This window comes from Patulibacter ginsengiterrae, from assembly GCF_056269115.1.
The window spans coordinates 1-54,883 of the sequence record NZ_JBWDOG010000017.1 but is presented as its reverse complement, the minus strand read 5'-3'; the positions used below and the strand labels follow the sequence as shown (position 1 = coordinate 54,883).

The following is a 54,883-nucleotide window of genomic DNA, read 5'->3' as shown; positions in this document are numbered from 1 at the left end:
GGTCCGGGCGAAGCTGATGTGCCACTTGTCCGTGAACGTCGTCGGCAGCACGAACGGCTCCTCGCGGAACGTCTCCAGCTGGGTTCCGAGCGCCTTGCCCTCGGTCGATCCGTCGGTCCCCTCGACGGCCTTGGTGATCGCCTGGACCATCGCGTAGCCGGTCAGGAAGGCGGACGTGTCGGGCCGCTTGCCCTTGGCCTGCACGTAGCGGTCGACGAGCTTGTTGACCTTGGGGTCGGGGTCGTCGCCGTAGATCGAGGCGTAGGTGGCGAAGAAGACGTTGCCGACGTTCGGCACCGCGTCCTTCCAGTAGTCGCCGTCGAGGTCCTCGTCGCCGAGGATCGGCATCTCGAGGCCGGCGGCGCGCAGCTGCTTGATCACGCTCGCCTGGGTCGGCATGTAGGACGCGAGGTAGATCGCGGCCGGCGGCGTCGGGAGCTGCTTGATCTTGGTGATCTGGGCGGCCAGCGACTGGTCGCCCTGCTTGAAGGTGTCGCTGCCGACGAGCGTGCCGCCGACCTTCGCGTAGCGGGCCTTGAAGCCGGCGGCGCTCTGCTTGGTGAAGTCGATCGTGTTGTCGAGCAGCAGGTAGGCGGTCTTCAGCTTGCGCTCGTTGAACGCCCACTCGGCCATCGCCGCGCCCTCGACCGGGGCGGCGGTCGCCATCGTGAAGGCGAGCGGGCCGATCCCGGCGGGCCCGAACGAGGTCGACGCGGCACAGGTCGAGAAGGCGAGCTTGCCGGCGCCCTGGGCGACGATCGCGGCCGGCGACCCCTGGTCGAAGTCGCAGCTGGTGACGACGACGTCGGCGCCCTTGCCGATCACGGCGGTGGCGGCGTTGCCGGAGAGCTCCGGCTTCGACTTCATGTTCTCGGAGACGATCCGGAACTTGCGGCCCTGCGCCCCGCCCTCGGCGTTGACGTCCTCGACGGCCATCTGGGCCGCCGCTCGGGCCGGCAGGTCATAGGGGGCCATGAAGCCGGTCTCGCCGATCGCGAACCCGAGCGTGATCGGTTCGCCGGCCTTGGCCTTGGTGTCGCCTCCGTCGCTCGAGCTCGTGCTCTGCCCGGACCCACACGCCGCCAGGCCTAGAACAGCGACGACCCCGGCGATCGACATGCCGATGCGCTTCATCTCACCCTCCCCGTGCGGCGCCGGGCCATTCCCAGCGCTTCTCGCGGAAGGTATCCAATCACTCCCAGAAAGGGGAGAAACTTTGCCGTTCGTCCTAGCTTGAGCGGTGCTTTGTATCCGATCCGGACAAATCAGCGACCACCGAACATGCCTCGACGGGCCACGCCCGCACCCCGATCCAGGGCGTGATGACGGCGGAGCAGCGGCGCGACGGACCCGACGGCAGGCGGGTGCGCAGGCGCGTCGGGGACGGGCCGGCCGAGCCCAGGCGGGAGACTGTCCCGGTGCCCGCCGAGCTGATCACCCGCGCGCTGCCCGACGAGCCGGGGCTCGACCTCGGCCTCTCGCACGCGCTGCTGCGGGCGGTCGCCAGCGGCGACCGGGGGCCGCTCGTGCGCCTGTACCGCCCCGGCCCGACGGCGGCCTTCGGGCGCCGCGATCGACTGCGGCCAGGGTTCCCGGCCGCCTGCGCGGTCGCGCGCGAGCTCGGCTTCACGCCGCTGCTGCGTGCGGCCGGCGGGCTGGCTGCGGTCTACGACGAGCGGTCGTTGATCGTCGAGCGCTTCAGCGTCGAACGCGACCACGAGATCGGCAACGGGATCCCCGAGCGGTTCGCGGCGATCGCGGACGTCGTCACCGGCGTCCTGCGCGAGCTCGGCCTCGACGCCCGCGTCGGCGAGATCCCGGGCGAGTACTGCCCCGGCGAGCACAGCGTCAACGTCGGCGGGCGGCTCAAGGTCGCCGGCGCCGCGCAGCGGCTGGTGCGGGGCGGCTCGATGGTCAGCCTGGTGCTGGTCGTCGACGGCGGGCCGCGGATCCGGGACGCGGTCGAGCAGATCTACGCCGCGCTCGAGCTGCCGCTCGATCCCTCGGTGACCGGGGCCCTGACCGACGTCGCGCCGACGCTGGAGATCGACCGCGTGGAGGCGGCCCTCCGCGCGGGGCTGGCCCCGGACGCCACCGTCGTCGAACCCGACGAGCCGCTGCTGGAGGCCGCGCGCGAGCTGACCGACTGGCATCTGGTCGCCGAGGACTGACCGCACCCACCCCTGCCGCCCGAAACGACGCGACGGCCAGTCGGACACGGACCGCCGCCCGGCCACCACAGGCGCGCGACAGCAGACCACCGGGCCACGGCCGACCGCCGATCTCGAACGGCCCGTCAGGCTCTAGGATTCCGAGTCCCGCCCCCGTAGCTCAGTGGATAGAGCATTGGTTTCCTAAACCATGTGCGCAAGTTCGATTCTTGCCGGGGGCGCTCGGAAGGCCTGCGAAATGCCATTTTCTGCGTATGCAAGTGCCTTTCCCCTGCGCGTCAGGCACTGCGGCCCGAACGTCAAGCTGACGTTCGATGACGGCCAGCCTGGCGCAGTTCATGCGCAGTCGGGCCAATCGCCCTCGCCGCTGCCGTCAGCCTGGCGTGCCCGGGCAATGCTAGGCGCCCTCCTCGCGGGAGGCTTGCGTGATCAGCGCGGCGGTCGCCTGGGGGCCGGCCCCGCTAAGCAAGAACGCCACCACCGGGCTGGGCACGGGAGCACCAGGATTATTGCCCTCAACAGCATGTCCGCAGCGAAGGAGAAGATCGCCAAGAGCTCGGCACTCAGGGGCGGACGGGCAGAACCGAAGGCTTGCGGCGCCTACGTCCAGCTCGAGGCAGCCCCTTGACCTGCGCCAATGTCCCGTCCGACCTGACGAGTCGGACCCCTTGAGTGGGACGTCGGAGCGTCGTCAAATAGCGGGCATCGACCCCTTGGCGAGCGGACGGATGTTGACGCACCGCTCGGCGGGAGTGCGGTATGTTCAGCGCCGGTATTTGCCGTGACCTGCACCGCCGGGGACCATTGGTCGCTCGGCTCATGAGAATGATCTTCTAGGGCCCGACGACGTCGGGCCCTAGTTTTTGCCCGGCGAATGGTCATGACGGGGTCGAATGAACGACTTGGGGCCCCGGAATCCCGGAGCCCCAAGTAGACCTTCGCTCATGAGCCGAACGCAACGTTTTGGTTGCTCCGACCGTGCCAGACGATCCTAGCATTCCGTCTTGCCCAACTGCTACACCCTGCGGGTGCCGGCGGCTCCCTACGACATCGCGTTCGAGCGAATCACGCAGCTCGCGATCGCGATGGCCGAAGCATCAGGTGCGCGCAATGAGGCGAGTACGCGCCTGCAGCTGATCGACCGGCTCCTCTTCGAATGCCTGGGCTGGAGCGCCGACGACGCTAGCGTCGAGCACCACCAGAACGGCCAGTACGCCGACTATGTCCTCGACCGACATTCACCCAGGATCGTCGTCGAAGCGAAGCGCGAAGGCGTCGCGTTCGAGCTGCCCGCTGGCATCGAGCGGATCACCAAGCTCAAGGCCCTCTACGGACTTGGCGGCGCGGTGGCCGCAACCCTCGGCCAGGTCGAAAACTACGCGCAGCAGCGTGGGGCCCCCTACGCCGCAATCTGCAACGGCCACCAGCTCATCGCCTTCATCGCCAGTCGGCAAGACGGCATCGCGCCGCGCGATGGCCACGCCCTCGTCTTCGGCACACCGCAGGAGATGGTCGCCGACTTCCCGAAGCTCTGGGAGGCCTTGAGCGTGCACAGCTCGACGAGTACGGGTCTGCGGCGGCTACTTAGCGGCAGCACCAACCCGGCTCCCCCGCCTCGTCTGGCGGAACGAATCAGCGACTACCCCGGCACGGTACCGCTGTCGCAGCGGCAGCTGATGTTGAGCACGCTCAGCGCGCTGTTTCGTCCGGACTACAAACGTGACACCGACGAGGAGGATCTCTTTCTCAGAGAGTGCTACAGCGAGGCGGGCGCCTATTCCAGGCTCTCGGTCTTCAACCGCGGTGTCCTTCGCGCTCGTGAGGGCACCGCGCTCGGCGAAGAACTCGGAGTCGGGTTGGAGCACGCCCGGACGAAGGACGGCCTGAATCCGGCGATCGCTGAGGAGGTTGCTGAGACCAGCGCCAGCAGAGAGCCCATCGTGATCCTCGGCCGGGTTGGGGTCGGCAAGACGATGTTCCTGAGACGCCTGCTGCGCGTGGACGCCAAGGAGCTTGCCGATGCTGCGATTCTCCTCTACGTCGACCTCGGCCGAAGCGCGACGCTCGGCGACCTCCGGTCGTTCATTGCGACGTCGTTCAAGGAACAGCTGCTCCTGCACTACGACGTCGATGTGGATGCATCGTCCTTCCTTCGAGCGACCTACCAGGCCGAGATCGTCCGCTTTGCGAAGGGCATTTACGGAAGACTCAAGGAGAGCAACGAGGCAGAGTTCGCGCTGCGCGAGATCAAGCATCTCGAGGAGCTCACGGAGAACACGGAGCAGCACTTGGGCCGATCGTTGGAGCATCTGGTCAAGCTCCGGCGCAAGCAAGTCATCATCGTGCTGGACAACGTCGACCAGCGCAGCGCAACAGACCAAGAACAGGCGTTCTTGATCGCCGAGACGATGGCGAAGAGCTGGCCCTGCACCGTCTTCGTCACGTTGCGCCCGGAGACCTTCTACGCATCTCAAGCCAGCGGTGTCCTGCGTGCCTACCAGCCGCGGGCCTTCACCGTTGAGCCGCCGAGGGTCGAGCGTGTCATCGTCCAGCGCCTGGCATTCGGCCGGAAGTTCATCACCGAGCAAGGCGCCCTCCCCCACTGGATCGGGTGGACCGCAGACTCGGACGACCTAGGTGAGTATCTCGATGTCCTGTTGAAGAGCTTCACTCGAAGCGATCCGCTTCAGCAGACCCTGATCAACTTGTCGGGCGGTAGCGCGCGACGTGCGCTTGAGCTCCTCACCACCTTCGTCGGCAGCCCGCACTCCGACGCGGAGGCGACGCTCGAGCGGTCCACGGACGGTTCCTACACGGTGCCGCACCACGTCTTTGTCCGGGCGATCCTGCTCGGAAGCGGTGCGTACTACAGTCCCGAGTTCTCTCGGATCCCGAACCTGTTTTCAATTTCGACGGGCGACACCCGCGAGCATTTTCTGCTGCCCTGCACGCTTGGTCTCCTGCAGCGAGCGGTTGAACGGGCAAAGGACGAGGGCTACGTCGAGATGAACGAGATCTCGACAGCTCTGCATGGCATCGGTTTCAACGCCGACCAGATCAGCTTCGCAGTCGACCGCGCCAAGAACGGCGAACTCGTCGAGCAGCTGCCCCCGAATGGAGACCCACGCGCTCTACGCCTCACTACCGCGGGTTCCTACCTCCGAACCCACCTGCCAAGTTCGTTCGAGTATCTGGATGCCGTCGTGGTGGACACCCCAGTCGCAGACCCCGACGTTCGCGGCGAGCTGCGCGTCGTCCGCTCCATCAGGCCGCGCATCGAGCGCGCCGAGATCTTCCTGAAGTACCTCAACAAGGCTTGGAGCCTCGCAGAGCTCGATGCCGTCGACCTCTTCGGCTGGCCAACCGCAGCCCAGGCCCTTCAGACGGAGCTCGACAGGATCAAGAGCCGGCTCTAGCGGACGAACATCGCGGAGATCCCGGTAGCCAGACGCCAGATCAACGTCGCGACCAGCGCTCCCGTCGGCAGCGTCACCGTAACGCCCGGCAGGCAATCGTCGAGGGCGCTCGAGAACGCCGTAGGTGGGCGTCTCCGCCCGCTCCTCCACGCGACGGCGGCGATCTCGGTCGTCGCGACCTGGCGGTCGGTAGCAAGCCGGTCGTCGGCAAAACGCACCGCCTAATTTTGCCCAGTCAGGAGGCTCGGTGGGGCGGGCCTCGCGTCATGTGCGACTCAGCCGTCTGCGCCAGATGGGGTCTCAGAACCCTGGTCTACTCAGGCGGGGTGACGACTGACCCGTTGGCGGTCCAGCCTCGGGAGTAGCCACCGTAGCGGTGAGACCAGGCCGTCAGGAAGGAGAACGTGGACGTACGGACAAACGCTACAACCGCCGGATCTGCGGTGAGGATGTTCGAGCAGTACTTCTCGAACACCTGGCTGTAGTGCCCTACGGTGCGCACGCCCCCGATGAACTCGGTTCCGAGTTTCAGGATGTCGCCGGCGCGATCAGCGCCAACCTCATGCTCGAGCAGCGGACGCAGCGACTCTGAACGCAAGAAGCGACGAGCCGTGTCGTCCAACGAGAACTTGCTCTCTTCGCCCTCTGCCTCTCCGATCACCGCGATCGCGATGAGGTAGAAATCTTCGCGAACGATCAACGTAGCGGACTCCACAACGAGCCAGTTTAGGAGGACGCGCGGACATCCAGCGGAAGCAAGCCCCGGCGGTACACGGCCGGGTGCGCCGTGCCGGACTCGGATAGCGCGGCCGCGAAAGTGGATGCGACCGTACGCGGGCCTGCCGACCAGCCTACAACGGCGAGCGGAGTGGACCGGGGCCGATGGGCGGGAAATGGGAGCATGTTCGCGAGCAGCCTTTCAGCAGGCGTGGCAGGCTTCGGCAATGCCGATCGATCCAGCGTGTCCGTACTGTGGTCACGCGACGGCTTGGGCGAATACGCCAGAGATGCTAATTGTGCCCGGGGGCGACCCGATCGAGCAGCCCTACCTCGGCCTGGCAGCAAACCGCTGCCCTACGTGCGAACAAGTGGTGATTTGGTTTGAAGAGGGCAAGTGGGGCCTCAGGGGCCAGGCGCTCGTCCGCGATCAAGCCTTGGTTCAAGGTCGGTGGATTCGACCAGCGCACCCTGTTCGGGCCCTTGACGAGCGCATTCCGGCAGACCTCCGGAAGGAACTCCAGGAAGCCGAGAGCGTTCTGCCCGTCAGCGCAAATGCAAGCGCCGCCCTGAGCCGACGGATCCTTCAGCGGCTACTTCGCGAAATGGCGGACATCAAGAAGCCAAATCTCGAACAGGAGATCGATGCATTTCTCGAAGAGCATCGACCCCCGAGCCATATCGCGGGACAACTGCACGATGTCCGAGGGATCGGCAACACCGCAACACATGGCGCCTACGACGACGCGGGCATGATCTTCGACGTCATGCCGGACGAGGCGACCTACACGCTTGAGGTGGTCCACAGCCTCGTTGACCACCTGATCATCGGACCGGCAAAGGCAGCCGAGGCACGAGAGCGATTCAACCAGCGCCGACGGGAAGCGGGCACTCGGGAGCTTCCCGAAGTGAAGCGCCCCGTCGACGAGGACGCCTAGAGCGTGGCGTAGTCCTCAGCACGGTCAGTTGCCTGGTCGGCGGCCCATTCGTCGACGGGTTCGTTCTTGTGGGCCAGCTTGTGGTCAGTTCGTCCGCTCCGCAAGCTCCGAGTTTGGCTTGAAACCGGTTGATCCGACCTCACGCGAGCTGGCCCGAGCACCGCGAACGCGTTCCTAAACCATGTGCGCAAGTTCGATTCTTGCCGGGGTCGCTGAGAAAGGCCTGCAAATAGGCGACTTCCGGCTGCCATCGGACCCGTCCGGCGCACATGGTTCGCGGAACCACTCAGGGGACCGAGACGCGCTCGCTTCGGAAGAAGTCCCTGCAAAGCAGCCTGCCGCTATTCGCCGCGGGCGCCTCGTTGGCTTCTTGTGGGCCAGGTGGCAATTCTCCTGGCAGTTCCGGGCCACGGACGATGTCGCTGGTGGAGTCAGTTCGCTTTAGGACCCGGGCGACGGGAAGCGATCCGTCCGGCCTCACGGAGCACCCGGAGGTCGCGCTCGATCGTCGGTACCGAGACAGCCAGCGCTCTTGCAAGGTCCACCACCCGCAGCGAAGGGCTCTCGGCGAGCAGAACGACGATGCGGTCACGCCGAGCTTCTCGGGAGTTCCCATCAGAGTTCCCATCACCGGCGCGAGTGTGATGGGAACTCTCTGATCCTGAGCCGCCGTCGCCTTGGTGCTGGGCGTGCAGCCGATGCTTTCGTCCGCGTCGTTCACCTTCGGGCTCGGCAAGGCCCGCGTCGCAAGAGGCCCGCCAGGTCGCGGGTGGCCAGCGCGCTGTCCACGCCTGTTGCCTGACGGTAGCTCTCGTTGGCCAGTTCGCCCCCTTGGTGCAGCGTGGCGGCCTCGCCGTAGGACGTCGCCGGGACGTCATGCCGCCCCGGCTGACCACCGACCGTCGAGCTCGGGATCGTCGGAGTGCAGGGCCACGGGGCCGCCACCGTCGTTCGAACCGGCGACGCAGAACGGCGCCAACCGCTCGAAGAACTCCGCCGGCGGCACGCCGGCCTCCGGCGCGAAGACCCCGCGCCGCTCGATCTTCCCGCTGACGAGGAGCGAGAGGACGACGGCCATCGGGATCCCCGTCATCGGCGCCATCCCTCCCGGGATGCCGCGCGTCAGGGTGGCAGCGACGGTCGCCGGCCGGCCCTCGCGCCGACCGATCGCCGTCGCGTGCAGCTCGGGCAAGAACCGTCGCCGCGTGATGGCGTCGCGAACCGTTCCGAATAGGTACCGCGGCAGCAGCGGGGAGATCCGATCGACTTCGAGCGCCGCGATCCGACGGGCGGACTCGCCGACGGTGCGACGTCCGGCGTCGATCGCGCGCGCCTCGGTGCGGAGAGCGGCGACGATCCCGGACGGGAGGTCCATGACGTTCACGGAATCGCGCAGGCCGGCGATCGTACGCGGCAGCGTCACGGGCTCGGGGTGGCCGACCGTCCGTACGGTCACGCGGCCGACGCCGGGGAAGTCGATCGCGATCGGCGCCAGCGGCGCGACATCGGCGGGCGCACCGTCGGCCCAGACGCGGATGTGCCCAGCACACTGCATCACCAGGTGCTCGAGCGCCGCGTCCTCCCCGTTGCCGGCAGCGTCATCGTCGTCACCGCCGGGCCCACCGCCCCACCCGGTCAGCAGGGTGTCGACCTCGTCGAGCGATCCCGCCGCGACGAGCGCCAGCATGTTCGTGATCCCGGGGCTCGCGCCCGCCCCGACGATCGCCGTCACGCCTGCGGCGGCCGCCTGCTCGTCACGCTCCAGCATCGCCAGGGTCGGCTGCCAATCGTCGCAGAGGTCCACGTAGTGGCAACCGCGCTCGATTGCCGCCGTCAGGACCGCATCGCCGAACCGGTAGTACGGCCCGATCGTCGACAGCACCACGTCGTGGCCGTCCAGGAGCGCCCGCAGCGCGACCGGGTCGCTGGCGTCGATCTCGACCCCGCGCGCATGCGGGTGTCGAGCCGCCACCTCGCGGGCGCGGCGTCCGTCGCGGTCGGCGACGGTGAGCTGCCCCCACGCGCCAAGCTGGCCAGCGGCCTCGAGCGCCGCGCGTCCCATCTCCCCGGCGCCCCCGAGCGCGAGGACCTTCATCGCCCCTCCCGACATACGTTCATTCTGCAAACGATCGTATCGGAAGCGAACGGATTGGCGGGCCTTCGACGTCCTTGGCCCCCGTCTTCGAGAGCCCTCGGTGGTGCTGCGCCACGCCACGGGTGCGCCGCTCGCCGGGGGCCCAACGCCGAGGTCGCGACGCGATCAACCGCGCTCGATCGGCTCATGGATAGAGGCCGCGCGCGAGGTGCGCATCGGCGACGCGCTGCACCCCGAGGCACAGCGCCGCGTCGCGCAGGCTCACGCCGAGACGCTCGCCGACGCTCCGGGGTGCGGTGTACCATCGCGATTGCCCGTTCGGCTTCACCCGATCGTGCGCTCCGCCGTCCCGACCAGCGGCAGCAACTCCGGCAGGATCACCTTGGCCATGTCCTCGCACTGCCTGCCCCGCACCAGCTTCCGCGACCAAGCTGCGGCCACGATCCGTGCGGGAATCGCGGCGGGCGAGTACGAGCCCGGCGAGCTCTACTCCGTCCACGAGCATCGCGAGATCCTCGACGCCCTCCAGGCCCGCCGCGCAGGCGACGTGGTCGAGCTGACGCGGGCGCATCTGGAGCACATACGCGGGATCTGGGCCGGGCGCCCGGAGACCGACTGATTCGCGTGCGGGGACCGCGTGCTGGCGGCGATCGTGGTGGGCTCTGGTCCGGGCGAGTGGATCGCCGGAGGCCGATGCGCGTCGCCGTCGTCGGTTCGGGCGTGCTCGGGGCGGCGGTGGCCGACGAGCTCTCCCGCCGCGGTGCCTCGGTCGTGGTCTGCACAGCGGAGGAGACGCAGGCGCCGGTGACGGACGCGGCGTTCGGCTGGCTCAATGCTCACGGGTCCGCCGCGGCCCCGTCCTCCGGCTCCCGGCGAGGAGACGACCTCGCCCTCGCCCTCGGCGTGCTGCGCCGGGCCACGGCCGCCCCGCCGCTCCACGGGCTGATCGCCTGGAACGGTGCCGTGAGCTGGGCGGGAGCGGCCGCGGAGACACGCCGGTTCGCCACACGAGCAAGCGACGAGGTTCAGGTGGTCGAGGCCGACGCTCTGTGCCGGCTCCTTCCCGGCCTGCGGAACGCACCGCCGATCGCCGCGTGCACCACCGACGAAGGCATGGTCGAGCCGGACGACCTGCGCCGGGCAATCCTCGCTCGCGCCTGCTCGGCCGGAGCGACCATCGCCAGCGTGCGAGTGGATCGCCTCCAGAAGCGACGTGCGGGCGGCTACGACGTTCAGGGCGACGGCTTCGCGCTGACCGTCGACCGGGTCGTGCTCGCGTGCGGGACGGCGATCCCCGAGCTCTCCTCGCGACTAGACGAGCGGGTAGAGGTGCGCGGCTCCCCCGCCGCGCGCTTCACCTTCTCGGCGCCCGGCCTGCGTCTCGACCGCGTGGTGTCCACGCCGTCGTTCGAGATCCGGCCCTCCACCCGGCACGGCTTCGTCGGTGCCGACGACGTCGTCCCGGGCGAGTCGGAGACGGCGACGCAAGCGCGGGTCCGCGCGTCGCTGGACGCGGTGAGGGAGACGTTCGGCCTGCCGTCGGCGCCGGAGCTCCGCTCGCTGACCATCGGCATGCGTCCGATCCCGTCCGGGGACGGCACACTCTGCGCACCGCTCTCGAGCGCCCCGGGCGTGATCGCCCTGGCCGCGCATCCGGGCCTGACGCTCGCGGCGTCGCTGGCGCAGCGCGCGGCGGACCTGCTCGTCGACCCGGCGAGACCCCTGGCTGATCGTTGACGCGGCGGGTGTGAACGGGGCGATCCGACCTCGCACGAGGTGGCGCGAGCCCGTGAAGGCGTTCCTCGACCATGTGCGCGGGTTCGATTCTTGCCGGGGGCGCCTGAAGGTCCCGTGGCGGAGCGGTGTGCGACGTCGCGCGGAGCAGCACCTCCTCACCGTTCTCGAGGCCAAGCGGCGATCAGCACCCCGGATGGGAACGGACCGCATGCGAGGATGGTCCCCTCATGTTCGGCCCCGCTCGTGACGAGGCTGCGCCGCTGGTCGGCCGCGTCCAGGAGCAGCGCCTCCTGACGTCGCTCCTGGACGGGGTCGGCGACCGCGGGCAGGCGCTCGTGCTCCGTGGCGAGCCGGGCATCGGCAAGTCCCGGATGCTGTCCGTCGCCGCACGGACAGCGCGCGACCGCGGGATGACGGTGCTCTCGGCCGTCGGCGTGCAGTCGGAAGCGCATCTGCCGTTCGCCGGACTGCACCAGATGCTCCGCCCGGTACGCCAGCGCGCGGCCGAGCTGCAGCCCGCCCAACGGGACGCGCTCGACGCCGCGTTCGGGCTGACGCACGAGCTGACCGCCCAGCACTACCGGATCGCGATGGCCTCGCTCGACCTGCTCTCCGACGTCGCCGGCGATGCCTCCCTGCTGCTGGTCGTGGACGACGCGCACTGGCTCGACCCGCCGACAGCGGAGGTGCTCGGGTTCGTCGCTCGTCGCATCGAGTCCGATCGGGTGCTGCTCCTGGCCGCGACGCGCGATGGCTATCCCTCGGCGCTCGTCGAGGCCGGACTGCCGGAGCACCGGCTCGTCGGCCTCGACGAGGCGACCGCCGCGGCCCTGCTGGACGCCGCCGCCCCGACCCTTCCGCTCACCGCCCGCAACCGCGTGCTGCGCGAGGCCGCCGGCAACCCGCTGGCGCTCCTCGAGCTGCCGGCCGTCCTCGACGAGCCCGACGAGCCTTCGGTGCCGGGCGGCCTCCCGCTGACCGAGCGCCTCGAGCGCGCGTTCGCCGCGCGCGTCTCCGATCTGCCCGACGCTACCCGCCTCGTGCTCCTGGTCGCCGCCCTCAGCGACGACGACGCGATCGGCGAGATCCTGCAGGCGGCCAGCGTCATCGCCGGCATGCCGCTCGATCTCGACGTCGCCGAGCCCGCCGCCGATGCCGGCATCGCCGACCTCGATCTGCAGACGCTGCGCTTCCGGCATTCGCTGATCCGCTCGGCGGTCGCGCAGCGCGCGGGCCCGGCGGAGCGGCGGCGCGTCCACGAGGCGCTGGCGGAGGTGCTGGAGGACCAGGACCGGCGTGCCTGGCACCGCGCGGCGCTGCTCACCGGCACGCACGAGGAGATCGCGGGCGAGCTCGAGGCCGCCGGCGCGCGGGCGCGGCGGCGGGGCGCGGGCGCCGTCGCGATCACCGCGATGCGCCGCGCCGCCGAGCTCGGTGCACCGGCACACCGCACGCGGCGCCTGCTCGCCGCCGCTGGGCTCGCCGTCGAACTCGGGCGCCCGGACGTCGTGGCGCCGCTGCTCCGGGAAGTCCGGCAGCTCGATCTCGGAGAGCTGGACCGCGCGCGAGCCACCTGGGTCGAGGAGACCGCGGTAACCCGCCCGCTCGGCGGCGCGGGGCGATTCATGTCGCTCGTCTCCGCCGCGGAACGGGCCGGCGCAGCGGGCGATCGCGATCTGCAGATCGATCTCCTCTGGCTGCTCGCCTCACGCGCGTGGTGGGTCGATCCGGGCCCGGAAGCGCGACAGCTCCTGATCGACGCCGCCGCTCGGCTCGGGGACGCGAGTGCCGACGATCCGCGCGTCTTCGCGGTCCACGCCTACGCCGATCCGATGGGCCACGCGACCGGGGTGCTCGAGCGCCTGCGCAGCGCGGCACGAGCCGAGCGCCCGGACACCGACGCCGCTCGCTTCCTCGGCCCCGCTGCGCTGGTCGTCGGTGCCTTCGACCTGGGCAACGACTTCCTGGCGGTCGCGATCGACGGGCTGCGCAGCGAGGGACGGCTCGGGCACCTGCCGCGACTGCTGGTGCTCCACTCGAACATGGCCGCCCGGCTCGGCGACTGGGACGTGGCGATTCCCGCCGCCGAGGAAGCACGGCGGCTCGCCGAGGAGCTCGGCGAACCGCAATGGATGGCGGCGGCCGACACGGTGATCGCGCTCGTCGCGGCGATGCGCGGGGACGACCAGAAGGCCGACCGGCTGGTCACCGACGCCGAGCTGATCGCCGAGCCGGTCGGCGCGAACATCACGATGGCGTTCGCACAGTTCGGGAGGGTCCTGGCGGCCCTCGCCACGGGCCGCCACGCCGACGCATACGCCTCCGCCGAGCGGGTCTTCGATCCGGCCGACGCGGCCCATCACCCGGTGATCTCCTCGTGGCTGATCGCGGACCTGGCCGACGCCGCGCGGCAGATCGACGAGCACGCCGCCGCCCGGGCACGGGTGGCACAGGTCGAGGCGATGGCCGGTGAGCGGCCCGGCACCTGGATCACGCTCAGTCTCCGCCACGCCCGGGCGCTGCTGGCGGCTCCGGCGGAGGCCGGCCAGCGGTTCGACGAGGCGCTCGCGACCGACCTCGCGCGCTGGCCCTTCCAGCGGGCCAGGATCCAACTCGCCTACGGTCAGTGGCTCCGCCGCGACCACCGTGTGGCCGATTCTCGTGCCGTCCTGCGCACGGCGCGCGATACCTTCGACGCGCTCGGGTGCACGCCATGGGGCGAGCAGGCACGGCGTGAGCTGCGGGCATCGGGCGAGCGCAGCCGCCGCCGACTTCCGGAGGCCCGCGATCAGCTCACCGCCCAGGAGCTGCAGATCGCGCAGCTGGCGGCGCAGGGGCTGTCGAACCGCGAGATCGGCCAGCGGCTGTTCCTGTCGCACCGCACCATCAGCACGCACCTCTACCGCGTGTTCCCGAAGCTCGGGATCACCTCCCGCGGTGGACTGGCTGCCGCGCTGGCGCCGGTCGCGGTCGGGGTCGACGCGCCCAACGACCGGTGACACGTGCGACGAACCTGGCCGGCGAACGTCGCCAACGGCTGAAGTGTCGTCGTTTGACGTACGCGGCCCGACGAGAGCGTGACCAGAGTCAGGGATGACCAAGGTCGCCCTCGTCCGGGGCGGCCAGCGAACGGAAAGGGTCATCCATGGCAAACCTGCAGAACGTGGTCCTGGTCCACGGCGGCTTCGTCGACGGCTCCGGCTGGCGAGGGGTCTACGACCTCCTGATGGCGGAGGGCTTCAAGGTGAGCGTCGTGCAGAACCAGACGCTCTCGCTGGAGAGCGACGTCGAGACGACACGCAACGTGCTGGACCTCCAGGACGGCCCGGCAATCCTCGTCGGACACTCCTACGGCGGCGTCGTGGTCACGGAGGCCGGGCAGCACGAACGGGTGGCTGGCCTGGTCTACGTCGCGGCGTTCGCGCCCGACGCTGGCGAGTCGGTCAACACCTTGATCGCGGACCCGCCGCCCGGCGCGCCCGTGCCGCCGATCCTGCCGCCGCAGGACGGGTTCCTGTTCCTGGACCGCGAGCGGTTCGCGGAGTCGTTCGCGGCGGATCTCCCGGGCGGGCAGGCGGCGTTCATGGCCGACTCGCAGGTCCCGTGGGGCGTCGAGGCGCTCAACGGCTCCGTCAGCGAGCCCGCCTGGCGCAGCAAGCCGAGCTGGTACCTCGTCGCGTCCGACGACCGGATGATCCCGCCGCCGGCCCAGCGAGCCATGTCCGAGCGGGCCGGCTCGACCGTCGTCGAGGCGTCCGGCAGCCACTCGATCTACGTCTCGCAGCCGCGGGCGACCGCCGAGCTGATCGCGCAGGCCGCCCGCGAGGCGGGCGGTGGGAGCACCGAGGGACGCGGGTAGCGGCCGCTCGCAGCGGGCGGGCGGGCGGACGGCGCCGCCCGCCCGCCCGCCCGCGAACAGGAACAGGTCTGGACCGGACACTCAGGGTGATCTAGCTTCTCGGCACCGGAACCACCGGGAACCACGAACGAGAAGGAAGCACCATGATCCATCCAATACGGACGGCCCTGATGACGGCCGCCAGCGTCAGCGCACTTCGGCGAGATCTGACCCTTGTTCATCACCTCCCGCGAAGCAGCGTTGCCCCTGGGCCCGACCGAAGCCCCCGACGCCTCTCCGAAACACAAACTACGACTGGACTGCACACATTGGGTGGGATAGGTTCTCGCCGCCGGATCCACGAGGGTCCATCTACGAGAAAGACACACCACCATGCTTCGCCCACGTACGACCCTGCTCGCATCCGCGATCCTCGGCGCGCTGACCCTGACCACCGCCACGAACGCCAGCGCCGTGACGATCACCGGCGGGGGAACATTCACCACCAACGCAGGAGCTTCGCGGACGGTGGCCGGGAGCCTCGCCGTCCGCTGCACCACGACGTCCACCACCACGACGATTCCCAGCGGGACCTACACGCCGCCGGTCCCGATCGGCACGGCGTCGCTGAACTTCTCCGGCTGCGCCTTCCAGTCCCCACCAACACCGGTGACCGTGACCTGCCAGCCGCTCGGCCCCGCGGTCGTCAACCTGGTCGGCCCTCCCAGCCTCCCGGCACCCGGGGTGATCCCATGGTCGGTGACGCAGGTTGATTGCACCATCGCCCTGACCAGCTTGCCCACCTGCCGACTCCGACTGACCGGCGAGACCCCAACGCTCTACTTCAACCCGGCGACCTTCCTCGGTGGCACGTTCGGTGCGTTCGAGTTCCAGACCTCGGGTCAGGCGTTTACGGTCACGAACACCTCGAGCCCGCCCTGCGGGCTCCCGAGCGGACCGCTGTCGGCCAACATCGGCAGCCCGGTCGGCTCCGGCACGGGGCTGGCCGATCTGCGGCACGAGCTGACCACGGTCGGGCCGACCATCACCTGACCCGCCCGTCGCGCTCTCGGCGGCGTGCTCGCTGGGAGCGTCGACGTTCGCCCGCAACGCCTGCGGGTGACTCGCAGGGCCGCGCCGAGCGCCCCGCGGGTGCCCGCCGCAGGTCGCCCTCCGCCTCGGCCCGCGCCGCAGGTGGGCGCGGACCGCGGCCCGGGAGGCCCGCAGGGATCCCACCCCGAACCGGACCCCAGCCTTCGCCCCGCGACCGGCCCCCGGCCCCCGTCGTTCCAGTCCAATTGGCCTGCACAGGCCCCGCGGACCGGTCCTACGATGGCCCGGCAGCAGCACTCCCCTCCCCCCGGAAGGCCAAATGTCCCCCGTCACGATCCGCGAGCTCCGTCCGACCGACCGCCCCGAGTGGGACCGGCTGTGGCAGGGGTACCTCGCGTTCTACCGCCAGCCGTTGAGCGCCGCAACCACCGAGCAGGCCTTCGCGAACCTGTGCGGCGAGCGTCACGGGCTCTTCGCCCTCGTCGCTGCCGACGGCGAGGAGGGCCCGCTCGTCGGCCTGTCGCACGCGGTGGTGCACGCCACGACGTGGGCACAGAAGCCGTCGTGCTACCTCGAGGACCTCTACGTCGACCCGGCCGGCAGGGGCCGCGACATCGGCCGCCTGCTGATCGAGGCGACGGGGACCGCCGGTACCGCCCGCGGTGCCGGGTTGCTGTACTGGCACACCCAGCAGTTCAACGGCCGGGCGCGGTCGCTCTACGACCGGGTCGGCGAGCTGCAGTCCTCGGTCCGCTACAACCGATCGCTGGCGTAGCCGACCCACGCAAATGGCCTGCTCGGAGCCGGCCACTACAGTGGGCCAATGCCCGACGGTCTCGGCGCCCGCCGCTCGCTGACGCTCGATCCGACACCGCTCCTACAAGCGTCACTGGCCGAGGCGAGCGGCCCCCGCTACGAGGCACTCGGCAAGGCATTGCATGAGGCGATCTCCTCGGGGGCGATCGGGGCCGGGGCCAAGCTCCCCGCCGAGCGGGACCTCGCGCGCAGGCTCGGGCTCAGCCGCGTCACCGTCTCGCGCTCGTACGACCTGTTGCGACAGTCGGGGTGGGCGCGGAGCCGGGTCGGGAGCGGCACGTTCGCCGTCCGGCCGGAGCCCGCCGGGCGCCGGGAGTGGATGCGCGACGTCGTCGACGGCGGTACGCCGTACCGGTCGCTGGCCGCCGAGGTCGTCAATCTCACGACCTCCCGGCCCCGTCCGTTCGCGGACGAGCTTCGCGCGGCGACGGAGCGCAGCGCGCCACGCGTCGCCGGCCTGGCCGAGCACCTCGAGTACGCCACGCAGGGGCTGCCCGCCCTGCGCGAGGCAATCGCCGCGCGCTTCACCGCGCGGGGCCTGCCCACCGACGCGCAGCAGATCCTCGTCACCACCGGTGCGCAGCAGGCGATCAACCTGATCGCCCGACTCCACGTCGACCCGGGCGCCCCGGCCCTGGTCGAGAGCCCGACCTACCTCGGCGCGATCGACGCCTTGCTCATGCGTCGCGCCGAGCTGGTGACGTTCGACCCGATCGACGATCCCGACCGGCTCGCGCACGTGATCGAGAGCCACCGACCGCGGCTGCTCTTCGCCATGACGACCTGCCACACCGTCACCGGCCGGGTCACGCCCGCCGCCCACCGCGAGGCCCTTGCGGCGCTGGCCGAGACCCATCAGCTGCCGATCGTCGACGACGACATCTTCGCCGGCCTGACCTTCGAGGACGAGCCCCAACGTCCCCTGGCCTCGTACGCCGAGGACGCCCCGATCTACACGATCGGCTCGCTCAGCAAGCTCGCCTGGAACGGCCTGCGGATCGGGTGGATCCGCTCACCGCCGGCGCTCCTCACGCGACTGGCCCGACTCAAGGGGACCGACGACCTGGGCACCTCGCTGATCGCGCAGGTCGTGGCCCACGAGCTCCTGACCGACGCCGACGCGCTCGCGGCATCACGACGGGCCGAGGCCCAACGAGCGATTACCGACGCCATCGGGCTCCTGCGCGCGGCGCTGCCCTCGTGGCGGATCGATCGCCCCGAGGGCGGCCGCTCGCTCTGGATCCAGCTTCCCGGGCCCGATGCCGACTCCGGGAGCTTCGTCCAGACGGCGCTCCTCCACGGCGTCCTGATCGCCGCCGGCGCGACGTTCTCCCCCGACCAGCGGCATCGCGACCGGCTGCGCCTGATGCCCGTGCAGCCCGAGGGGATCCTGGCCGAAGGCGTGCGCCGCCTGAGCATCGCCTGGGACGCACTGCGGCGGGGGCCCGTGGCCGAACCCCCGCCCGCCGTCGGCCAGCGACGTCGCGGCCCGCTCTAGGCCACGCAGTCCGCCAGCCGCAGCGCCGCCATCGCCGGCTCCGAGATCACCACCTCGTCACCGTCCCGGTGCGCCAGGCCCGCGACCTCGAGGGCGTCCAGCGCGTCGACCGTGGCGGCCATCTCCGTCCCCGGCCCCATCTCGCGGACCACGTCCGCAAGCGAGATCCGGCCCGGATGCTCGTCGGCCAGGACGAACAGGACAGCACCCTGCAACTGCCGGTCCAGTTCCTCCATCGACAGCGGCGAATTCATCACCTCATTCACGACATCCTCCTCGTATCGATCTTGATCGACCAGGTAGCCCCCGGATTGATCGACGATGATAGAGATCGGCGTACACGGATGGGGAATACGTGGCCGCGAACGCCCGCAGCGAGCGCCCGTCCAGGACAGATTGAAGAACGTTTTTGCTCGGATGCCGGGCACGGGCGCCGAGAACGGGCTACTCCAAGTGGAATAGTCCAATATGAGCATTGCCCTCTTACGAGCCGGTCGCTAGCCTGAATCATCGCTTGAACAACGCCGATTCCTATCGCATTCATCCGCTCATCTCATGCCCTTCCACGACGTCGTTTCCGGTGAGGCTGCCCTAGCCGACCGGGCCGCCCAGGCCCTCCCCCGCCCCAAGCTCCGGCTGCCGGACGGGTCGCTCGTCGAGGTCGGCGAGCACGCCCTGATCCGACTCGAGCAGCGGTTCGCGGCGGCAGCGGTCGGCGGCGACGAGGTCCTCGGACGGGTCCAGCTGCTGCTGAACGAGGTCGGCAGGATGGCGTCCGTCCAGCCCGGCTGGCTGCGCGGGGAGCAACGGCGTGGGTACCGCTACGCGTTCGTCGGCGAGGACTTCCTGCTGATCCTGCGCGGCCCCGCGGTCGTCACCGGGATCGCACGCGGCACGCTCTCGGACAACACCCGCAAGCGCCGCAACGAGGCCGCCGCCGCCCGCCGCAGCTGGCGATCGCGACCGCGTCGGCGCGAGGGCCGGCACCCGCACTGCGGCGACGACCACCGTGGCGACGACTGGTGGTAGGCCCGGCGGCATCCGGCTGCTGACCCGCCGGACCCCGCCCCGAGACCCCGAAGCGCCCCCGGCCACCCCGCCGCGAAGGTGCGCTCGGCTCGCGTCCCAGCGGACGATACGGCCCGCCCGGACGACGACCGACCCACTGGCGCACGCGGTGTTTCGTAAGAAACGTCACGTGTGTGAACGCGATCACATATGCTCGGCTCTCCAAGCACCCCGGATCCTGAGCCAGCCCATGTCTACGTCGACCAAGTTCGTTGTCCTCGGCCTCGTCGCCCGCCGCCCGAGCTACGGCTACGCCCTGATCCAGCAGCTCGAGCAGTGGGCCGTCGATCCCGACGCCGTCCAGGGCTCCTCCGTCTACCAGGCGCTCAAGGAACTGAAGCGGCTGGAGCTGATCGCGCCACACCGTCCAGTGGTCGCCGTCGACGAGGAGCGCGGCAACCAACGAACGATGTATGCCGCGACCGAGGCCGGCGAGCAGCGACTGAACGAGTGGCTCACCGAGCCGCCAGGGTCCTACGACGAGCTGCGAATGCGGATCGGGCTCGCCCGCCCGGATCACCTCGACACCCTGATCGACTACGTCACCGCCGCCGAGGTGGCCTGCCTCGAACGGGTCGGGGAGCTCACCGTCCCCTCGGTCGGCCGACTGCTGGACGACCTCGGGTCCTGGGAGGTCGTCTCCGCGGCCATCCTCGGCCGGCTGAGCGGCGCGGAGCTGCACGGGCGCATGACCTGGCTGCGCGACACCCGCGTCCAGCTGGAATCGATCCGCGACCACTTCTCCGAGCGCACGTCCTGAGCATGGGCCCGCTCCTGTCCCTGGAGTCCGTCTGCAAGTGCCACTGGCGTGGACACCACGCGCTCGACGTGCTCAAGGACGTGTCCCTGGAGCTGGAGCGCGGAGAGCTGGCGGCGATCTGGGGCTCGCGCGGGGCCGGCAAGACGACGCTGCTCGAGATCGCGGCGGGACTTCGGGCGCCGGACGCCGGCCGCGTGCTGTTCGACGGGCAGGAGCTCGGCCTGCTGACGGACGCCCAACGCAGCTCGTTGCTGCACGATGCCATCGGCATCGCGACCCGCCGCGGGCCGAGCAGCCAGGATCTCCCCGTCGGCGACTGGATCGCGGCGGTCCTGCTCGATCGGCTGGGCTGGCGCAAGGCCCAGAAGCAAGCGTCCGAGGTGCTCAAGCGGGTCGGCATCGGCGACGTCGCGCGGGAGCCGTGGGCGAGCTTGTCCGACGGCGACCGGACCCTCGCGTCGATCGCCCACGCGGTCGCCCGCCAGCCGACGCTGCTGCTGATCGACGACCTCGGCGCTGGCCTCGACATGCTCGAACAGGGCGAGATCATGGCGCTGCTGCAGTCGCTCGCCCGGGACGCCGGCGTGTCCGTGCTGATGACCGCGACCGAGCTGCCCGACGTCCAGGGCGCCCGTCCGGTCTGGTCGCTCGGCGGCGGACGGCTCGTCGGCCGCGGACCGCGTCCCGACGCCACCGTGCTCGAGCTCCCGCTCCGGGACGCCCGCCAGGCCTGAGCCCGCCGCCTCGCCCCCGTCTCAGCGACTGCGGGCGAGGCGAGCGCCGGCTTCGGCGAAGCTCGGCGCCCCGGCGGCCCGCAGCACGGCGATCCCGACCGCCGCACAGGCGAGCGCATCCGCGGTCGCGTCGTGGTGGCGATCCAGCCGGATCCCCAGCGAACGGCAGAGGGTCGGGAGCTTGTGGTCGGCCAGCTCCGGCCAGGCCAGGCGCCCGAACGCGACCGTGCAGTGCCACTCGCTGCGGGCCGGATAGACCCGGCCGCACGTCTCGAGGCTCCGCTGGACCACGTTGCGATCGAACGCCGCGTTGTGCGCGACCAGCGGCCGACCGCCGACGAACGACCAGAAGTCGTCCCAGACGTCGCCGAACGTCGGGCTGCCGGCCGTGTCGGCCGCGGTCAGCCCGTGGACGGCCGTGTTGTACGGGCCGTAGACGTTGCCCGGCGGGCGGACCAGCCGCTCGAAGGTCCGCACGACGACGCCGTCCTGCACCTGGACCGCCGCGATCGAGCAGAGCGAGTCACGGGCGGGCATCGCCGTCTCGACGTCGACCGCGACCCAGTCGTGCCCGGTGACCGCCGCCCCTGCTGGTGGCGGCTGGTGGTCGTCGACGAGGCCCATCGCGGCCCAGTCTTCCAGCGCCCGACGGGAACGGCGTGCCGGTGTCGTCCGCAGCCGGCGGCCTGGCGTCGGCCGCCACCGCCCGGGTCGAGCCGGTTCGGGCCACCACCCGTCGGACCCGAAGGCCGTCGTGACACGCGCAGCGACGCCCCTCATCCGGTCGGATCGGGGGCGAGGCCGGGGTCCGGGTAGCCGATGCTGACCAAGCCGGCGACCGTGCTGGCGGCCCCGAGCTCGACGCCGTCGACGCCCGAGCTGGAACCGCCGCCACCGCCACCCCCGGTGCGGTAGTCCGTCCCCCCTCCGCCTCCACCACCGCCCGTGGCGCCCCCGCCACCGGCGCCACCGGCTGCGTTGACCCCACCCGCGACGCTGATGCCCTCACCGCCGGCACCACCGTTGCCGGCGTCGTCGCCGTTGCCACCGTCGCCGAGGCCGCTACCCGCCCCGTGGCCGCCGGTCCCCCCGTTGATGCCGCCGAGGCCCGGCCCCGCGTTGCCGTCGCCGCTGGGCCTCCCGTCGGCATCGGCCCCGTTGCCGCCCCGGCCACCGTCACCGCCGCGGCGATCGACCGCGCTGCCGCCGCTGCCGTTCCCGCCCCCACCGCCTCCGCCGGCGAGCACCACCAGCCTGCCGTTGACGGCGACGCTGGAGAATCCGCCACCCCCGCCACCGTTGCCGTCGCGCCAGCCGTGACCGCCCGTCCCGCCACCGGGCAGCCCGCCCGTCCCGTAGCCGTTGCCGGGCTCTCCCTGGGCGCCGACCGTGATCGTGATCTCGTCCCCCGGCTCGACCGCGACCCGCACGCGCGCCTGCCCGCCGAGCCCGCCGGCCCCGCCGCGGCCGCCTCCCGGGCCGCCCGCCGCGCCCTGCACCGAGAGGTAGAGCTCGGTGACCCCCGCCGGAACGGTCCACGTCGTGGAGCGCGAATAGGTGCTGCCGATGATCGCCGAGCCGGCCATTCCTGGTGCCTTTCGCGCCCGGGGTCGCTGGTCGGCGGTCGTACGGCCGGCCCGGAGCGCGTCATGTATACCGCGTATCGCGATGCCGATGCAAGCCTGAACGTCCAATCTTCTTGACGGGCCTGTGACGTACTGCTAACCCGACACGACGGCGCCTGCTCCGCCCTCAGTCCCGCGGACGCACCCCCGAGACGGCGAGCCGCTCGAACAAGCGGATCGTGAACCGCACGTGGTCGAGGTAGTCGACGACGCTGCCGTGCTCGTCCGGCCCGTGCATGTTGCCGTCCGGCCGAAGCGTGCCCGCGGGCGAGACGACCGGCGTCCCGAGGTGGTCGAGGAACATCCGCCCCGGCCCCGCCCCGATCAGGACCGGGTAGACCGCCGGCTCGCCGAAGACGTCGCGGGCGGCCTCGATCGTCGCGCGCGCGAACGGCGTGTCGATCGGCGAGCGGGCGGGGGCGATCGAGCGGCCGACGCTGATCTCGACCTCCCCGAAGCCGTGGGCGTCGAGGTGCGCGCGGATCGCCGCCACGATCGCCTCCGGCTCCTGGTCCGGGACCAGCCCGAAGCGGACGCTGACCGCCGCCTCCGCCGGGACGACCCCGACCCCGTCGGCGCCGACCAGCATCTCGGCGACCGACATCGACGGCGCGAAGACCAGCCGCTGGGCCAGCTCCTCGTCGCTGCCGGGCAGGTACGGGCGCGTGCCCGGGACGGTGACCGCGTCCCCCGGCAAGGGGATCGCGGCCGCGGCGGCGACCTCGTCGGCGGTCGGCGCCCGCACGGCGTCGTGGAAGCCGTCGATCCGGACCTGGCCGTCGGGGGCCGTCATCGACGTGACCGCCCGCATCAGCTCCAGCGGCGCCGAGCGCAGGACCGCGGCGAAGGCCGTGTGCTGGTCGCTTCGCAGCGGCTTCAGCCGCAGCTCGACCTGGAGGCTGCCGCGGCAGCCGAAGCCGATCCCGGGTCGGCCGTCGGCGTCGCGGAGGAAGCTCTCCCAGAGGCAGGCGTCGGCCCGCAGCGCGTCGGCGTGCGCGACGAGCGCGTCCTCCAGCCCGGGGCTGCCGATCTCCTCGGCCGGGTCGAAGAGGAAGACCAGCCCGAACGGCGGCGGGCCGTCGAACGTCGCCCGCCAGGCCTCGAGCGCCTGGATCCGGGCGGTCACGTCGGCCTTGTCGTCGCAGGCGCCACGGGCGTACATCGCGCCGTCGCGCAGCTCGGCCGCGAACGCCGGCGAGGTCCACTGCTCGGGGTCGCCGGGCGGCTGGACGTCGTAGTGGTTGTAGACGAGCAGCCGCTCGTCGCTCGTCCCCCGCAGCTCCGCGACCAGCAGCGGCCCGTAGTCGGGGATCTCGATCCGGCGGACCTCGTCGACCAGCGGCGCGATCCGCCGTTCGATCCAGTCGGCCGCCGCGGCGATCGACTCGAGCGCGCCGGAGACCGACGGGATCCGGCAGCAGGCCCGCCACTCGTCGACGAACCGCTCCGCCGCGGCGGAGACGTGGGCCTCGGCCGCGGCGGAGATCACGCCGCCCGCCCGCGCTGGACCGGGACCGGGGCCAGCTCGTACGGGTAGTCGGTCAGCAGCTCGCAGCCGTCCTCGGTGACCAGCACCAGGTCCTCCAGGCGGACACCGCCGAAGCCCTGCCGGTAGCAGCCGGGCTCGACCGCGATCACGTCGCCGACGACCAGCACGTCGTCGTTCTGATCGAGGTGCGGAGCCTCGTGGATGTCGAGCCCGACGCCGTGGCCGAGGCTGTGGAAGAAGCCGTCGTTCAGGACCGTTCCGGGCTGCTTCGAGAGCCGCGTCGGCTGGCCGGCGTCCTCGAACGGCTCGCACGAGATCCGGTGCAGGTCGCGCACGGGCAGGCCCGGGCGGATCGCGGCGTGGGTCCGCCGCAGCGACTCGTCGACCAGCCGGAAGTAGGTCTGCAGCTCCTCGTTCGGCTCGCCGACGACGAAGGTCCGGGTGATGTCGGTGTAGCAGCCCGACTCCCCGTCCTGGGGGCAGAGGTCGACCGTGACCGGCTCCCCGACGCGGACCTGGCCGGAGCCGGAGTGGTGGCCGATGCAGGTCTGCTCGCCGTGGGCGACGATCACGTCGTCGCCGCTGCAGCCGTTGCGGATGAAGGCCAGCGCGACGCCCTCCTTGAGGCGCTCGCAGGTCAGCGGCTCGCCGTCGAGCAGCAGCCCGCCGTCGGTGTCCTGGGCCGCGGCGTGGAGCATCGTCGCGACCGCGGCGACCGCGGCCTCGGCGGCGGTCTGGGCGCGACGGATCCCGGCCAGCTGCGGGGCGCTCTTGGCGCGGCGGCGGGCGGTGAAGTCGGCGCGGTCGACCTCCAGCTCGATCCCGCCCGCGCGCAGGCGGTCGGCCATCTCGACCGGGAAGGTCGGCGGCACGACCGCCGCGGTCACGCCGAGCCGCTGGCAGGCGCGGAGGCCGATCGTCAGCGCCGCGTCCTCGGCGGTCGCGCCGGCGGCGACCAGCTCGTCGAGGCCGAACTCCTCCGACGGGTAGGCCGTCAGGCCCGGGACCTGCTGCATCCGCGCGACCTCGAGCGAGCGGACGACGACGTACTGCTTGCCCTCGTGCTCGATGAAGAGGAACGGGTCGTGGACGCCGTGCGGGATCACGTTCCGCATGTCCGCCGACCGCGTGGTGTCCGCGTACATCAGGGTCGTCTTCGCGGGCTGCGTCATCGTTCGTCCTCGTTCTCTCGGCTGCCGCGCACCAGCATGCCTGCCCGCTCGTGCCGCGTCAAATATTGGATGCTTCGTCCACAATAGTGGAGCGCCCCGCTATCGTAGGCCGCATGAGCAGATTGAGGAGCGGCTCCGGCTTCGAGCGTCTCGCGGCGTACTCGCGCGCGGCACGCAACGGGGACATCGTGGCCGTCAGCGGGACCGGGGCGCTCGACGCCGAGGGGGCCGCGCTGCACCCCGGCGACGCCGGCGCCCAGACCCGGATCGCGCTCGAGATGGCGCTCGAGGCGGCCGCCGCGCTCGGCGCCCAGCGCGAGGACGTCTTCCGGACCCGGATCTACCTCCTGGCCGGCGCCGACTGGCGCGGCCCGGTCGAGGCCCACGGCGCGCTGTTCGCCGGCGTCGATCCCGCCAACACCACGCTCTACGTCGCCGACCTGATCCCCAAGGACTGCCTGGTCGAGGTCGAGATCGACGCCGTCGCGTCGGGCCCGGTCACCGACCAGGCGTCCTGATGGGCGGCTTCGACGTCGAGGCCGTCCGGGAGCGGTTCTCCGCGCTCCAGGGCGAGACGGCCTTCTTCGACACGCCCGGCGGCAGCCAGGTCCCCGACGCCGTCAGCGCCGCCGTCGCGACGACGATGCGCGAGTCGGCCGCCAACCTCGGCGGCCCGTTCGCGACCAGCCAGCGGGTCGGCCGGATCGTCGAGGACGCCCGCAACGCCGCCGGACGCTTCCTCGGCTGCGACGCCGACGCGGTCGTCTTCGGGCAGAACATGACCAGCCTCAACTTCTCGCTCTCGCGCGCGTTCGCCCGCGAGCTGCGCGAAGGCGACGAGCTGCTCGTGACCCGGCTCGACCACGACGCCAGCGTCTCCCCCTGGCTCGCGATCGCCGAGGACGTCGGCGCGGTCGTGCGGATCGTCGACATCGACCCCGCGACCTGCACGCTCGACTACGCCGACCTCGAGGCCCAGCTGAGCAACCGCACCCGCGTCGTCTCGTTCTCGTGGGCCGCCAACTCGGTCGGCACCACGATCGATGCCGCGCGCGTCTGCGCGCTCGCGCGCGAGCGCGGGGCGATCGCCTGGATCGACGCCACCCACTACGCCGCCCACGCCCCGATCGACGTCGAGGCGATCGGCGCCGACGTGCTCGTCTGCTCGCCGTACAAGGTCTGCGGCCCGCACCTCGGGCTCGCCTACGTGCGGCCGTCGGTCGTTGCGGGCTGGCGCCCGTACAAGGTCCGTGCCGCCCCGAGCGACCCGATCGGCCACCGCTTCGAGACCGGCACCCAGCCGTACGAGCAGCTCGCCGGCTTCAGCGCCTCGATCGACTACCTCGAGTCGTTCGACGGCGCCGCCGCCCACGAGCACGTCCGCGTGCTCGCCCAGCGACTGCTCGACGGGCTCCCCGCGAGCGCCCGCGTGATCGGCCCGCCGACCCTCGAGGGCCGCGTCCCGACCTTCCTGCTCGACTTCGCCGGCCACGACGCGACCGCGATCTCGGTCGCGCTGGCCGAGCGCGGGATCAACGCCGGGGCCCACGACAGCTTCTACTGCCTCGGCCTCAAGGAGCGGATCGACCTCCAGCCCGCGCTGCGGATCGGGCTCTTCCACTACACGACGGCGGCCGAGGTCGACCGGCTGCTCGACGCCCTGCGCGAGCTGACCGCCTAGGCCGCAGGCGGCGTACGCAGGGCCGTCCGCCGACCCGCGTATCGTCGCCCCGGTGCAGCGCGGCCAGCTCGCAGACCTCTCCGCGGCGCTCGCCCGGGCCTCGGCCCTGCTGGTCGACCTCGACGCCGCTCCCGACGCAGCGGGCGTCGGTGACCGCCCCAGTTTCCTCGTCGCCCAACCGGACAACGACCCCCAGCCGATCATCGAGCGTCTCGCGAGCGCCCAGCGCCTGACGTTCGTCGTCGGTGCCGGCGCCTCGATGGAGGCCGGGCTTCCGTCGTGGGGCAGGCTGGTTCGGGCGCTCCTGGAATCGGTCGCCCCCGCCTCGCTGAACGACAACGACCGGGCGGCCTGGCTCGATGCCGCCGCAGAGCCCGGCCTGCTCGGCATGGCCGCTACCGCCCGCGCCCTCGCCGGCAGCGACGAGCAGTTCGTCAAGCGCGTCGAGCGCTACCTGTACCGGGACCGAGGTCCCGCGCACTTCGATCCCGGCCCGCTCACCCGCGAGATCGCCCGCTGGAAGCGCGACTACCCGGAGATCCAGCTCGCCACCTTCAACTACGACCAGCTGCTGGAGCAGGCGCTCGGCGACGCCGAGCTCACGGTCGAGGCCCGGAAGGACAACGAGCCGGAGCCGGACGGCATCGCGACCGTTCGCCACCTCCACGGCCTGTTGACCGGTGCACCTGGCGAGGACGCCGTGATCCTCACCGAGGGTGACTACGCCCAGTGGCCGGCCGGCAGTTGGCAGGACCAGTTCATGCGCGAGGCCCTCGACGGTGTCTGCGTCTTCCTCGGCCTCTCGTTCACCGACCAGAACCTCCTGCGGTGGGTCTACGGCTCGACCACGGACGAGCACATCGCGATCCTCACGCGACAGAGCTCACCGCGCTTGAATCCCGCCGTTCGATGCGAGCTCGAATCGGCGACCCGAGCGCGCCTGCGGCACGCCAACGTCACCGCGTACTGGGCCGACTTCTATGCGGAGCTCGCCCAGCTCATGCACGAGGCACGCCGCCGGCGCGGCGCCGGAAAGCCCCCCGCCCCATATCCGGAGCGCGCGCAGAAACGAGCAAGCAAAGGCCGCCGTCGCTGCCTACCCGTGGTCCGTCTGGAGGCGCGGCAGCGAGCGGTGCGTGACATCCTCGCCGCCTCGCTGTCCGGCGTCCGGAAGGCGCTTGAGGAGGCCGGGCTGGATACCGCGGACGCGGTCCTCGGACTCGGCCTCTGGGGTCTGGACTACGACCAGCGCGACGTCACCCTGTGGGCGTCGTCCGACCGCATCCACATCGATCCGTCGACGATCACCGGCGTGCCGTTGACCTGGGACTCCGAGTGGGTGGCCGTCGAGGCGATCACCCAAGGGTCCGTCGTCGAGCGGGACCCCAGGATCTACGCCAGCCGCTGGCGCTCGGTCCGCGGCATCCCGCTGGTCTGGACCGGCCCGGGAGAGCGCGAGCGCATCATGGTCGGCGCGGCGACGCTCACCACCACGGATCCGTCCGACGTCTCGATCTTCAGGCAGGCCGAGCAACGCGTGGACGGCATCAGCAGGACGATCGACGTGCTCCTGCACGATCAGCTCGTCCAGCTCTGGAGCTGAGTTCCGTCCTCCCCCAGCACGTACAATGAGCGCATGTTCGGTCCGCTGGACGAAACCAACTCGCACGGGATTCGCGTCGTCGCGGATCGGGGTCCGCTGCGCGAGGACGTCCAGGCGGCGTTCGCCAAGGGTTCCCGCAAGGCCACGGCCGGGATCCGCGACCTGACCCAGCCGCGAAGCGCGAAGCACGCGCCGGCAACCGCCAAGCGCCCGAAGTAGCCCGCCCGCGCTCGAGGCGCGGACGGGCCACCGCAGCGGTTCAGCTCAGCCGACCCGCGCCCCCGCGAGATCGGCCGGGGCCCGCGGCTCGGGCTGGTCCTCGTGGAGCCAGCAGGCCGCCTGGCGTCCGCGGCCGATCTCGAACGCCGGCGGCTCCTCGACCGCGCAACGGTCGAAGGCGTACGGGCAGCGCGGGTGGAAGCGGCAACCGCTCGGCGGCGCGCTCGGGTCCGGGACCTCGCCCGGGAGCGCGACCGGCAGCTGACGCTCGCCGTCGGCGTGCGGGATCGCCCCGATCAGCGCTTCGGTGTACGGGTGCGCCGGCAGCTCCCAGAGCTCGCGGCTGGGGACCGTCTCCGCGATCTTGCCCAGGTACATCACCGAGACCGCGTCGGCGACGTGGTGGACGATCGCCAGGTCGTGGGAGATCAGCAGCAGCCCGAGATCGAGGTCGCGGCTGAGCGTCACCAGCAGGTTCGCGACCTGGGCCTGGGCCGAGGCGTCGAGCGACGACAACGGCTCGTCGAGCACGATCACGCTCGGGTCCGCCGCGAGCGCGCGGGCGATCGCGATCCGCTGCCGCTGCCCGCCGCTGAACTGGTGCGGGAAGCGCTCCGCGGCCGAGGCCGGCATCCCGACCCGGTCGAGCAGCTCGGTCACCTGCTGGTCGCGACCGGCCCGGCTCGCGCGCCCGGTCACCGCCAGCGCGTCGGCCAGCTGCACGCCGATCTTGCGCCGCGGGTTGAGCGACGAGAACGGGTTCTGGAAGACCATCTGGAGGCCGATGTCGGCCTTCGGACGGGCTCGCCGGGTCAGCGGCGTCAGCTCCCGGCCCTCGAACACGATCCGGCCGGCGGCGGGCCTCTCGAGCCCGACGGCAGCCCGGGCCAGGGTCGACTTGCCGCAGCCGCTCTCGCCGACCAGGCCGACGATCTGCCCGCGCTGGACGGTCACGCTGGCGCCCGCTACGGCCCGTACCGGGTCGCGGTCGCGGCGCTGGTAGACGACCTCCAGGTCCTCGATCTGGAGCGCGACTCGGCTCTCGCCGCGCGCGTCGTCGGTGGTCTCGTTCGTGCTCACGCGAGCTCCTCTGCGGTAGTCACGGGGCAGGCGACGCGCTGGTCCTCGCCACCGCCGACGAGCACCGGGATCCGCTCCCGGCACGCGTCGACGGCCAGCGTGCAGCGGGGGTGGAAGGCGCAGCCGCTCGGCGGGTCGAGCGGGCTGGCGGGGATCCCGGGGATCGTCCGCAGCTCGCCCTCCTGCTCGCCGGCCTCCGGATGCGGCAGGGCACCGAGCAGGCCGCGGGTGTAGGGGTGGCCCGGACGCTGGAGCAGCTGGCGGGCGTCGCCCTGCTCGATCACGCGCCCGGCGTACATCACCGACAGCCGCTCCGCGACCGCCGACATCACGCCGAGGTCGTGGGTGATCATCACGACCGCCATCTGCTTCTCGCGCCGCAGCCGATCGAGCAGCCGCAGGATCCCGGCCTGGACCGTCACGTCGAGCGCCGTCGTCGGCTCGTCGGCGATCAGCAGCCGCGGCTCGCAGATCAGCGCGATCGCGATCGCGATCCGCTGGCGCATCCCGCCCGAGAACTCGTGCGGGTAGGCCCGCAGCGCCGCCTCGGGGTCGGGGATCCGCACCTCGTCGAGGATCGCGATCGCCCGCCGCTCGGCCTCGCGCTTGTCGAGCGAGAGGTGCCGCCGAGCGTGCTCGGTCAGCTGCTTGCCGACGGTCAGCATCGGGTGCAGCGAGGTCATCGGGTCCTGGAAGACCATCGCGATCTCGCGCCCGCGGACCGCTCTCTGGCGGGCCGTCGACGCCAGCACGTCGGTGCCGTCGAAACGGGCCGCGCCGGTCGTCGTCCCGCCGCGCGGGAGCAACCCGAGCAGCGACAGCATCGTCATCGTCTTGCCGCTGCCGCTCTCGCCGGCGATCCCGTAGACCTGCCCGGCCTCGACCTGCAGCTGGACGTCGTGCACGATCGTCCGCCGCCCGTTGGGCGTCGGCAGCTGGATCGTCAGGTCCTCGATCTCCAGCAGGCTCATCGGTCCTCCCCCGTGCCCTGGTAGCTGGACTGCGGGTCGAAGATGTCCCGCAGCCCGTCGCCGATGAAGTTGAACGCGAGCACGGCGGTGAAGATCGCCAGGCCCGGGAACGTGGCCATCCACCAGTTCTGGAAGTACTGGGTGCCGACCGAGATCATCGATCCCCACTCCGGCGCCGGCGGCTGGGTGCCGAGGCCGAGGAACGACAGCCCGGCCAGCAGCAGCAGCGCGTCGGCCAGGTAGATGGTGACCAGCACCACGATCGGTCCCATCACGTTCGGCAGGACCTCCTTGCGCAGCGCGTAGAGGCCGGAGGCGCCCAGCAGCCGCGAGGCCTGGACGTACTCCGTCTCGCCGATCTCGCGGACCAGCGTCCGCACCACGCGGGCGTAGATCGGCCACGAGACGATCACCAGCGCCAGCACCGCGTTGCGGGTGCTCGGCCCGAGCGACGCCGTCACGACCATCGCCAGGATGATCGCCGGGAACGACGAGGTGAGGTCGGCGAGCCGCATCACGATCCCGTCGACGACGCCGCCGACGTAGCCGGCGAGGAAGCCGAGCGCGGTCCCGATCGAGCCCGCCAGCGCGACGAGCAGCAGCGCCAGCGGCAGCGAGTTGCGGGTCGCCATCAGCACGCGGCTGAGGATGTCGCGGCCGAGCTCGTCGGTCCCGAACGGGTGGGCGCCGGTCGGCGCCTGCATGATCGGGAAGTCCTGGGCGAGCGGATCGTGCGGCGCGATCAGCGGCGCGAAGATCGCGATCAGGACCCAGAGGCCGGCGATCGTCAGGCCGGCGACCATCACCGGCTGGCGCCACGGCGAGCGCGTCCGCCCGCGGCGGCGCCGGAAGCGGCGCAGACGCGAGGGCGGGAGCACGGCGGACGGGGTGGGGGTCGGAGTCGGAGGCGCGCTCATGTCAGCCGGATCCGCGGGTCGATCGCCGCATGCAAGAGGTCGACGAGGAGGTTGACGAGGACGTAGACGGCGGCGATGAAGATGCTCACGCCCATGATCGCCGGCAGGTCGAGCGAGATCGCGCTCTTGTAGGCGTACTGCCCGATCCCGGGCCAGCTGAAGATGTTCTCGACCAGCACCGCGCCGGCCAGGACGTTGGCGAAGACCAGGCCCATCACCGTGATCACCGACGGCAGCGCCGCGCGCAGGATGTAGCGGGTGACGACCAGGTGGCCGGGCAGGCCCTTGGCGTGGGCGGCCCGCACGAAGTCGGCGTGCAGCACCTCGAGCACCGCCGATCGCGTGTAGCGGGCGATCAGGCTGATGTTGTAGGCGGTGAGCACGGCCGCGGGCAGGATCAGGTGCTCGATCGCGTCCCAGAAGGTCGCGAGGTCACCGCGCAGCAGCGCGTCGAGCGTGTAGAGCCCGGTTGGGCCGTCGGGACTGTTGAGGTCCGGTGACAGGCGGCCGCCGCCCGGCAGCCAGCCGAGCTTGAAGAAGAAGAGGTAGAGGCCGATCAGGCCGAGCCAGAACATCGGGACCGAGATCCCCATCAGCGACGTGACCCGCAGGCCGTGGTCGATCGGACCGTCGCGGCGGAGGGCCGCGATCACGCCGAAGGCGACGCCGAAGATCGCCGAGAAGACGATCGAGAACAGCGCCAGCTCGAGCGTCGCCGGGATCGCCTTGGAGAGGTCGTCGCGGACCGGCTGGTGGGTCTGCTGCGAGGTCCCGAGGTCCCCGTGGACGAGGTTGTCGAGGTAGGTGAGGTACTGGGCCGGGAGCGGCTGGTCGAGGCCGTACTTCTCGTTGAAGGCCTGGATCGCCTCGGGCGTCGGGTTCTGGCCGAGGTTGGCCAGCGCCGGGTCGCCCGGCACCGCCTGCGTGAGCAGGAACGAGATCAGGGTGATCCCGACCAGCAGCAGGGCCAGGGCCCCGAGCCGTCGGGCCAGGAACCGCACCAGTGGCCGGTGCGAGCGCGACCTCCGTCGCGCTCGCTCCGGCACGGCGGGCTGCTCAGCGGCTTCCAACGGTCCGGATGTTGAGGGTGTACGTGGGGTCGAGCACGACGCCGCTCAGGTTCTTCGACCCGACGATCGCCTGCGCCGGCTGGAACAGCGGGAAGTACGGGCTGTCCTTGTTGAACTCGGTCTGCAGCTGCTGGAAGAGCTGGCCGCGGGCCTCGTCGTCGAGCGTGCCACGGGCCTGCTCGCCGAGCTTGACGAGGTCGGGACGCGCGCTCGCGGGCCAGTTGGCGTTGTTCGCGCGGCTGTTGCCCGGCGCGCCCGGCAGGTACACGAGGTAGTCGTTGGGGTCCGGGTAGTCCGGGCCCCAGTAGGACACGCTCATCTGGTTCTTGCCGGCCGCGTAGTCCTTGAGGAAGGTGACCGCAGGACGGCCGTCGAGGGTCACGTCGATCCCGATCTTGCCGAGGTCGGACTTGACCTTCTGCGCGATCGAGCTGAACGAGACGCCGTTGGGGGTCGCGTCGGACGGGTAGGAGAGCTTGACCTTCGGGCTCGAGACGCCGGACGCCTTCAGGATCGCCTTGGCCTGCTCGATGTCCTGCTTCGACGCCGCGTCCGCGGGCAGGGCGCCGAGGAACTGCGACGGGATCACGCCCGGGGCCTGGACCGCGCCGACGCCGGAGAGCCGCTTGTAGCCCTCGTAGTCGAGCGCCAGCCGGATCGCCTTGCGGACCTCGACGTTGCCGGTCGGGGAGATCTTCGGGTCCATGTTCGCCTCGACGTCGAAGACGTTGACCGAGGCGTTGGTGGTGACCTGCAGGTTGGCGTCGCGGCTGAGCGTCTGGGCCTGCTGCGCCGAGAGGTCGAGGGCGATCTCGTTGGCGCCGCGCTGGACGTTGAGCAGCTGCGTCGGCGCGGGCAGGTTGCGGACGACGACCTTCGAGAAGGCCGGCTTCTGCCCCCAGTACTTCGGGTTCAGCTTCAGCGTGTACTGCTGGTTCTGCGCGCCCTGCTCGAGCGTGTAGGGGCCGCTGCCGGCGGACTCGCGCTGGAGGAACGCCTCGGCGGTGTCGGTCTTGCTCGCGTCCTTCGCGTCGGTCCCGCCGTTCGCCTGCAGCAGCTTGCTGTTGAGGATCGAGGTCGGGGGCGTGGCGAGGATGCGGAGCAGCGCCGGGTTCGGCGTCTTCGACGTCACCACGACGGTCTTCGCGTCCGGCGCGGTGAAGCTCACGCCGTCGAGCAGGAAGGCGCCGCTGGCCTGGAGGTTGACCAGCCGGTTGAACGAGAAGAGCACGTCCTTCGACGTGACCGGCGTGCCATCGGAGAAGACGGCGTCGGGGTTGAGCGTGAAGCGGAAGCTCTTGGCGTCCTTCGAGCCCTCCCACGAGGCGGCGAGCGACGGCTTCGGCGTCGTCTTGCCCGGCTCGAACGTGACCAGCGTGTCGTACATCGCCTGCACGAGCATGTTGTTGGTCGGCGTGAACTCGTGACCGGGATCGTTGCCCTTGTCGACGAACGACTGGTCGATGACCAGCGTGCCGGAGGCCGCGCCACCCGTCTTGGACGCGGACGTCGTGGTCGAGTCCGATGAGCTGCTTCCACAGCCGGCCATGGCCAGGGCGAGAGCCCCTACCGCGGCGGTGGCTCCGGCTCTATGCGTGATCGAGAGACGCATTCTCACTGCCCCTTCTGCCTGCCTCGCCTCGTACGGGTGACGAGGTCGTTCTGGACGGTTCCGGCGGGACCCGATCGAGTGCTCGATCGTGATCGCCGGGCTTCACGCGGTGCAGTATCCAGTATTCTGGTCGAAATGTCCATTTCAGTGAATCCTGGCGCCGAGTCCACCCCCGACGTCGCCATCGTCGGTGCGGGCATCACCGGCCTCTCCGTGGCCTGGCACCTCGCCCAGCATGGCGTGTCGGTGACGATCTTCGACGGCGCGGGCATCGGCTCGGGTGCCTCGGCGATCCAGCCCGGCGGCGTTCGCCAGCAGTGGGGGACCGAGGTCGCATGCCGGATGGCGCGGGAGGCGTTCGCCTTCTACAACGAGATCGGCGACCGGCTCGCGCCTGCCGTCGACCCGGTCCTGCGCAGCTGCGGCTACCTGTTCGTGGCCGAGTCCGAGACCGAGCTGGCCACCCAGCATGCCCGCCTCGACGTCCAGCACCAGCTGGGGATCCCGTCGCGCGCGCTGACCCCGGCCGAGGCCGGCGAGCTGGTCGAGGGCCTCGACTCGTCGCGGATCACCGGCGGCGTCTGGTGCGACCAGGACGGCTACTTCGACAAGCCGCTGGCGGTGGTCGGCGCCTTCGCCGACGCCGCCCGGCGCGACGGCACCCGCTTCGTCGAGCACGCGGTGAGCGCGATCAGGCCCGACGGCGAGGGCTGGCGACTGGACCTCGACGACGGCACCAGCGCGCGCGCCGGCCAGGTCGTGGTCGCCGCCGCCTGGGACAGCCCCAAGCTGCTGACGCCGCTCGGCATCGAGCTGCCGATCGAGCGCGAGCCGCGCTACCTCTTCTACAGCAACCCGATCCGCGAGCGGCTGCTCGAGCCGCTGGTGATCGCGCCCGAGCGCCACTTCGCCGCCAAGCAGCTGGCCGACGGCTCGGTCCTGGCCAGCGACCTCTCCGCCGGGGCCGTCCCGGGCGAGACCCGCGCCGACTGGCACAGCAAGGTCCGGACCGCGATCAGCGAGCTGCTGCCGATCCTCGAGTACGTCTCGTTCCCGGTCCTGGTCGAGGGCTACTACGACGTCACGCCCGACAACCAGCCGGTGCTCGGGGCCCTCGACGGCCACGACGGGCTCTGGATCGCCGCCGGCCTCAACGGTCGCGGCCTGATGATGGCGCCGACGATCGGACGCGCCGTCGCCGAGGCCGTCCGCGGCGCCGCACTCGACCCGCTGCTCTCGACGCTCGGACCCTCGCGGTTCGCCTCGGGCTCGCTGACCCCCGAGGGCCAGGTCGTCTGAGCGTTCCCAGCCCCTCCCGATCTCCGAGTATCGTCCCGACCGTGTCCGCCGACCCACCGTCCTCCACCCGGACCGCAGCCCTGGCCCGGCAGCAGGAGTTCGTCGGCAGCCAACTGAAGGCGTTGCGGAGCCGGCGACGGCTCTCGCTCGGTGAGGTCGCGCGAGAGACCGACATCTCGGCGTCGTTCCTCTCGCTGGTCGAGAACGGCCGCAGCGACATCACGATCGGGCGGCTGACCCGGCTGGTCGAGTTCTACGGGATCTCGATCACCGACCTGCTGCCCGAGCGCGGCCCGGCCGACCCGGACGTCGTCCGCGCCGACGAGACCCGTCAGCTGCACTCGTCGGAGGAGGGGATCACGATCTTCCTGCTCTCCGAGGGCACCGACCGGGCGATGTTCCCGATGCTGCTGGAGCTGGACCCGGGCGCCCGCCTCGCCGAGCGTGGCCACCACGCGGGCGAGGAGTTCGTCCACGTGCTCGAGGGCACCCTGCTGCTCGAGGTCGAGGCGGCCGAGACCTGCGAGCTGCGGGTCGGCGACAGCGCCTACTACCAGAGCGATCGTCCGCACCGCTTCCGCAACGCGAGCGACAGCGAGCCGCTGCGGCTGATCTGCATCGACTCGCCGCCGCCGCTGTAGCGGGGCGTCCGGCACGGCAGGCACGGACGCCCGCCCGTTGGTCGCGACCCGGTCAGGCGGCGTGGCGCGCGCCGACGTCGACCGTGACCGGCCGGTCCGGCGCGGCGACCGCCGCCTGCAACGAGGCGGAGAGCGCCTGCACGTCGAGGCCGTAATGGCCGGCGATCTGCGCAAGCCGCGCGCCGTCGTCGTCGCTTCCCACCGCCAGCAGCTCGACCTCGACCGGCTGGCCGTCGCGCAGGCCGACGATCGCTCCCGGGGCGACCTCGTGCGTCCGGTCCTGCCGCGCGTCGCCGGTCAGCTGGATCGCGATCGCGCGGGCGTGGCTGTCGTAGAGCGCCTGCATCAGGAGTCCCCGCCAAGCATCACGGTGACCACCCGATCGTGATCGTCGCGCTCGGTCACGACGACGATAGCGCGCCCGTCGAGTGCCCGACCGAAATGGCTCGTAGCGTTGCGACAGGGCCGCGGTTGTCGATCAGGCGGCGTCGGTGAGCGCCTCGACCAGGCGGTCGAGGAACGCCTCCTGGGCCGCGACCAGCCGGGGGCGGGCCTCGTCGATCGTCATCCACGCGACCCGGTCGATCTCGGGCACCGTCACGGTTCGACCGGAGCGGGGTGGCCACGTCAGCTCGAAGGTGCCCGGCACGATCGCGTCGGGATCGAGCTCGCCCTCGACCGCCCAGCAGCGGACGCGCTTGCCGCTGCCCTGACGGACCTCGCCGAGGTCGATCGTCGGGCCGGCGGGCGCGGGCAGGCCGAGCTCCTCCTCGAACTCGCGGCGGGCGGCGTCGAGCGGCGGCTCCTCGTCGGGGTGCTCGCCCTTCGGCACCGACCAAGCGCGCTCGTCCTTGCGCGCCCACAGTGGCCCGCCCATGTGCGCGATCAGGACCCGCAGCCCGTCCGGGTCGCAGCGGAACAGCAGCAGGCCCGCACTCTGGCGGTGACGCGTCTCGGCCATGCGTCCGATGCTCCCACGGACGCGCGGGCGGCCGCTAGGTTACGCCGGCCCGGTCCCTCTGGGCCGCGCTCCCGACGGCCGGACGGGTCAGTCCGTGAGCGGCCCCGGATCGGCTGGGACGTCGACGGCGTGCTCCCGCAGCGCCTCCAGGGGGACGCGCTCGAGCGCCCGCTCGTCGGTCGAGGCCAGCACGACGAAGGCGGCCGCTCCCGCGTGGTGGGCGTGCAGCCAGTTGGCCGCCGTCACGCACCAGCGGTCGCCCGGGACCAGCCCCGGGAAGGCGAACTCCGGCCGCGGGGTGCTGAGGTCGTTGCCGATCCGCCGCTGGTGGGCGAGGAACTCCTCGGTCACCACGGCGCAGATCGTGTGGCTGCCGGGATCCTCCGGCGTCGTCCGGCAGCACCCGTCGCGGTAGAAGCCGGTCATCGGGTCGGTGCCACAAGGCTCGAGCGGCCCGCCCAGCACGTTGCGTCCGGTCACTCCCGGAGTATCGCCGACCAGCCGCGTCCGGTCAGCCCCGTGGCGAATCCCGCGGCAGCTCCGGCGGCGTCGCCAGGATCGCCTCGACCGCGACCCGCAGCAGCGCCTCGGTGTCGACGATCCGCTCGCGCTCGCCGCCGAAGAGCACCGACGGCAGGTCGACGAGGCAGACGGCGATGGTCTCGATCGCCCGGCGGTCGCGGCGCGCCCAGAGCCCGTGGGCCAGCTCCCGCAGGAGCACGAGCAGCTCGTCGTCGAGCGCCGCCAGGTCCGCGACGATCGGGGCCGGCAGCCCCTCCCGGACCAGCGACTCGCGGCGGTACTCGGCCAGGACCCGGGCCGCGTCGGGGTGGGTGCGCCGGAAGCCGGCCAGGGTCAACGCCGCCGCGACGGTCGCGTCGACCGCCGAGCCCCCGGCCGCGCGGACCCCATCGACCGCCGCGCGCTGCTCGTCGAGGAACCGGCGCGCCGCCCGCAGCCACATCCGCCCCAGCAGCTGCGTACGCGAGCCGAACGCGTGGTACAGCGATCCGCTCGGCGCCCCCGTCCGCTCGGCGAGCGCGCGAATCGTGAGGGCGGCGGGGTCGCCGCCGGCCAGGATCGCCTCGGCGGCGTCGAGGATCTCGTCCTGGTCGTGCACCCGCGGACGTGCCATCGCCTCATTCTAGCTCGCATGTTCTAGAACAGCTGATCCGTTACCCTCTGCGGGCAGGAGCCGGCCGACGATCGTCGGCGTCCACCACCGACAGGAGTCCCCGTGCCCGATCTCGACCGCGAAGGCGACGTCTTCGTCCTCCGCCTCGGCGACGACGAGAACCGCTTCAACCCCGACTGGATCGCCGGCGTCCGCGAGCAGCTCGCGGTCGTCCTCGCCACGCCCGCCCCGCGCGCGCTGGTGACGACGGCCACCGGCAAGTTCTGGTCCAACGGCCTCGACCTCGAGTGGCTGGGTGCCCACGCCGACCAGATCGAGGACTTCGTCGGCCAGGTCCACGCGCTCTTCGCCGAGGTGCTCGAGGCCGGGGTCCCGACCGTCGCCGCGATCCAGGGCCACGCGTTCGCCGCCGGCGCGATGCTGGCGATGGCCCACGACCAGCGCGTGATGCGGCGGGACCGCGGGTACTTCTGCGTGCCCGAGGTCGACATCTCGATCCCGTTCACCCCGGGCATGACGGCCCTGCTGTCGGCCCGGCTGCCGGGGGCGACCGCCCACGAGGCGATGACGACCGGCCGCCGCTACGGCGGACCCGACGCGCTCGCGGCGGGGATCGTCGACGAGCTCGCCGACGAGGGCGACCTGCTCACCCGCGCGATCGAGCGGGCCGGGGCGCTCGCGGCCAAGGACCCGACCACGCTCGGCACGATCAAGCAGCGCCTCTACGCCAGCACGCTGACGGCGCTCCGCGCGCCGCAGGGCCTGTAGCGCGGGCCACCAAGCCGGGGCCGCCGGACCCGTCCGGCGGCCCCGCGCCCTGGCGGCCCAACGGCTAGATCGCCTCGAAGTAGCGGCGCCGCTCCCAGTCGGTGACGCTCTGGTTGAACGACCGGCACTCGTGCCGCGCGAGCGTCGCGTAGTGGGCCTGGACCTCGGCCCCGAACGCCTCGCGTACGAAGTCGCTCCGCTCCCAACAGCCAGTCGCCCGGTCGAGCGTCTCCGGCAGCGGCGCGACGTCCCGCTCGTAGCCGTTGCCGAGCGTCGGCTCGCCCGGGTCGAGCGTGCGCTCGATCCCGTCCCGGACCGAGGCGAGGACCGCGGCCAGCGCCAGGTACGGGTTGACGTCGGCGCCCGGCACGCGGTACTCCAGCCGGGTCGCCGCGGGTCCGCCCTCGACCACCCGGCAGGTGACCGTGCGGTTGTCGAAGCCCCAGGTCGCCCCGCGGCCGGCGAAGTCCTCGCTGCCCGTCCGCCGGTAGCTGTTGATCGTCGGCGCGTACCAGAGCATCAGCTCCGGAGCCCGATCGAGCACGCCGCCGACGCTCTGCCGGATCGCCGTGCTGATGCCCCGCGGATCGTCGGCGTCGTGGTAGATCGCGGTGCCGGAGCGGTCCCGCAGCGAGACGTGCACGTGACAGGACGAGCCGATTCCCGCCTCGGTCGTCGGCCGGGCCATGAACGACGCCGCCAGCCCGGCGCGGCTGCCCATCGTCTTGACCCCGAGCTTGAAGAGCGCGTGCGCGTCGGCCATCGCCAGCGGCGCGTCGTGCCCGAGGTTCATCTCCCACTGGCCGAGGCCCCACTCGCCCTGGCTCATCTCGACGTGCAGGCCCGACGCCTCGAGCGCCGCCCGCGTCGGCCGGAAGAAGTACTCGAGGTCCTCGGTCTCCTGGATCGTGTAGTCGGAGTGGCGGTTGGTGGTCGGCACCAGCGCCGCGTAGTCGCTGCGCCGCGCGGCCTCGTAGCCGTCGCGGTAGAGGAAGAACTCCAGCTCGGTGCTGGCGCTGGCCGTCAGACCGAGCGCGTCGAGCGCCTCGAGCTGCCGCCGCAGGATCGTCCGCGGCGCGATCGGCACCAGCTCGCCGCGGTCGTCGACCGCGTCGCCGAGGCAGATCGCGGTCCGCTCCGACCAGCCCGCGACCCGCAGCGTCGAGACGTCCGGGCGGACGACGTAGTCGTGCCAGCCGGTGTGGATCCCGGCGTAGTCGAGGCTGATCCCGTCGAGCGACTGGTCGATGTCCCAGGCCAGCGTGCAGGTGCAGAGGTGGATCCCGGTCAGGACCTTGTCGACGAACGTCCGCGGCGAGAGCCGCCGGCCGACGAGCCGCCCCTGCACGTCGACGGTGGCCAGGACCACGGTGTCGAACTGCTCCGACAGCAGGTCGTCGGCGGTCAGCCGACCGGTCGTCCGACGCACCGTCTCGTCGTCGCGTTCCCGAGAGCTCATCGGACCATCCAACCGCCATCGACCGGCAGTTGCACGCCGGTGATGTACGACGCGTCGTCGGAGAGCAGGAACGAGACGGCCGCCGCCTGGTCCTCGGGCTCGCCGACGCGCTTGATCAGCAGCCGGTCGGAGAAGCTGTCGAAGATCTCCGGGTCGGCGAAGCTGGTGCCGGTGAAGAGCGTGTTCGTCGCCCCCGGCGCGACGGCGTTGACGCGGATCCCGCTCGCCGCCAGCTCCGCGGCCAGCGCCTTGGTCAGCATCAGCGCGCCGCCCTTCGACGCGTTGTAGTGGACCTGGCAGCGCCCGCTCGGGCTGCAGATGATCTCCGACTCGATCGTGGTGATGTTCACGATCGCCGGCGCCACCCCCTCGCGCAGCGCCGCCACGGCGGCCTTGGCGGTCAGGAAGTAGCCCTTGAGGTTGATGTCGACGACGCGGTCCCACTCCTCCTCGGTGACGTCGTCGAAGCCGGACATCGTCACGATCCCGGCCGCGTTGACCAGCTGGTCGAGGCCCCCGAAGGCGGCCACCGCGGCGGCGACGGCCGCGTCGAGCTCGCTCCGCGAGCGCACGTCGGCGGTGACGCCGATCGCCTCGCCGCCGGCGGCGACGATCGTCGCGGCCGTCTGCTCGGCGTGCTCGGCCGCGACGTCGAGGCAGGCCACGCGGGCGCCCTCGGCCGCGAGCCGGACGGCGATCGCGCGGCCGATCCCGGAGCCGGCGCCGGTCACGAGCGCACGGCGCCCCCGGTGTCGGTCGCCGATCGCGAGGACGGGGCGGGGCTCAGGCTGCTGCTGGGGCATGGGTGCGGATCTCTCTCTCGATGGTGGTGCTTCGGGCCTCGTGGACGAGCCACGAGAACAGGGGGTCGGGCTGCTCGCGCAGGTACTCGGGGTGCCACTGGACGCCGAGCGCGCGCGGGCCGACCCGCAGCGCCTCGCAGACGCCGTCGGGCGCGGCCGCGACCAGCGAGACCCCGTCCCCGGGCCGGTCGACGGCCTGGTGGTGGAAGCTGTTGACGACGATCTCGGGCCCGAGCAGCTCCGCGAGCGGCTCGCCGTCGACGAACCGCAGGCCGTGGACGCGAGCGTGCAGTGGGTAGGCCAGCTGGCCGTGGGCCTCGCCCTCGTCGAGCGGCAGGTCGACGACGAGCGTGCCGCCACAGACGACGTTGATCAGCTGGTGCCCGCGGCAGATCCCGAGCAGCGGCACGTCGAGCGCCAGCGCGGTGCGGATCAGCTCGAGCTCGTAGGCGTCGCGGTCCGGGTCGATCTGGGTGCTGCGCGAGCCCGGCACGCGTCCGTAGCGGCGGGGGTCGATGTCGTCCCCGCCGGCGACGACGAGCGCGTCGAGCCGCCGCAGCAGCGCGACCGGGTCCGCCTCGCGCGGGACCTGGACGGGGATCCCGCCCGCCGCCGCGATCCCGTTGACGTACGGCACGTGGTGGATGTCGACCAGCCCGCTGAGCAGCAGCTCGGGCATCCCGGTCACGCGCGAGGTCCGGCTCCGGCCCCCGGTCACGCCGATCAGCGGCGCGTCGTGGGCGGGGGCCGGCGAGGGCTGCTCGGCGTCTCGTTCGGTGTCCCGCGTGCTCATGGATCAGAATCTAGACCAATGACATCTTCAGTGCAAACGTTCTTTGGCAGAATGGACCACGTGACGACGAACGACGGACACGTGCTCGTGCCGGCCGCCTACGCGGTCGTCGTCCAGCACCTGCGGCGCGCCATCCACCTGGGGACCTACGCGCCGGGCGAGAAGCTGCCGCCCGAGCGCGAGCACGCCGAGCTGCTCGGCGTCTCGCGCGTGACCCTGCGCGAGGCCCTGCGCGTGCTCGAGGGCGAGGGCTACCTCGAGATGCGCCGCGGCTCCGCCGGCGGCGCGATCGTCAGCGGGCCGCCCGCCTCCCCCGCCCGCAGCAGCGAGTACCTGCGCGAGCACCTCGACGAGATCCTCGCGCTCCAGGAGTTCCGTCAGGCGATCGAGCCGCTGTCCGCTGCCCGCGCGGCCGAGCGGCACACGCCCGAGACCCTCGACCGCCTCCGCAAGGCGGTCGACGACCTCGGCCAGGCGACGACGCTCGGCCTGTTCCGGCGTGCCGACACCAGCTTCCACCTGACCCTGGCCGAGATCGCCGACTGCCCGCCGCTGCGGCGCGCGATCGAGGACGCGCGAGTCGCGATGTTCGACCAACTCGACGTGCTCGACTTCGACATCATCGTCGCGAGCGCGATCGAGGGCCATACCGCGATCCTGGAGCGGGTCGCCGCCGGCGACGCGGCCGGTGCCCGCGCCGCGATGGAGGCCCACGTCGCCGGCCTCCGCCAGGAGATCCTCGACATCGCCTGAGCCCGGGGCCTCGACCTCGGCCGACCGCCGGGTCCTCGCGCTCCGACTCCGAACGGCGGCGACCGGCGATCACGCGCCGCCGGGTGACGGCGGACGCGCCGCCCGCCCCCACCCGGCTCGACCTCAGAGCGGCAGCGACGGATCCTCTTCACCGACGATCCGCGTCCCGACGTAGGCGTCGAGCACGGTCGCGCTCCCGTGCCCGCCGATCCCGCTCGTGCCCCAGAACGACTGGCTCGAGCCGGCCGCGAGGTCGAGCACGCGGACCCCGCCCAGCCGGACCTCGCCGGCGTGCAGCCGCCGGCCGACGGCGAACGCCTCGTCGCGGTCGGGCCCGAGCACGTAGGCCGCGAGCCCGTCGCCGTTCGCGTCGGTCGCGGCGATCGCCTCCTCGACCGCGGCGTAGGGCTGGACGGCCAGGACCGGCCCGAACAGCTCATCGCCCACGGCGTCCAGCGGCAGTGCCCCGACCACGGTCGGCGAGACGAAGAAGCCCTCGCGGGGCAGCCGCTCGTGCGAGACGGAGACCTCGCCGCACGCGCCGAGCGCAGCGATCTGCTCCAGGATCCGCGCGCGGTGCCCGCGGAAGGCGAGCGGACCGATCTCGGTCGCCGGGTCGGACGCCGGGCCGATCGTGCGGCGGCCGAGCTCGGCGAGCAGCAGCCCCACGAGCCGGTCGTGGTCGGCGTGGGGCACGAGCACCCGTCGCGGCGCCTCGCACCACTGCCCGTTGAGGACCAGCGCGCCCCGTGCGAGCTCGGCGGCGACCGCCTCGAGGTCGGCCCCCGGCAGGACCAGCGCCGGGTTGCTGGCGCTCAACTCGAGTTGCAACGACGGCATCCGCTCGATCGCCGCGCGCGCGACCGCCTGCCCGCCGGCGGTGCTGCCGGTGTAGCTGATGACCTTCGTCCGGCTGTCGGCGACCAGCTGGCGGCCGGCCTCGGCGGCACCGCAGACCACCTGGACCGCGTCGGGCCCGAGGTCCGCGGCGACCAGCGCCTCGACCAGCAGCGCCGCCGTCGCCCGATCGTGCTCCGACGGCTTGAGGATCGCCGGGCATCCGGCCACCAGCGCGTTGGCGAGCTTGGTGACGGCCACGAACGCCCCGGCGTTCCATGGCGCCAGCAGCGCCGCCGGCCCCCACGGCAGCCGCAGGATCTCGACCCGCCGGCCGGGGGTCTCGAGCGGCCGGGCCGGCAGCTCCTGCCGGGCGGTCGCGACGACGCCCTCGACGACGCCGGCCAGGCCGGCCGCGAAGCCGCGGGCGGTCGCGATCGGGATCCCGATCTCGCGCGCGTGCGCCTCCGCCAGCTGCTCCGCCCGACGGTCGAGCTGCTCGCCGATCCGCGCTACGCCACGCAGCCGATCGTCGAGCGAGCGACCGCTCCAGTCGCCGGCACCGTGGCCCCAGCCGCGTTCGGCCGCCGCCAGCGCCTGCTCGATCCGGTCGGGATCGCTGGCGCGCAGCTCACCCGCCGTGGCGCCGGTGCTGGGATCCTCGGCCCGGCCGATCACCTGCGACGGGCGGGCGGACTCGCCGCGAACCAGGTCGGCGGCGGTCGTCAGGATCGCGGTCGGCGCGGCGGACTCAGACATTCTCGGGAACCTCCGGACGGGGGACGGCGACGGGCGCGACTGGCGACGACGACGGCGCTTCGAGTGCATCGAGCGGCACCCGCTGCGGGCGCCGAAGCCCGACCGCGAAGCCGATCGCGGCGACGATCAGGAGCAGCAGCGGCAGGCGGTTGACCAGGCCCGAGGTGCTGCCGCTGACCAGCGCGTAGTTGTTGACGATCAGGAAGGCGAAGAACGAGAGCGCCAGCCCCGCGGTGACCGGCGCGATCACGTGGTGCCACGGCCGCAGCGGTCCGCGTCGAGCGAAGAAGAACGGCACCGAGAACGAGCAGGTCGCCATCAGGCAGATCACGGCGAGCGTGCCGACCCCCGCGGTCTGCGAGCCGAGGTTGAGGTACGGGTCGGCCCCGGCGATCACGTAGACGGCGGTGAGCACGGCGATCCCGGCGGCCTGGGTGATCGCGGCGACGTAGGGCGTCTGGAAGCGGGGGTGGGTGCGGCCGAGCGCCCGCGGCAGCACGCCCTCGCGGCCGAACGCCATCAGGTAGCGCGAGGCCATGTTGTGCAGCGCCATCAGGACGGCGAGCAGGCTCGTCAGCAGCAGCCAGCTGACCAGGCCGGTCGACCAGCCGCCGAGCGTCGACGAGATCGCGTCGAAGGTGAACATGCCCGGGTCCTTGGCCGCGATCGCCCCGGCGTCGACGCCGCCGTTGGTGCCGACCAGGATCCAGGTCGTGATCACGTAGAGGGTGCCGACGAAGGCGATCGCGGCGTAGGTCGCGCGCGGGACCGTCTTGCGCGGATCGCGAGCCTCCTCGCCGAAGATCGCCGTCGCCTCGAAGCCGATGAAGCAGGTGACCGCGAACAGCAGCGCCAGCCCGGGCGAGCCGGAGAAGACCTGCCCCGGATCGAACGACGCGGTCGGCAGGACCGAGGTCCCCTCCTGCACCAGCGAGGCGACGTTGAAGACCATCAGCAGCGCGGTCTCGACGATCAGGAAGAAGCCGAGCACGCGGACGTTCAGCTCGAGCCCCCGGATCCCGACGACCAGCGCGATCGTCAACCCGACGGCCGAGAAGACCCACCACGGCAGGTCGACGCCGAGCTCATCGACGAAGGTCTGGTGCGAGAAGTACCCGACCAGCCCGACGACGTAGAGCACGAGCACGTTGTAGGCGAGCACCGCCACCAGGCCCGCCGCCATCCCGAGCGGACGGCCGAGCCCGGCCGTCACGTAGGCGTAGAACGCGCCCGCGTTGGTGATGTGCGCGCTCATCGCCGAGTAGCCGACGGCGAACAGCGCGAGCACCGCCGCCACCAGCAGGTAGGCGCCCGGTGCGCCGACCCCGTTTCCCAGGCCGACCGCGAGCGGCATCGCGGTCGCCATCGCGGTCAGCGGGGCGGCCGTGGCCACCACCATGAACACGATCCCTATCGGACTGACCGTCCCGGTCCTGAGTCCGCTGTTGCCTTCGGTCCCCATTGCTCTCTCTCCCGTCGGTGCTCTCTCCCGCCGGCAGTATGGATCAAGATCTAGACCAATTGCAAGTCGACCTTTCCGAGGCAATGACGGATCAGGAGCACGGGACCGCGGTGCGCCGGGCCTGCCGCGCGGCCGCCGCACGAGGGATCGGCGCGGCCGCACCCGTTCACGGGCATGCACCGCGCCGACCACGACGCAGCGCGGCCAGGGTCCTTCCTGCTCGCCCACCACCGGGCGGACGAGCAGACGCTGGCCCTGCGGAACCTGCCGTCGCGCCGCCTCGGCGGCCGCGACAGCTCGCGCCTACGGCGTGGTGGTCGTCGCCGGGGCCGGGGTCGTCTGCGGCCCCGGGCGCGACGGCTCGACCTCGAGCAGCTGCTCGGCGCCGCGGTCGACCCGCCACGGCGTCGACGGATGGTCTTCGTCGCGACCGACGACGTCCTGCTCGGCCTCGTCCGACGGCAGCCGGATCATCCGGAAGGTCCACGGCGAGCCCTTGCCCCGGCGAGCGGTGACCGTCGCGCGATCGTCGCCCTCGCGGCGCACCGCGTAGTCGACGTCGGCGGCGCCGCGACCGGCATCGCTGGTCGCGTCGTAGGCGCCCGGCAGCGAGCTGACCGCGTTGTTCATCGCCTGCCGGCACGACCCGGCCGGGCTCGAGTCCAGCCGCTCGCGGGCCGCCGGGCTCAGCAACGCGCAGGCCCGCTGCCCGTTCGCCTGGCCGACCGCCGCCAGCAGCAGCTCGTTGACCGCCAGCCGCGGATCGTCGTCGCCGAACTGGCCCGCCTGACCGCAGCCGCTGACCGCGACCGTGGCGAGGCCGGCCAGGACGACCGCCGCCGTCCGCCGTCGCATTCGAGACCGCATCAGTCGAGGAGCTCCAGGATCTCGGCGACGGCACGGCGTTCCGGCGTCCGAACCTCCTGCCGTCGCGGCCCGAGGTGGATCAGCCCGAGCGCGACCTCGTTCTCGGACAGGCCGACCGCGGCCCGTCCGGCCGGATCCAGCAGCACCGCCGGCGTCCGCCAGTAGCCGGCGAGCCCGCGCGCGTGGGCCGCGAGCAGCAGCCCGTAGACGGCCGCCGCGGTCGCGTCGCGATCCTCCGCCGCCACCCGCGGATCGGGATCGACGACGACCGAGGCGACGACCAGCGTCGGCGCCCGGTCGAGCTTGGCCGCGGCGTCCGCCGGGCCGGCGTCCTTCAGCCGCGCGAGCGCCTGCGGACCGACGACGCGGAACCGCCACGGCTCGGTCAGGTGGTGGTTCGGGGCCCAGCGCGCCAGCTCGACGAGCTCGCGGATCGTCGCCGGATCGACCGGTTCGGGACCGTAGGCCTTGTGGGTCCGGCGGCTACGGATCGCCTCGACGAGGTCGATCGAGGTCGTGCTGCTCATGCCTCGTCGGAGGCGGCGGGATCGTCGCCGGCCTCGTCGCCCTCGTCGTCCTCATACAGCGACTCGCGCGCCAGCTCGCGCCCGTCGCTGCCCAGCAGCACGACCTCGAGCGTGTCGCCGAAGTAGTCGTCGGGCGCCAGCAGCGTGAAACGGCCGTCGCGCACCATGCAGCGGTCGACGACCGTGCCGTCCAGCTCCGCGACCGCGTTCGCCGCGCCGGAGATCATCGGCTGCCCCCAGACGAGGGTCATAGCGGCGACCTCGCCGTCCCCGCGCCAGGAGCCGACGACCGTCTCGCAGATGTCGATCTTCCAGTCCGGGTTGTTCTCGGCCAGCTCGCTCGTGACCTGCGCCTCGGCGTCGAAGGAGTGCGGCTCGGCACCGTCTTCGTCGGCCGGGACGTAGCGGACGAATCCGTACATCTCGAGGCCGGTGCTCGTACGCGACGTCACCGGCAGGAAGCTGCGCCCGTGCCAGGTGCGGTCGGGGAACCACTGCAGCTCCCCCGGCTCGCCGATCCCGTCGGCCTCGGACGGCTCGTCGGGATCCGGCTCCAGCTTCGCGGCGACCTCGAAGAAGGTCGCGGTCAGACGGTCCGCCCAACGGCCGTAGGGGGCGGTGTCCTGCGGCGGCTCGGCGGCGTAACGGGGCAGGAAGCGCTCGAGTTCGGGCATCCCCACGAGTCTACGACCCGTCACAGCCGCCTGACGATCGCCTCGGCCAGCCGCTCCGGCGCCTCGACCGACGGCCAGTGGCCGACGTCCGACCAGAGCACGAGCTCGGTCGCGGGCCGGAGCGCGTGGAGCCGCTGCGGCATCGCCACGACCGCGATCGGATCGAGCGTCCCCCAGATCGCCGTCAGCGGCCCGGCGTACTCGACCAGCGCCGCGGTCCAGGTCGCCTGGTGGACCCGCCGTTCCTCGATGTAGCGGATCTGGCGGGACAGCAGGCGTCCTCCGCCCGCGCGCTGGATCAGCGCGACCATCGCGTCGAGCGCGCCTGCCGGAGGCGGCGCGGCGGCGACGAAGCTCTCGCGCAGACTGCGCCGCACGATCAGGTCCGGGACCGGCAGCGACACCCGCCGGTCCGGCAGCCGCAGGGCCAGCCGCTGGCCGCGGGTGAGCTGCGCGAGGTCGATGAAGATCGAGCCGTTGGTGAGGAACGTGCGCTCGACGTCGAACCCGAGCCGGCCCGCATTGTGGCGGTGGAGCAGCTCGGCGACGATCGTGTCGCCCATGTCGTGGCCGACCAGCGCACAGCGGTCGATCGCCAGCCGGGCGAGCAGCGACTCGACCAGGTCGGCCTGCGCGAACAGCGAGTAGCGGTCGTTCGGCTTCGCCGAGAGCCCGTACCCCAGCAGGTCGAAGCTGACGACCCGCCGGTGCTCGGAGAGCGCCGCGACGACCCCCGCGAAGTCGTACGACGAGCCGGGGAAGCCGTGGACGATCACGACCGGGGTCCGCGGGCCGCGTCCGGCGGGGTCACCGCTGTCGACGACGAACAGCTCCTGCCCGTCGACGGAGAGCGCGGTCCCGTGCTCCCGCCAGGCCCGAACGGCGGGCGGCAGCACGGCCGACATCAGCCCGCGTCGACGGGGCCGTTCGCGGCGGCGTCCTCCGCGGCGCGGAGGCGCTCGCGGGCTCCCGGGTCCGGCACCGGCACCGCCCGCATCAGGGCCTTGGTGTACTCGGCCTGCGGATCGCCGAAGAGCGCGTCCGATTCGGCCAGCTCGATGATCTCGCCTGCGTACATCACCGCCACACGGTCACACATGTAGCGGACGACCGAGAGGTCGTGGGCGATGAACAGCAGCGACAGGCCGAGGTCGCGCTGGAGCTGGCGCAGCAGGTTCAGGATCTGCGCCTGGATCGACACGTCGAGCGCGGAGACCGGCTCGTCCGCGATCAGCAGCTTGGGGTCGAGCGCGAGCGCACGGGCGACCCCGATCCGCTGGCGCTGCCCGCCGGAGAACTCGTGCGGGAGCCGGTTGTAGTGCTCCGGGTTGAGCCCGACGAGGTCCATCAGCTCCTGGACCCGCTTCTTGCGACTGAGCCCGCCCTCGACGCTGTGGACGATGAACGGCTCGCCGATGATCGACCCGACCGTGTGCCGCGGGTTCAGCGACGAGTACGGGTCCTGGAAGACCATCTGGACGTCGCGCCGGAACGGCAGCAGCTGCTTCCGCCCCATCCCGGCGATGTCGGTGCCGTCGAACAGGATCTGACCCGAGGTCGGATGGAGCAGCCGGCAGATCATCCGCGCGGTCGTCGACTTGCCGCAGCCGGACTCCCCGACCAGGCCGAAGGTCTCGCCCCGGAGGACGTCGAAGCTGACGCCGTTGACGGCGTGGACCTGCTCGCGGGGCTTGCCGCTGAGGAGGCCGCCGCCCGACGTGTAGACCTTGTGCAGGTCGCGGACCTGGAGGACGGCGTCCTGCTCGTCCGCGGGCGGGGTCGCCTCGGCCGTCGGCGTCCTCGGCGTCTCGGGAGTCATCACGCCACGTCCTCCTGCTCGGGGGCGAGCCCCGCTGCCGCAGCGGCCTCCGCAGGGGTACGGCCGGCGGCGAGCGCCGACCAGACCGCCGTCCGCTGCTCCTCGGGCATGCCGCAGCGGACCAGGTGGCGGGGGTTCCCGGGCGTCGGCTCGAGAGCCGGCATCCCCTCGTCCGCGCAGCAGGCGCCGGCGTAGGGGCAGCGCGGCTTGAAGCTGCACCGGTCCGGTACCCGGATCATGCTCGGCGGCCGGCCCTCGACGGGGACGAGGTCGACCCCGCGCGGCAGGTCGAGGCGCGGGATCGAGCGCAGCAGCCCCCAGGTGTAGGGGTGCCGCGGCGCCCGGAAGAGCTGTTCGACCGGCGCCTGCTCGACGACCCGGCCGGCGTACATCACGACGATCTCGTCGGCCATCTCGGCGACGACCCCGAGGTCGTGCGTGATCATCACGACGGCCATCCCGAGCTCTTCCTGGAGCCGGGCGATCAGGGCCAGGATCTGGGCCTGGACCGTCACGTCGAGCGCCGTCGTCGGCTCGTCCGCGATCAGCAGCTTGGGGTCGTTGGCCAGCCCCATCGCGATCATCACGCGCTGACGCATGCCGCCCGAGAACTCGTGCGGGTAGTCGTCGACGCGCCGTTCGGGCTTGGGGATCCCGACCAGGCCGAGCAGCTCGATCGCCCGCGCCCGCGCCTGCTTCTTGGTCACGTCGCGGTGGGCCAGGATCGCCTCGATGATCTGGTACCCGACGCGGTAGAACGGGTGCAGCGAGGAGAGCGGGTCCTGGAAGATCATCGCGATCTCGTCGCCGCGGATCGACTGCAGGTCGCTCTCCGAGGCGGTCAGCAGGTCGCGGCCGCCGAAGCGGACCTCGCCGCTGACGTGGACTCCCGGCCCGCGGGTCAGGCCCATCAAGGTCAGCATCGTCACCGACTTGCCCGAACCGGACTCGCCGACGACGCCGAGCACCTTGCCCGGCTCGACGCTGAAGCTGACGCCGTTGACCGCATGGACCATGCCGCCCTCGCTGGGCAGCTCGGCGTGGAGGTCTCGGACCTCGAGCAGCGGCTCGCTCATGACAGCTTCACCCGCGGGTCGATGAATGCGTAGACGATGTCGACGACGATGTTGGCGACGATGATGAACATCGCCGCGAAGAGCACGGTGCCCTGGATCACCGGGAGGTCGGAGTTCGTGATCGCGTCGTACGAGAGGCGACCGATCCCGGGGATGTTGAAGACGGTCTCGGTCAGGACCGCGCCGCCGAGCAGGATCCCGAGGTCGAGCCCGAACGCGGTCACGACCGGCGTGATCGCCGAGCGGACGGCGTGCCGGAAGATCACCCGTCGGCGCGAGAGGCCCTTGGCCTGCGCCGTGCGGATGTAGTCCTCCGACAGGACCTCGATCAGGTTCGCCCGCATCAACCGGGCGTAGATCGCCGCGAACGACGCCGCGAGCACGAACCACGGGAGGATCAGCGAGGTGAACCAGCCCCAGGGGTCCTCGGTCAGCGGCACGTAGCTGCCGGCGCCGGGAAGGATCGGGAAGACGCCGATGTCCTCGGCGAAGAGCAGCAGCGACATCAGGCCGAGCCAGTAGACCGGAGCCGAGATCGCCACCAGCGCGCCACCCATGGCGAAGCGATCGAAGAGGCTGCGCGGCCGGAGCGCGGAGAGGATGCCGATCGAGACGCCGGCGACGAGCCAGATGAACGCCGCCCCGACCGCGAGCGAGATCGTGGCCGGCAGGCGCGAGATGATCGACTGTGAGACGTCGGCGTTGTTCTTGTAGCTGAAGCCGAAGTCGAAGTGCAGGACGATCTTCTTCATGTACTCGTAGTACTGCTCGTACAGCGGCCGGTCGAGCAGCAGCGTGTGCCGGATCTGGTCGATCAGCTCCGGGCTCGCAGCCCGTCCTGCACGGGCCGCGGCCGGGTCGCCAGACGGGAGCGCGTAGAAGATCAGGAAGGCGACCGCGCTGACGACCAGCAGCAGGAAGACCATCCAGACCAGGCGGCGGAGAATGTAGAGGGCCATGGGGGTGGCGCGCGTGGGTCGGGGGCCGCGTCGCGGCCCCCGACCGTCCGGCGTTCGGCTAGGGGTTCACCAGCGAGGTGTAGGACAGGTCCCAGGCGGAGTTCCACGTCGCGATCACGCCGTGGACGTTCTTGCCCTGGACGTTGGCCTGCGTGTCCCAGAGCCACGGGATCGCCGGCACCTGGGCGGTGACGTCACGGTCGACCTGACCGAAGATCTGGTCGCGACGGCTCGCCGCGACCGTCTCCGAGCCCTTCGTGATCTCGGCGTTGATCTGCTTGTCGTCGAACAGCGACGGGTTGTTCATGTTGACCGGCTGGATGTAGTCGCCGTCGAAGGTCGGCGCGAACATCGGCTGACCGTCGACGAAGTCCGGCAGCCACCCGAAGTTGGGGCAGGCGTCGACCTCCTTCATCGCCTCGACCACCTGGCAGTACTTCTCGTACATCGTCGCGTGACCGACGTTGCGCATGTTCACCTTGAAGCCGAGCTTCGAGAAGCTGTTCTGGACGACCTCGCTGGTCTCGCGGCCGGGCGACTCCGTGTCGGCGATCATCGTGATCGACGGCCCGCTGTACATGCCGTTCTTGAACCCGGCCTTCTTGAGGTAGCTCTGGGCGAGCTCGAGGTTGCCCGAGGCGTAGTTCAGGAAGTCGTAGCCGGGCCCCTCCTCGCCGCCCGCCTGCTCGAAGCCCGGGGAGCCCGGGAAGAGGAAGTGGGTCGCGATCTCGCCGACGAGCGGGCCGCCGCGCTGCAGGCGCATCGCGTCACGGTCGAGGACCGCCGCGACCGCCTTGCGGACGTTGAGGTCGTTGAACGGCTTCTTGGTCGTGTTCAGCGCGACGTAGCGGTTGCCGAGCGCGCTGAAGGTGATCTGCTGCGGCGCGTCCTTGACGAACCGCTTGACGCCCTCCGCGGACGGCGGGTCGCCGCCGAGCATGTTCGTGCCCGAGAGCACCTGGCGGCTGTTGACGTCGGAGTCGCCGCCGAGCTTGATGTCGACCTCGTCGACGTAGGCGGGCCGCGGGTCACCGCTGGCCTTGCCGTTCCAGTTCGGGTTGCGGACCAGCGTCGCCGCACGACCGGCCGCGTAGCTCTTGATCATGTAGGGACCGGAGGCGACCTGCGTGGTCGGGTCCTGGTCGTAGGTGCTCGGCGTCTTGGCGTCGAGCTTCGCGGCGTACTCGCGCGGGACCGGCGAGGACAGCGGCAGGACCAGGGCCTTGGCGACGGTCGCGCCGCTGGGCTTGCTGAGCCGGAAGACGATCGTCGTCTTGTCCGGCGTCTCGATCCCCGGGATGTTCCCGCCGTTGGAGCCCTTGAGGCCGAGCACGTCACCGAAGTAGGCGGCCTCGTAGCCGTTCTGGACCGAGGACTTCATCCCCCGCTCGAACGCGTACTTGACGTCGGCGGAGGTGATGGTGCGGTTGACCGGCGGGCCGAACTTGGCGTTCGGCTGGATCTTGACCGTGACCGTCTTGCCGTCGCCGGAGATCGCCGGCGCCGACGAGGCCAGGTCGGGCAGGACCTTCGAGCTGTCCGCCGGGTCGTAGGTGTAGAGCGCCCGGTGCACGACCGAGGTGACCATGTAGTCGGCCTGGAAGTACGCCGCGCCGGGGTCCAGATGCTGGAACTGCTCCGCGAAGAGGACCTGCAGCTTGCCGCCCTTCTGCTGGTCGTCCGTCGGCACGGCCCGGAAGAACTTGCCGTCGCGGACGCCGGCAGGACCGCTGATCTTGTTCGCCGCCACCACGGTGCCGGCCGCGGCCGCGCCCGAATCGCTGGACGTGGTCGACTCGTTGTCGCCTGAACCGCACGCCGTGACGCCGACGGCGAGACTGCCGGCGATGCCGAGGGCGAGCAGTCGACGTGTTGTCTTCTGCATGGACTTCCTCCTGTACGGGGCCCGATCCTGCTCGGGGCCCCACGATGATGGGACGGAACGAAGCTGGGTCATGACCGCTTGCGGGGGTTGAGCGCGTCCTGGAGCCCGTCGCCGAGCAGGTTGAACGCGAGCACCGTGATCAGCAGCGCCAGGCCGGGGAAGACCATGAACCACCACTGATCGGTGTGCTTGGCTGCGTCGCCGAGCATCTGTCCCCAGCTGGCGGTCGGGGCCTGGACCCCGACGCCGAGGAACGAGAGCGACGCTTCGAAGAGGATGTTCTGGGGGACCAGGACCGTCGAGTAGACGATGATCGGCGCCACCAGGTTGGGCAGCAGGTGCGAGGCCATGATCCGCCGGTCGGACGCGCCGATCGAGCGGGCGGCCTCGACGAACTCCTTCTCGCGCAGCGAGAGCACCTGGCCGCGCACGATCCGGGCGATGAACGGGAAGCCGGAGATCGCGATGATCAGGACGACGACCGGGACGCCCGGGGTGATCAGGCCGCCGAGGCAGCCGTTGCCGATCGAGCAGGCCGCCGCGAGGCCGATCCCGAGCATCAGGATCGGGAACGCGAGCATCACGTCCAGCACGCGGGAGACGAACGTGTCGACCCACCCCCGGTAGTAGCCGGCGAGGGTTCCGGCGATCACGCCGAAGGTGACCGCGAGGAAGGTCGAGATCAGCGCGACCAGCAGCGAGACCCGTGCGCCGTAGATGACGCGGCTGGCGACGTCACGGCCGAGCTGGTCGAGCCCGAACGGGTGGTCGACGCTCGGCCCGGTCGCGACCGGCAGCCCGAGCTCGTCGACGCTGCCCGCGCTCTGCACGTCCGGCCCCGGGACCCCGAGCAGCTTGATCACCAGCGGCGCGAAGATCGCGATCAGGATCAGCAGCACGATCACGACCAGGCTCGCCATCGCCACCCGGTCGCGCTTGAGGCGCGCCCAGAGCAGCTGGCGCTGCGAGCGGGCGACGTCGGCTTCGGCTTCCGACTCCGGGGCGAGGGCCGACGGGTCTGGACCGGCTGCTCCCGCGGTGACCGACGTACTCATCGAACTCGGCCGTGGGTCATGGCAGCGGTTACCGCTCGGTGGAAGATAAACAGGGACATGCGGGGGGACAC

54 protein-coding genes and 1 tRNA gene (1 of these 55 cut by a window edge) are annotated in these 54,883 nt (G+C 71.7%); 22 read left to right on the top strand and 33 right to left on the bottom strand.

Going from position 1 to position 54,883, the window contains the following annotated elements; genetic code table 11:
* On the bottom strand, positions 1–1,134 hold the 5' portion of the coding sequence (locus ACVUH9_RS18400) for an ABC transporter substrate-binding protein (protein ID WP_475759547.1). It extends 78 nt beyond the left edge of the window; the window shows 1,134 of its 1,212 coding nt (coding positions 1–1,134); its start codon is at positions 1,132–1,134; the stop codon falls past the left edge of the window.
* 284 nt (positions 1,135–1,418) lie between these two features.
* Here ACVUH9_RS18400 and ACVUH9_RS18395 point away from each other — a divergent pair, with 284 nt between their 5' ends.
* From ACVUH9_RS18395 to ACVUH9_RS18385, 3 genes are all read left to right on the top strand, one after another.
* Positions 1,419–2,171 (top strand): lipoate--protein ligase family protein, encoded by a 753-nt coding sequence (locus tag ACVUH9_RS18395; RefSeq protein ID WP_475759545.1) that lies wholly within the window; start codon positions 1,419–1,421, stop codon positions 2,169–2,171.
* A gap of 149 nt (positions 2,172–2,320) precedes the next feature.
* Positions 2,321–2,392, top strand: a tRNA-Arg gene (locus tag ACVUH9_RS18390).
* 783 nt (positions 2,393–3,175) lie between these two features.
* Positions 3,176–5,587 carry an AAA family ATPase gene (locus tag ACVUH9_RS18385; protein ID WP_475759543.1) on the top strand — a complete coding sequence of 804 codons (2,412 nt, stop codon included), beginning with the start codon at positions 3,176–3,178 and terminating at the stop codon, positions 5,585–5,587.
* On the opposite strand, the gene ACVUH9_RS18380 is transcribed toward ACVUH9_RS18385, so the two are convergent.
* Positions 5,584–5,805, bottom strand: a complete 222-nt coding sequence (locus ACVUH9_RS18380; RefSeq protein ID WP_475759541.1) for a hypothetical protein — start codon at positions 5,803–5,805, stop codon at positions 5,584–5,586. The genes ACVUH9_RS18385 and ACVUH9_RS18380 overlap by 4 nt on opposite strands.
* Before the next feature lie 95 nt (positions 5,806–5,900).
* Positions 5,901–6,302 carry a hypothetical protein gene (locus tag ACVUH9_RS18375; protein ID WP_475759539.1) on the bottom strand — a complete coding sequence of 134 codons (402 nt, stop codon included), beginning with the start codon at positions 6,300–6,302 and terminating at the stop codon, positions 5,901–5,903.
* A 229-nt stretch (positions 6,303–6,531) separates the two neighbouring features.
* Here ACVUH9_RS18375 and ACVUH9_RS18370 point away from each other — a divergent pair, with 229 nt between their 5' ends.
* Entirely contained in the window at positions 6,532–7,242 is a 711-nt protein-coding gene (locus ACVUH9_RS18370) for a DUF4145 domain-containing protein (RefSeq protein WP_475759536.1), read from the top strand.
* 431 nt (positions 7,243–7,673) lie between these two features.
* On the opposite strand, the gene ACVUH9_RS18365 is transcribed toward ACVUH9_RS18370, so the two are convergent.
* Positions 7,674–8,120 carry an ArsR family transcriptional regulator gene (locus tag ACVUH9_RS18365; protein WP_475759534.1) on the bottom strand — a complete coding sequence of 149 codons (447 nt, stop codon included), beginning with the start codon at positions 8,118–8,120 and terminating at the stop codon, positions 7,674–7,676.
* Positions 8,117–9,352, bottom strand: a complete 1,236-nt coding sequence (locus ACVUH9_RS18360) for a saccharopine dehydrogenase family protein (RefSeq protein WP_475759532.1) — start codon at positions 9,350–9,352, stop codon at positions 8,117–8,119. The genes ACVUH9_RS18365 and ACVUH9_RS18360 overlap by 4 nt, the downstream gene beginning before the upstream one ends.
* Before the next feature lie 373 nt (positions 9,353–9,725).
* Here ACVUH9_RS18360 and ACVUH9_RS18355 point away from each other — a divergent pair, with 373 nt between their 5' ends.
* The 7 genes from ACVUH9_RS18355 to ACVUH9_RS18325 all read left to right on the top strand — a co-directional run bounded on the left by ACVUH9_RS18355 (position 9,726) and on the right by ACVUH9_RS18325 (position 18,279).
* Positions 9,726–9,956, top strand: coding sequence for a hypothetical protein (locus ACVUH9_RS18355; protein ID WP_475759530.1), 231 nt, complete (start codon positions 9,726–9,728; stop codon positions 9,954–9,956).
* Between the two features lie 74 nt (positions 9,957–10,030).
* Complete coding sequence (locus ACVUH9_RS18350; RefSeq protein ID WP_475759528.1) at positions 10,031–11,074, top strand: NAD(P)/FAD-dependent oxidoreductase; 1,044 nt, start codon at positions 10,031–10,033, stop codon at positions 11,072–11,074.
* Between the two features lie 227 nt (positions 11,075–11,301).
* Positions 11,302–14,073 (top strand): ATP-binding protein, encoded by a 2,772-nt coding sequence (locus tag ACVUH9_RS18345; protein WP_475759526.1) that lies wholly within the window; start codon positions 11,302–11,304, stop codon positions 14,071–14,073.
* 146 nt (positions 14,074–14,219) lie between these two features.
* Positions 14,220–14,933 (top strand): alpha/beta fold hydrolase, encoded by a 714-nt coding sequence (locus ACVUH9_RS18340; RefSeq protein ID WP_475759524.1) that lies wholly within the window; start codon positions 14,220–14,222, stop codon positions 14,931–14,933.
* Between the two features lie 372 nt (positions 14,934–15,305).
* Positions 15,306–15,965: a hypothetical protein gene (locus ACVUH9_RS18335; protein ID WP_475759521.1), complete on the top strand. Its 660-nt coding sequence runs from the start codon at positions 15,306–15,308 to the stop codon at positions 15,963–15,965.
* 319 nt (positions 15,966–16,284) lie between these two features.
* The gene (locus ACVUH9_RS18330) at positions 16,285–16,740 is read left to right on the top strand and encodes an N-acetyltransferase family protein (protein WP_475759519.1); all 456 of its coding nucleotides are present in this window, start codon (positions 16,285–16,287) and stop codon (positions 16,738–16,740) included.
* Positions 16,741–16,788: 48 nt separating this feature from the next.
* On the top strand, positions 16,789–18,279 hold the full coding sequence (locus tag ACVUH9_RS18325; protein WP_475759517.1) for an aminotransferase-like domain-containing protein: 1,491 nt from the start codon (positions 16,789–16,791) through the stop codon (positions 18,277–18,279).
* Here the strand turns inward: ACVUH9_RS18325 and ACVUH9_RS18320 are convergent.
* Complete coding sequence (locus ACVUH9_RS18320; RefSeq protein ID WP_475759515.1) at positions 18,276–18,707, bottom strand: hypothetical protein; 432 nt, start codon at positions 18,705–18,707, stop codon at positions 18,276–18,278. The genes ACVUH9_RS18325 and ACVUH9_RS18320 overlap by 4 nt on opposite strands.
* A 127-nt stretch (positions 18,708–18,834) precedes the next feature.
* Here ACVUH9_RS18320 and ACVUH9_RS18315 point away from each other — a divergent pair, with 127 nt between their 5' ends.
* From ACVUH9_RS18315 to ACVUH9_RS18305, 3 genes are all read left to right on the top strand, one after another.
* Entirely contained in the window at positions 18,835–19,308 is a 474-nt protein-coding gene (locus tag ACVUH9_RS18315; protein ID WP_475759514.1) for a hypothetical protein, read from the top strand.
* 229 nt (positions 19,309–19,537) lie between these two features.
* Positions 19,538–20,107, top strand: a complete 570-nt coding sequence (locus ACVUH9_RS18310) for a PadR family transcriptional regulator (protein WP_475759512.1) — start codon at positions 19,538–19,540, stop codon at positions 20,105–20,107.
* 2 nt (positions 20,108–20,109) lie between these two features.
* Positions 20,110–20,841, top strand: a complete 732-nt coding sequence (locus ACVUH9_RS18305; protein ID WP_475759510.1) for an ATP-binding cassette domain-containing protein — start codon at positions 20,110–20,112, stop codon at positions 20,839–20,841.
* A 21-nt stretch (positions 20,842–20,862) separates the two neighbouring features.
* Here ACVUH9_RS18305 and ACVUH9_RS18300 read toward each other — a convergent pair whose 3' ends face one another.
* From ACVUH9_RS18300 to ACVUH9_RS18285, 4 genes are all read right to left on the bottom strand, one after another.
* A complete protein-coding gene (locus ACVUH9_RS18300; RefSeq protein WP_475759508.1) occupies positions 20,863–21,465 on the bottom strand; it encodes an exonuclease domain-containing protein in 603 nt (200 codons plus the stop codon).
* A gap of 152 nt (positions 21,466–21,617) precedes the next feature.
* The gene (locus ACVUH9_RS18295) at positions 21,618–22,427 is read right to left on the bottom strand and encodes a hypothetical protein (protein ID WP_475759506.1); all 810 of its coding nucleotides are present in this window, start codon (positions 22,425–22,427) and stop codon (positions 21,618–21,620) included.
* Positions 22,428–22,593: 166 nt separating this feature from the next.
* Positions 22,594–23,955, bottom strand: a complete 1,362-nt coding sequence (locus ACVUH9_RS18290) for a M20/M25/M40 family metallo-hydrolase (RefSeq protein ID WP_475759504.1) — start codon at positions 23,953–23,955, stop codon at positions 22,594–22,596.
* Positions 23,952–25,127: a M24 family metallopeptidase gene (locus ACVUH9_RS18285; protein WP_475759502.1), complete on the bottom strand. Its 1,176-nt coding sequence runs from the start codon at positions 25,125–25,127 to the stop codon at positions 23,952–23,954. Before ACVUH9_RS18285 ends, ACVUH9_RS18290 begins: the two co-directional genes overlap by 4 nt.
* A gap of 113 nt (positions 25,128–25,240) precedes the next feature.
* Between ACVUH9_RS18285 and ACVUH9_RS18280 the strand changes: the two genes are divergently transcribed.
* The 4 genes from ACVUH9_RS18280 to ACVUH9_RS18265 are packed head-to-tail and all read left to right on the top strand — an operon-like array spanning position 25,241 to position 28,630.
* Complete coding sequence (locus ACVUH9_RS18280; protein WP_475759500.1) at positions 25,241–25,645, top strand: Rid family hydrolase; 405 nt, start codon at positions 25,241–25,243, stop codon at positions 25,643–25,645.
* On the top strand, positions 25,645–26,808 hold the full coding sequence (locus ACVUH9_RS18275) for a cysteine desulfurase-like protein (RefSeq protein ID WP_475759499.1): 1,164 nt from the start codon (positions 25,645–25,647) through the stop codon (positions 26,806–26,808). Before ACVUH9_RS18280 ends, ACVUH9_RS18275 begins: the two co-directional genes overlap by 1 nt.
* A 52-nt stretch (positions 26,809–26,860) precedes the next feature.
* Positions 26,861–28,411, top strand: a complete 1,551-nt coding sequence (locus tag ACVUH9_RS18270; protein WP_475759497.1) for an SIR2 family protein — start codon at positions 26,861–26,863, stop codon at positions 28,409–28,411.
* Between the two features lie 33 nt (positions 28,412–28,444).
* Positions 28,445–28,630 (top strand): hypothetical protein, encoded by a 186-nt coding sequence (locus tag ACVUH9_RS18265; protein WP_475759495.1) that lies wholly within the window; start codon positions 28,445–28,447, stop codon positions 28,628–28,630.
* Between the two features lie 45 nt (positions 28,631–28,675).
* On the opposite strand, the gene ACVUH9_RS18260 is transcribed toward ACVUH9_RS18265, so the two are convergent.
* Genes ACVUH9_RS18260 through ACVUH9_RS18240 form a run of 5 tightly spaced genes read right to left on the bottom strand, consistent with a single transcriptional unit; the run spans position 28,676 to position 34,217 of the window.
* Positions 28,676–29,710 (bottom strand): oligopeptide/dipeptide ABC transporter ATP-binding protein, encoded by a 1,035-nt coding sequence (locus ACVUH9_RS18260; protein WP_475759493.1) that lies wholly within the window; start codon positions 29,708–29,710, stop codon positions 28,676–28,678.
* Complete coding sequence (locus tag ACVUH9_RS18255; protein WP_475759490.1) at positions 29,707–30,681, bottom strand: ABC transporter ATP-binding protein; 975 nt, start codon at positions 30,679–30,681, stop codon at positions 29,707–29,709. Before ACVUH9_RS18255 ends, ACVUH9_RS18260 begins: the two co-directional genes overlap by 4 nt.
* Positions 30,678–31,598, bottom strand: a complete 921-nt coding sequence (locus ACVUH9_RS18250) for an ABC transporter permease (protein ID WP_475759488.1) — start codon at positions 31,596–31,598, stop codon at positions 30,678–30,680. Before ACVUH9_RS18250 ends, ACVUH9_RS18255 begins: the two co-directional genes overlap by 4 nt.
* Positions 31,595–32,599 (bottom strand): ABC transporter permease, encoded by a 1,005-nt coding sequence (locus tag ACVUH9_RS18245; protein ID WP_475759486.1) that lies wholly within the window; start codon positions 32,597–32,599, stop codon positions 31,595–31,597. Before ACVUH9_RS18245 ends, ACVUH9_RS18250 begins: the two co-directional genes overlap by 4 nt.
* A gap of 55 nt (positions 32,600–32,654) precedes the next feature.
* Positions 32,655–34,217, bottom strand: coding sequence for an ABC transporter substrate-binding protein (locus ACVUH9_RS18240; RefSeq protein ID WP_475759483.1), 1,563 nt, complete (start codon positions 34,215–34,217; stop codon positions 32,655–32,657).
* 198 nt (positions 34,218–34,415) lie between these two features.
* Between ACVUH9_RS18240 and ACVUH9_RS18235 the strand changes: the two genes are divergently transcribed.
* Together ACVUH9_RS18235 and ACVUH9_RS18230 are read left to right on the top strand one after the other, a co-directional pair.
* Positions 34,416–35,579, top strand: coding sequence for an NAD(P)/FAD-dependent oxidoreductase (locus ACVUH9_RS18235; protein ID WP_475759481.1), 1,164 nt, complete (start codon positions 34,416–34,418; stop codon positions 35,577–35,579).
* A 41-nt stretch (positions 35,580–35,620) separates the two neighbouring features.
* The gene (locus ACVUH9_RS18230) at positions 35,621–36,220 is read left to right on the top strand and encodes a helix-turn-helix domain-containing protein (protein ID WP_475759479.1); all 600 of its coding nucleotides are present in this window, start codon (positions 35,621–35,623) and stop codon (positions 36,218–36,220) included.
* 52 nt (positions 36,221–36,272) lie between these two features.
* On the opposite strand, the gene ACVUH9_RS18225 is transcribed toward ACVUH9_RS18230, so the two are convergent.
* From ACVUH9_RS18225 to ACVUH9_RS18210, 4 genes are all read right to left on the bottom strand, one after another.
* On the bottom strand, positions 36,273–36,566 hold the full coding sequence (locus ACVUH9_RS18225) for a hypothetical protein (RefSeq protein WP_475759477.1): 294 nt from the start codon (positions 36,564–36,566) through the stop codon (positions 36,273–36,275).
* A 132-nt stretch (positions 36,567–36,698) separates the two neighbouring features.
* A complete protein-coding gene (locus ACVUH9_RS18220; protein ID WP_475759475.1) occupies positions 36,699–37,181 on the bottom strand; it encodes an NUDIX hydrolase in 483 nt (160 codons plus the stop codon).
* Between the two features lie 87 nt (positions 37,182–37,268).
* Positions 37,269–37,661 (bottom strand): DUF2237 family protein, encoded by a 393-nt coding sequence (locus tag ACVUH9_RS18215; protein ID WP_475759473.1) that lies wholly within the window; start codon positions 37,659–37,661, stop codon positions 37,269–37,271.
* 31 nt (positions 37,662–37,692) lie between these two features.
* Positions 37,693–38,316: a TetR/AcrR family transcriptional regulator gene (locus tag ACVUH9_RS18210; protein ID WP_475759471.1), complete on the bottom strand. Its 624-nt coding sequence runs from the start codon at positions 38,314–38,316 to the stop codon at positions 37,693–37,695.
* Between the two features lie 102 nt (positions 38,317–38,418).
* On the opposite strand from ACVUH9_RS18210, the gene ACVUH9_RS18205 reads away from it, so the two are divergent.
* Entirely contained in the window at positions 38,419–39,084 is a 666-nt protein-coding gene (locus ACVUH9_RS18205) for an enoyl-CoA hydratase/isomerase family protein (protein WP_475759469.1), read from the top strand.
* Positions 39,085–39,148: 64 nt separating this feature from the next.
* Here ACVUH9_RS18205 and ACVUH9_RS18200 read toward each other — a convergent pair whose 3' ends face one another.
* The 3 genes from ACVUH9_RS18200 to ACVUH9_RS18190 are packed head-to-tail and all read right to left on the bottom strand — an operon-like array spanning position 39,149 to position 42,139.
* Complete coding sequence (locus tag ACVUH9_RS18200) at positions 39,149–40,543, bottom strand: glutamine synthetase family protein (protein WP_475759467.1); 1,395 nt, start codon at positions 40,541–40,543, stop codon at positions 39,149–39,151.
* Entirely contained in the window at positions 40,540–41,346 is an 807-nt protein-coding gene (locus ACVUH9_RS18195; RefSeq protein WP_475759465.1) for an SDR family NAD(P)-dependent oxidoreductase, read from the bottom strand. Before ACVUH9_RS18195 ends, ACVUH9_RS18200 begins: the two co-directional genes overlap by 4 nt.
* The gene (locus tag ACVUH9_RS18190) at positions 41,327–42,139 is read right to left on the bottom strand and encodes a gamma-glutamyl-gamma-aminobutyrate hydrolase family protein (RefSeq protein WP_475759463.1); all 813 of its coding nucleotides are present in this window, start codon (positions 42,137–42,139) and stop codon (positions 41,327–41,329) included. Before ACVUH9_RS18190 ends, ACVUH9_RS18195 begins: the two co-directional genes overlap by 20 nt.
* 60 nt (positions 42,140–42,199) lie before the next feature.
* On the opposite strand from ACVUH9_RS18190, the gene ACVUH9_RS18185 reads away from it, so the two are divergent.
* Positions 42,200–42,892: a FadR/GntR family transcriptional regulator gene (locus ACVUH9_RS18185; protein WP_475759461.1), complete on the top strand. Its 693-nt coding sequence runs from the start codon at positions 42,200–42,202 to the stop codon at positions 42,890–42,892.
* Positions 42,893–43,015: 123 nt separating this feature from the next.
* Here the strand turns inward: ACVUH9_RS18185 and ACVUH9_RS18180 are convergent, their stop codons facing one another.
* From ACVUH9_RS18180 to ACVUH9_RS18130, 11 genes are all read right to left on the bottom strand, one after another.
* Positions 43,016–44,488 (bottom strand): aldehyde dehydrogenase family protein, encoded by a 1,473-nt coding sequence (locus ACVUH9_RS18180; protein WP_475759459.1) that lies wholly within the window; start codon positions 44,486–44,488, stop codon positions 43,016–43,018.
* Positions 44,481–45,887: an APC family permease gene (locus tag ACVUH9_RS18175; protein WP_475759457.1), complete on the bottom strand. Its 1,407-nt coding sequence runs from the start codon at positions 45,885–45,887 to the stop codon at positions 44,481–44,483. The genes ACVUH9_RS18180 and ACVUH9_RS18175 overlap by 8 nt, the downstream gene beginning before the upstream one ends.
* Positions 45,888–46,253: 366 nt before the next feature.
* Positions 46,254–46,805, bottom strand: coding sequence for a hypothetical protein (locus ACVUH9_RS18170; protein WP_475759455.1), 552 nt, complete (start codon positions 46,803–46,805; stop codon positions 46,254–46,256).
* 11 nt (positions 46,806–46,816) lie between these two features.
* Positions 46,817–47,344: a nitroreductase family protein gene (locus ACVUH9_RS18165; protein ID WP_475759453.1), complete on the bottom strand. Its 528-nt coding sequence runs from the start codon at positions 47,342–47,344 to the stop codon at positions 46,817–46,819.
* Entirely contained in the window at positions 47,341–48,018 is a 678-nt protein-coding gene (locus tag ACVUH9_RS18160; RefSeq protein WP_475759452.1) for a hypothetical protein, read from the bottom strand. The genes ACVUH9_RS18165 and ACVUH9_RS18160 overlap by 4 nt, the downstream gene beginning before the upstream one ends.
* Before the next feature lie 20 nt (positions 48,019–48,038).
* A complete protein-coding gene (locus ACVUH9_RS18155; RefSeq protein ID WP_475759450.1) occupies positions 48,039–48,923 on the bottom strand; it encodes an alpha/beta fold hydrolase in 885 nt (294 codons plus the stop codon).
* Positions 48,923–49,837 carry an ABC transporter ATP-binding protein gene (locus ACVUH9_RS18150; protein ID WP_475759449.1) on the bottom strand — a complete coding sequence of 305 codons (915 nt, stop codon included), beginning with the start codon at positions 49,835–49,837 and terminating at the stop codon, positions 48,923–48,925. Before ACVUH9_RS18150 ends, ACVUH9_RS18155 begins: the two co-directional genes overlap by 1 nt.
* Entirely contained in the window at positions 49,837–50,913 is a 1,077-nt protein-coding gene (locus tag ACVUH9_RS18145; protein ID WP_475759447.1) for an ABC transporter ATP-binding protein, read from the bottom strand. Before ACVUH9_RS18145 ends, ACVUH9_RS18150 begins: the two co-directional genes overlap by 1 nt.
* Positions 50,910–51,872 carry an ABC transporter permease gene (locus ACVUH9_RS18140; protein ID WP_475759444.1) on the bottom strand — a complete coding sequence of 321 codons (963 nt, stop codon included), beginning with the start codon at positions 51,870–51,872 and terminating at the stop codon, positions 50,910–50,912. The genes ACVUH9_RS18145 and ACVUH9_RS18140 overlap by 4 nt, the downstream gene beginning before the upstream one ends.
* A gap of 58 nt (positions 51,873–51,930) precedes the next feature.
* Positions 51,931–53,757, bottom strand: coding sequence for an ABC transporter substrate-binding protein (locus ACVUH9_RS18135; protein WP_475759443.1), 1,827 nt, complete (start codon positions 53,755–53,757; stop codon positions 51,931–51,933).
* Between the two features lie 68 nt (positions 53,758–53,825).
* Positions 53,826–54,812: an ABC transporter permease gene (locus tag ACVUH9_RS18130; RefSeq protein ID WP_475759441.1), complete on the bottom strand. Its 987-nt coding sequence runs from the start codon at positions 54,810–54,812 to the stop codon at positions 53,826–53,828.
* Between the last annotated feature and the right edge of the window lie 71 nt (positions 54,813–54,883).

Coding starts and splice junctions, on each gene's coding strand:
- ACVUH9_RS18315 (WP_475759514.1), top strand. CDS start 18,835: ATGCCCTTCCACGACGTCGTTTCCGGTGAGGCTGCCCTAGCCGACCGG.
- ACVUH9_RS18360 (WP_475759532.1), bottom strand. CDS start 9,352: ATGTCGGGAGGGGCGATGAAGGTCCTCGCGCTCGGGGGCGCCGGGGAG.
- ACVUH9_RS18325 (WP_475759517.1), top strand. CDS start 16,789: ATGCCCGACGGTCTCGGCGCCCGCCGCTCGCTGACGCTCGATCCGACA.
- ACVUH9_RS18305 (WP_475759510.1), top strand. CDS start 20,110: ATGGGCCCGCTCCTGTCCCTGGAGTCCGTCTGCAAGTGCCACTGGCGT.
- ACVUH9_RS18275 (WP_475759499.1), top strand. CDS start 25,645: ATGGGCGGCTTCGACGTCGAGGCCGTCCGGGAGCGGTTCTCCGCGCTC.
- ACVUH9_RS18310 (WP_475759512.1), top strand. CDS start 19,538: ATGTCTACGTCGACCAAGTTCGTTGTCCTCGGCCTCGTCGCCCGCCGC.
- ACVUH9_RS18240 (WP_475759483.1), bottom strand. CDS start 34,217: ATGGCCGGCTGTGGAAGCAGCTCATCGGACTCGACCACGACGTCCGCG.
- ACVUH9_RS18330 (WP_475759519.1), top strand. CDS start 16,285: ATGTCCCCCGTCACGATCCGCGAGCTCCGTCCGACCGACCGCCCCGAG.
- ACVUH9_RS18200 (WP_475759467.1), bottom strand. CDS start 40,543: ATGAGCTCTCGGGAACGCGACGACGAGACGGTGCGTCGGACGACCGGT.
- ACVUH9_RS18365 (WP_475759534.1), bottom strand. CDS start 8,120: ATGACGTCCCGGCGACGTCCTACGGCGAGGCCGCCACGCTGCACCAAG.
- ACVUH9_RS18180 (WP_475759459.1), bottom strand. CDS start 44,488: ATGTCTGAGTCCGCCGCGCCGACCGCGATCCTGACGACCGCCGCCGAC.
- ACVUH9_RS18340 (WP_475759524.1), top strand. CDS start 14,220: ATGGCAAACCTGCAGAACGTGGTCCTGGTCCACGGCGGCTTCGTCGAC.
- ACVUH9_RS18265 (WP_475759495.1), top strand. CDS start 28,445: ATGTTCGGTCCGCTGGACGAAACCAACTCGCACGGGATTCGCGTCGTC.
- ACVUH9_RS18140 (WP_475759444.1), bottom strand. CDS start 51,872: ATGGCCCTCTACATTCTCCGCCGCCTGGTCTGGATGGTCTTCCTGCTG.
- ACVUH9_RS18285 (WP_475759502.1), bottom strand. CDS start 25,127: ATGACGCAGCCCGCGAAGACGACCCTGATGTACGCGGACACCACGCGG.
- ACVUH9_RS18150 (WP_475759449.1), bottom strand. CDS start 49,837: ATGACTCCCGAGACGCCGAGGACGCCGACGGCCGAGGCGACCCCGCCC.
- ACVUH9_RS18235 (WP_475759481.1), top strand. CDS start 34,416: ATGTCCATTTCAGTGAATCCTGGCGCCGAGTCCACCCCCGACGTCGCC.
- ACVUH9_RS18280 (WP_475759500.1), top strand. CDS start 25,241: ATGAGCAGATTGAGGAGCGGCTCCGGCTTCGAGCGTCTCGCGGCGTAC.
- ACVUH9_RS18165 (WP_475759453.1), bottom strand. CDS start 47,344: ATGAGCAGCACGACCTCGATCGACCTCGTCGAGGCGATCCGTAGCCGC.
- ACVUH9_RS18155 (WP_475759450.1), bottom strand. CDS start 48,923: ATGTCGGCCGTGCTGCCGCCCGCCGTTCGGGCCTGGCGGGAGCACGGG.
- ACVUH9_RS18295 (WP_475759506.1), bottom strand. CDS start 22,427: ATGGCCGGCTCGGCGATCATCGGCAGCACCTATTCGCGCTCCACGACG.
- ACVUH9_RS18345 (WP_475759526.1), top strand. CDS start 11,302: ATGTTCGGCCCCGCTCGTGACGAGGCTGCGCCGCTGGTCGGCCGCGTC.
- ACVUH9_RS18210 (WP_475759471.1), bottom strand. CDS start 38,316: ATGGCACGTCCGCGGGTGCACGACCAGGACGAGATCCTCGACGCCGCC.
- ACVUH9_RS18335 (WP_475759521.1), top strand. CDS start 15,306: ATGCTTCGCCCACGTACGACCCTGCTCGCATCCGCGATCCTCGGCGCG.
- ACVUH9_RS18355 (WP_475759530.1), top strand. CDS start 9,726: ATGTCCTCGCACTGCCTGCCCCGCACCAGCTTCCGCGACCAAGCTGCG.
- ACVUH9_RS18195 (WP_475759465.1), bottom strand. CDS start 41,346: ATGCCCCAGCAGCAGCCTGAGCCCCGCCCCGTCCTCGCGATCGGCGAC.
- ACVUH9_RS18255 (WP_475759490.1), bottom strand. CDS start 30,681: ATGAGCCTGCTGGAGATCGAGGACCTGACGATCCAGCTGCCGACGCCC.
- ACVUH9_RS18225 (WP_475759477.1), bottom strand. CDS start 36,566: ATGCAGGCGCTCTACGACAGCCACGCCCGCGCGATCGCGATCCAGCTG.
- ACVUH9_RS18130 (WP_475759441.1), bottom strand. CDS start 54,812: ATGAGTACGTCGGTCACCGCGGGAGCAGCCGGTCCAGACCCGTCGGCC.
- ACVUH9_RS18175 (WP_475759457.1), bottom strand. CDS start 45,887: ATGGTGGTGGCCACGGCCGCCCCGCTGACCGCGATGGCGACCGCGATG.
- ACVUH9_RS18250 (WP_475759488.1), bottom strand. CDS start 31,598: ATGAGCGCGCCTCCGACTCCGACCCCCACCCCGTCCGCCGTGCTCCCG.
- ACVUH9_RS18145 (WP_475759447.1), bottom strand. CDS start 50,913: ATGAGCGAGCCGCTGCTCGAGGTCCGAGACCTCCACGCCGAGCTGCCC.
- ACVUH9_RS18220 (WP_475759475.1), bottom strand. CDS start 37,181: ATGGCCGAGACGCGTCACCGCCAGAGTGCGGGCCTGCTGCTGTTCCGC.
- ACVUH9_RS18370 (WP_475759536.1), top strand. CDS start 6,532: ATGCCGATCGATCCAGCGTGTCCGTACTGTGGTCACGCGACGGCTTGG.
- ACVUH9_RS18350 (WP_475759528.1), top strand. CDS start 10,031: ATGCGCGTCGCCGTCGTCGGTTCGGGCGTGCTCGGGGCGGCGGTGGCC.
- ACVUH9_RS18135 (WP_475759443.1), bottom strand. CDS start 53,757: ATGCAGAAGACAACACGTCGACTGCTCGCCCTCGGCATCGCCGGCAGT.
- ACVUH9_RS18170 (WP_475759455.1), bottom strand. CDS start 46,805: ATGCGACGGCGGACGGCGGCGGTCGTCCTGGCCGGCCTCGCCACGGTC.
- ACVUH9_RS18160 (WP_475759452.1), bottom strand. CDS start 48,018: ATGCCCGAACTCGAGCGCTTCCTGCCCCGTTACGCCGCCGAGCCGCCG.
- ACVUH9_RS18300 (WP_475759508.1), bottom strand. CDS start 21,465: ATGGGCCTCGTCGACGACCACCAGCCGCCACCAGCAGGGGCGGCGGTC.
- ACVUH9_RS18190 (WP_475759463.1), bottom strand. CDS start 42,139: ATGAGCACGCGGGACACCGAACGAGACGCCGAGCAGCCCTCGCCGGCC.